Source organism: Citrobacter sedlakii, assembly GCF_018128425.1.
In the GTDB taxonomy this organism is placed as follows: domain Bacteria; phylum Pseudomonadota; class Gammaproteobacteria; order Enterobacterales; family Enterobacteriaceae; genus Citrobacter_A; species Citrobacter_A sedlakii.
Map to the genome: position 1 here is coordinate 2,583,000 of NZ_CP071070.1, position 57,467 is coordinate 2,640,466.

Genomic DNA, 57,467 nt, shown 5'->3' on the forward strand with positions numbered 1-57,467 from the left:
GGTAAACCGTTCGTCGGCGGGGGTAACGATGTGCGCCTTCACCTCGAAGAAATCTTTTGGAATGAAATGCTCGATCTCTTCGTCACGACGCACCACCAGCCCGAGTACCGGCGTCTGTACGCGCCCAACCGACAGGACGCCCTGATACCCGGCGTTACGTCCAAGAATCGTGTAGGCGCGGGTCATGTTGATACCGTACAGCCAGTCGGCGCGCGCACGCGCCAACGCCGAAACGCACAGCGGCACGAACTCACTGTTCGACCGCAACCGGTCAATGGCGCGCTCCACCGCCTGCGGGTTGAGATCGTTGATCAGGCAGCGCTGCACCTGCTGGCGTTTTTCCGGCGCCAGTTGCAGATAGTCAAGCACTTCATCCACCAGCAACTGACCTTCGCGATCGGGGTCTCCGGCATGAATGACCTCACTGGCCTCGTGTAAAAAGCGCTTAATGACATTGAGCTGTTTGGTCACCGACGGACGCGGCTGCAATTGCCACTTTTCCGGCACAATGGGCAGATCAGAGAGGGTCCAGCGCGCATAGCGGCTGTCATACGCGTCGGGCTGCGCCTGCTCAAGCAGATGACCAATACACCAGGTGACCACCTGACCGTTTCCACACTCGATAAAGCCATCGCCTTTGCGATGCGGCTTCGGCAGCACGTCCGCAATGGCGCGGGCCAGGCTCGGCTTTTCGGCAATAAACAACCGCATTGAATTAACGGATCTCAACCATGGCACGACCGCCACGCGCGTCAACCAGTTCGCCAATCGCCGTCAGGTCGATGCCGAACTCTGCGGCGGCGAGTTTCACCTCGTCGACCGCATCCGGCGTCACCGCCAGCAGCAGACCGCCGGAGGTTTGCGGATCGCAAAGCAGATCGCGCACTTCACGCGGCATCTCGCCCATCAGATGCCCGTAGCTGGCAAAGTTTCGCTCGGTTCCGCCCGGTACGGCGCCAAGCCGGATATACTCCTCGACGCCCGGCAATTTCGGGATCGCGTCGTAGTGAATTTGTGCCTGAACGCCTGCGCCCTGACACATTTCGCTGAGGTGGCCCAGCAGGCCGAAACCGGTCACGTCAGTCATCGCCTTCACGCCGTCAATGTCCGCAAAGGCGGCTCCGGCAATGTTCATTCGACACATCACTTCCGTCGCCAGCCCCTGGTGTTCGGGTTTAAGCAGTGATTTTTTCTCTGCGGTGGTCAATACGCCAATACCCAGCGGCTTCGTCAGGAAGAGTTTGCATCCCGCCCGCGCGGTACTGTTTTTCTTCACCCGTTCGGTCGGCACGATGCCGGTGACAGCCAGGCCAAAGATCGGCTCTGGCGCGTCGATGGAATGGCCGCCCGCCAGCGCAATCCCCGCCTCACGGCAGGCGAAACGTCCGCCTTCGGTAACTTCGCGGGCGATATCGGGCGACAGCGTGTTGATGGGCCAACCGAGGATGGCAATCGCCATAATCGGTTTCCCGCCCATCGCAAAAATATCGCTAATGGCGTTGGTTGCCGCAATACGGCCAAAATCAAACGGGTTATCGACGATCGGCATAAAGAAGTCAGTGGTGCTGATCACACTGGTGCCGTTGCCGAGATCGTAGACTGCCGCGTCGTCGCGGGTCTCATTGCCCACAAGCAGGTTCGGGTCGACAAACTTCGCCTGCTCGCTGTGCAGAATGGTTTCCAATACTTTGGGGGAAATTTTACAACCGCAACCCGCTCCGTGGCTGTACTGCGTTAAACGAATAGCGTGCTCGCTCATGGACATCTCCTGTCATTGCAATCGGGCTATGGTAGCGCTCATTCCCTGATGTGGTAAGAGAGAGTGTCTGAATTCCGGCGTCTTTGCTCAGAATCCAGACAGTTTTGCGGATTATTTTAAAAAACGGTCACGAATGGCGCGGTATCCGGCACGTTAATCGTCGTTGAGGCTTTCAGTTGCGGCGTGCCAAGATAAAGAAAACCGACGATCTTATCCTGCGGCCGGCAGTTAAACGCGTCACGAACCACCGGGCTTTCGGTGAGCGCGCCGCTGCGCCAGATACCGCCAAAACCCTGGGCCACCGCCGCCATCTGCATCGCCATCACCGCGCATCCGGCGGACATTTCCTGTTCCCAGACCGGTACTTTATGATTTTCCTGGCATTTGGCGATCACCGTAATAATCAGCGGCGCACGGAACGGCGCGCTGCGGGCTTTCTCGATCGCTTTTTCATCACCGTCAGCGGCGATGGCCCCTTTTTCCAGGACGGCGCTGAAGCGCTCGCGTCCTTCGCCCTCAATCACAAAGAAGTGCCAGGGTTGCAGGGTCTTATGATCCGGTGCGCGCATTCCTGCCCGCAGGATATTCTGAAGTTGCTCACCGGCAGGGGCAGGCTCTGCCAGACGAGAGGCGCTACGACGGTTAACAAGTAATTCAAGTGCATCCATTTGGTTAACTCCTGTCATGGTGAATATTCACAAAATTAACACGAGAGCAGAATTTGTTACAGCGCAGACGGTGATTCCTGCTGACAACTGCCTGTCGGGTCATTAGGATAGCCTCATCTCATACATCCTGACCGGATGTAGTATTGGTAATGATTGGGAGAAGACATGCGAACCCTGTGGCGATTTATTGCCGGTTTTTTTAAATGGACGTGGCGACTGCTCAATTTTGTCCGCGAAATGGTGCTTAACCTGTTCTTTATTTTCCTGATCCTTGTGGGTGTCGGGATCTGGATGCAGGTGAACAACGGGAATTCGGGGGAGAAAGTCAGTCGCGGCGCCCTGCTCCTGGATATTTCCGGGGTGATCGTCGATAAACCCTCCAGTACCCATCGTTTAGGCGTGCTTGGTCGTCAATTGTTTGGCGCAAGCTCCGATCGCCTGCAGGAAAACTCCCTGTTTGATATCGTCAATACGATCCGTCAGGCGAAAGAAGACAGCAATATCACCGGCATCGTCATGGATCTGAAAGATTTTGCCGGAGCCGATCAGCCGTCGATGCAGTATATCGGTAAAGCGCTGCGCGAATTCCGCGACAGCGGTAAGCCGGTTTATGCCGTTGGCGATAACTTCAGCCAGGGCCAGTATTATCTGGCAAGTTTTGCTAATAAAATCTGGCTTACGCCACAAGGGGCTGTCGATATTCACGGTTTTGCCACAAATGGCCTGTACTACAAATCGCTGCTGGATAAGCTGAAAGTGTCCACCCACGTTTTCCGCGTCGGCACCTATAAATCCGCTGTTGAGCCCTTTATTCGCGACGATATGTCTCCCGCCGCACGTGAAGCGGATAGCCGCTGGATTGGCGAGCTGTGGCAGAATTACCTGAATACCATCGCCGCCAACCGTCAAATTCCGGCTCAGCAGGTATTCCCTGGCGCGCAAGGTGTACTGGACGGGCTGACAAAGGCCGGCGGCGACACGGCGAAATATGCCCTCGACCATAAGCTGGTGGATGCGCTGCTCACCAGCACTGAGATGGAAAAAGCCCTGACCAAAGCATTTGGCTGGAGCAAGTCTGAAAATAACTATCGCGCAATCAGTTATTACGATTATTCCCTGAATCCCCCTGCGGACACCGGTAGCGCCATTGCCGTGGTGTTTGCCAACGGGGCGATTATGGACGGCGAAGAAACCCCGGGGAACGTTGGCGGCGACACGACGGCCTCGCAAATTCGCGACGCCCGACTGGATCCGAAAGTGAAAGCCATCGTCCTGCGCGTCAATAGCCCGGGAGGCAGCGTGACGGCTTCCGAAGTGATTCGCTCTGAACTGGCTGCGGCAAAAGCTGCCGGAAAACCTGTCGTGGTATCGATGGGCGGCATGGCGGCATCCGGCGGCTACTGGATCTCCACACCCGCCAGCTACATTGTGGCGAACCCAAGCACCCTGACCGGCTCTATCGGGATCTTCGGGGTCATTAATACCGTTGAAAATAGCCTCAACGCTATCGGCGTACATACGGACGGCGTGGCCACCTCGCCGCTGGCGGATATTTCGATGACCAAAGCTCTGCCGCCGGAAGTGCAGCAGATGATGCAGCTAAGCATCGAGAATGGCTATCAACGTTTTATCACCCTGGTTGCCAATGCGCGCAAGTCAACGCCTGAGCAGATTGATAAAATCGCCCAGGGCCACGTCTGGACCGGGCAGGATGCGAAGGCTAACGGTCTGGTCGACAGTCTGGGCGACTTCGACGACGCGGTGGCGAAAGCCGCGGAGCTGGCGAAACTCAAACAGTGGCATATCGACTACTATCAGGATGAGCCGACTTTCTTCGACAGGGTGATGGACAGCATGTCCGGTTCGGTACGCGCAATGCTGCCGCAGGCTATTCAGGCGATGCTTCCCGCGCCGCTGGCCTCTGCCGCCAGCATGGTGAAAGCGGAAGGCGACAAACTGGCGGCGTTTAACGACCCGCAAAACCGTTATGCGTTTTGTCTGACCTGCGCTAACGTGCGTTAAACGGTGATGCCGGATACGTCGCGCAAGCGTCGCTATCCGGCACAAAAACACTCTTCACTTCGTAAGATCATCGCCATGCAGAAGAAATCTATTTACGTTGCCTATACCGGCGGTACCATCGGTATGCAGCGTTCTGAACAGGGATACATTCCGGTTTCCGGTCACCTTCAACGGCAACTGGCATTGATGCCTGAATTCCACCGTCCGGAGATGCCGGATTTCACTATCCACGAATACGCCCCGCTGATGGACTCCTCCGATATGACGCCTGAAGACTGGCAGCATATCGCGAATGACATCCACGCTAATTACGATGAATATGATGGTTTCGTGATCCTCCACGGCACCGACACCATGGCGTTCACCGCGTCCGCTCTCTCGTTTATGCTGGAAAATCTCGGTAAGCCGGTTATTGTGACAGGGTCACAAATCCCCTTAGCCGAGCTGCGTTCCGACGGACAAATTAATTTGCTCAACGCGCTGTACGTCGCCGCTAATTATCCGATCAACGAAGTTACGCTGTTTTTTAATAATCGCCTTTACCGCGGAAACCGCACCACAAAAGCCCACGCTGACGGCTTTGACGCCTTTGCTTCCCCTAACCTCCAGCCGTTGCTGGAAGCCGGGATTCATATTCGTCGTACGGGCACTCCACCAGCGCCGCAGGGCGATGGGCCATTTATTGTGCACCCTATCACGCCGCAACCGATCGGCGTGGTCACGATTTACCCGGGGATCTCTGCCGGTGTGGTGCGAAACTTCCTGCGCCAGCCGGTAAAAGCGCTGATCCTGCGCTCCTATGGCGTCGGCAACGCGCCGCAGAATAAAGAATTTCTTAAAGAGCTGAGCGAAGCCAGTGACCGTGGCATCGTGGTGGTGAATCTCACCCAATGTATGTCAGGTAAAGTGAATATGGGCGGCTACGCGACCGGGAACGCGCTGGCGCATGCCGGGGTGATTGGCGGTGCGGATATGACTGTTGAAGCCACGCTGACCAAGCTGCACTATCTGTTGAGCCAGGGTCTGGACACCGCGGCCATTCGCGTGGCAATGACCCAGAACCTGCGCGGCGAACTGACGCCAGACGACTAAGGAGGATCCTGTGACCCAGCGCGCTCTGTTACTGGTTGATTTACAAAATGATTTTTGCGCGGGCGGCGCGCTTGCCGTACCCGAAGGCGACAGCACCGTGGATGTCGCCAACCGGCTGATAGCGTGGTGTCAGGCGCGCGGCGAGGCGGCGATCGCCAGCCAGGACTGGCATCCGGCGAATCACGGCAGTTTTGCCAGCCAGCACCAGGTGGAACCTTACTCGCAAGGCCAACTCGATGGTCTGGCGCAAACCTTCTGGCCGGATCACTGCGTACAAAACACCGAAGGCGCGGCGCTGCATCCGCTGTTAAACCAGAAAGCGATCGCAACCGTATTTTACAAAGGCGAGAATCCGCAGGTTGACAGTTACAGCGCTTTTTTCGATAACGGCCGCAGACAAAAAACGGCGCTGGACGACTGGCTGAAGGCGCACAGTATTACGGAGCTGATCGTCATGGGGCTGGCGACCGATTACTGCGTGAAATTTACGGTGCAGGATGCGCTCCAGTTGGGCTACCGCGTAAACGTCATTACCGACGGCTGCCGCGGGGTGAATCTGCACCCCCAGGACAGCAGCTATGCGTTTATGGAGATGGCGGCGCAAGGCGCTACGCTCTATACGCTGGATGACTGGGAAGAAACGCACCGCTGATGTGATGGCCGGATGGCGCTGCGTTTATCCGGCCAACGTCTCTCCCCCTCGCATAAAAAATCCCGTTTGTCTTCCGTCACATAAAGTGAACTGTATCGCAGCGGCAACGACACGCGGGTGCTACTCTTTGATGGCTGTTTTTTCGCCACGCCATTTCCGTGGCGTGTTTGCTTTTTTAAACGTCAAAGAGGATCGATTATGAAACGTTTGCCTTTGCTGGCAGTATTACCCCTGCTCTGCGCGTCCGTCGCGTCCGCCAGTTCGATGATGTCCGTTGGCTATTTTAACGGCGGCGGGGACGTCACCGCCGGACCGGGCGGTGATATTAATAAGCTGGACGTGCGCCAAATCACCCACCTGAACTACTCCTTTGGCCTGATCTATAACGGCGAAAAAGAAGAAACCAATGTCGCGCTGAAAGATCCGGCAATGCGGCATCAGATCTGGCTGTCGCCAAAAGTCCAGTCGGACCTCGCCCAGCTTCCCGTTCTGCGCAAACAAAACCCGAATTTGAAGGTGCTGTTATCGGTAGGCGGCTGGGGAGCGCGTGGATTCTCCGGCGCGGCGGCCACACCGGAAACCCGCGCGGTATTTATTCAGTCTGCGCAGGAGATTGTTAAAAAGTATGGTCTTGACGGAATCGATCTTGACTGGGAATACCCGGTCAACGGCGCATGGGGGCTGGTAGAAAGCCAGCCAGCGGACCGGGATAACTTCACGTTGCTGCTGAAAGAACTGCGCCAGGCGTTCGGCAAAGCCAAACTGGTGACCATTGCCGTCGGGGCGAATGCGGAAAGTCCGAAAAGCTGGGTAGATGTGAAGGCCATCGCACCGCTGCTCGATTATATCGATCTGATGACGTATGACATGGCCTATGGCACCCAGTATTTCAACGCCAACCTGTACGATTCAAAGGCGTGGCCAACGGTGGCCGCTGCCGACAAATACAGCGTGGACTTTGTGGTCAATAACTATCTTGCCGCCGGACTTAAACCGCAGCAGATGAATCTTGGCATCGGTTTTTATGGCCGCGTTCCCAAGCGTTCTGTGGAGCCAGGAATTGACTGGAGCAAACCGGATGCGCAGAAAAATCCTGTCACCCAGCCCTATTTCGGCGAGCAGGAAGTGGCGTTGTTTCGCTCGCTCGGTATTGACCTGAAGAAAGATACCTACGTGAAGTACAACGATATAGTGAAAACCTTTCTTAACGATCCGCAAAAGCGGTTTACCAGGCACTGGGATGACGACGCGAAGGTTCCCTGGCTGTCGGTAAAATCCGCTGAAGGCAAAACGCTGTTTGCCCTCTCCTACGAGGATCCGCGTTCGGTGGCGATCAAAGCCGACTACATCAAAAAACGCGGACTGGCGGGCGCGATGTTCTGGGAATATGGCGCGGATGATAATAACCAGTTAGCAAAACAGCTGGCGGAATCCTTAGCGATTACGCCGTGATCCGGTGAGACGCCCCAGGATTTATTGTGGGGCGTCTCCCGCACTGTGCGACGCCGTGTCATTCGGGTTAAGATTGGCGTATCCGCTGCGGTATTTTTACGCCGCTTTTCTTTCTCGACAGGAGGCATGGGGCTTATGGCTTTTATCCCTAAAAATTACGCCCGTCTGGAAGTGGGTTATCGCGAAAAGGCGCTTAAGCTCTTCCCCTGGGTTTGTGGACGTTGTTCACGTGAATTTGTCTATTCCAATCTTCGTGAGTTGACGGTACACCATATCGATCACGATCATTCCAATAACCCGGAAGATGGCAGCAACTGGGAGATGCTGTGCCTGTACTGCCACGACCACGAGCATTCAAAATACACGGAAGCCGATCAGTACGGCTCAACGGTCATAGCGGGAGAAGATGCGCAAAAGAGCGTCGGCGAGGCAACCTACAATCCTTTTGCCGATCTTAAGTCGATGATGAACAAGAAGTAACCCTTCACGCGTTCCGATCAACACCCGACGGCGCATGCTGTCGGGCGTTTTGCGGTATCAGGATTTAAATGTCGCGATCGGTTTCGGCGCAATACCGAAATCTTCTTTCAACTGCTGTTTGCTTTTCATCACCATCTGACCGTTGGTGTCGATGGTCATGTGTTGCGCGTCAGTGTTGTGCCGCGCCTGCCAGAGCATCACCAGTTGCAGACTGTTATCTTTTTGCTCGGACGTCAGCGCCACGCCGTCCGGCCATTTTCCCAACTCAACGGCGGTTGATAAGCGCTGATACACTTCCGGCGTCATGCTGTTAATGATCTCATCAAGATTCATACGCTCCCCTCCTGTGGAATAAATTGCTGAATCGATTCTTCAACCCTTCACCTGATCGCCATTGTCATCGTCGGTAAAGCTCAGGGAGGCCGAATTTACACAGTAACGCTCCCCGGTCGGCTGTGGGCCATCCGGGAAGACGTGGCCCAGATGGGCATCACAATTGCCGCAGCGAATTTCGATGCGTTGCATTCCGTGTGAATCGTCTTTCAGGTAGCGGATCGCGTCTTCGCTCAGCGGCTCATAAAAGCTCGGCCAGCCGCAGCCGGAGTCGTATTTCGTTTGGGAGGTAAACAGCGGCGTGTCGCAGACCAGACAGTGGTACACGCCGTCACGCTTGTTATGCAATAACTGCCCGGTAAACGGCGGTTCGGTGCCGTGATTCTGCGTCACGTAGAACTGCATTTCAGTCAGGTTTTTCTTCAGATCTTCTGCGGAAGGTTTGTTCGCCATTTTGCTCGCATCTCGCTTTTGGAACACTCACATTGCGTCACCGATTCTAACAAAACATTAACACCTCAGTCGCAACTTTTGTTCTAAACTTGATCCTTGCGAAATGGCAGCTCGTGAATCGTGATGAAAATCACATTTTTATCTCAGTTGCCCTTTAAAATTCGGGGCGTCGCCCCCATGTGGTTTCAAGCCCAAAGGAAGAGTGAGGCGAGTCAGCCGCGCAAAGCTTGTGCAGAGGATTGATTTGTCGCAATGATTGACACGATTCCGCTTGACGCTGCGTAAGGTTTTTGTAATTTTACAGGCAACCTTTTATTCACTAACAAATAGCTGGTGGAATATATGACTATCAAAGTAGGTATCAACGGTTTTGGCCGTATCGGTCGCATTGTTTTCCGTGCTGCTCAGAAACGTTCTGACATCGAGATCGTTGCAATCAACGACCTGTTAGACGCTGACTACATGGCTTACATGCTGAAATATGACTCCACTCACGGTCGTTTCGACGGCACCGTTGAAGTGAAAGACGGTCATCTGATCGTTAACGGTAAAAAAATCCGTGTTACCGCTGAGCGCGATCCGGCTAACCTGAAATGGGACGAAGTTGGTGTTGACGTAGTTGCTGAAGCGACCGGTATCTTCCTGACTGACGAAACCGCACGTAAGCACATCACTGCTGGCGCGAAAAAAGTGGTTCTGACGGGTCCTTCTAAAGACGACACCCCGATGTTTGTTAAAGGCGCTAACTTTGACAAATATGCTGGCCAGGACATCGTTTCCAACGCATCCTGCACCACTAACTGCCTGGCTCCACTGGCAAAAGTTATCAACGACAACTTCGGCATCATCGAAGGTCTGATGACTACCGTTCACGCGACCACCGCGACTCAGAAAACCGTTGACGGCCCGTCTCACAAAGACTGGCGTGGCGGCCGTGGCGCGGCTCAGAACATCATCCCGTCCTCTACCGGCGCAGCTAAAGCTGTCGGTAAAGTTCTGCCGGAACTGAATGGCAAACTGACCGGTATGGCGTTCCGCGTTCCGACTCCGAACGTATCCGTTGTTGACCTGACCGTTCGTCTGGAAAAAGCTGCTTCTTACGAAGAAATTAAGAAAGCAATCAAAGCTGCTTCCGAAGGCGAAATGAAAGGCGTTCTGGGCTACACCGAAGACGACGTTGTTTCTACCGATTTCAACGGCGAAGTATGCACTTCCGTGTTCGATGCTAAAGCAGGTATCGCACTGAACGACAACTTCGTGAAACTGGTATCCTGGTACGATAACGAAACCGGCTACTCCAACAAAGTTCTGGATCTGATTGCTCACATCTCCAAATAAGTTGAGATGAAGCCATAAATTGTAAGAGCGACTCCGGTCGCTCTTTTTTTTGTCTGAAATTAAAGGATTGCGTGATGATTACTAAAATTTTTGCTCTTCCGATAATCGAACAAATCACCCCTGTTCTGTCGCGCCGTCAGCTGGACGAACTCGAACTGATTGTTGTCGACCACCCGCAGGTCAAAGCCTCTTTTGCTCTTCAGGGCGCGCATCTTCTCTCCTGGAAACCCGCTGGCGAAGAGGACGTTCTGTGGCTGAGTGATATCACGCCGTTTAAAAACGGTGTCCCCCTGCGCGGCGGCGTACCGATCTGCTGGCCCTGGTTTGGTCCCTCCACACAGCCGGGTTTTCCTTCCCACGGTTTTGCCCGTAACCTGCCCTGGACGCTGAAAGCTCACAATGAAGATGACAACGGCGCGGTGCTAACCTTTGAGCTGCAAAGCAGTGAAGCGACCCGTCAGTACTGGCCGCACGACTTCACCCTGTTGGCGCGTTTTAAAGTGGGTCAAACCTGCGAAATCGAACTGGAAGCGCATGGCGATTTCGAAACAACATCCGCCCTGCACACCTATTTCAACGTTGGCGATATCGCGGCGGTGAAAGTAAGCGGTCTGGGCGATCGTTTTATTGATAAAGTGAACGATGCGAAAGAAGATGCGTTGACCGACGGCGTTCAGGCGTTCCCGGATCGTACTGACCGCGTTTATCTGAACCCGGAAGCATGCAGTGTGATTCACGACACCGCGCTAAACCGGAATATTAACGTTATCCATCATCACCATATCAACGTTGTTGGCTGGAACCCGGGCCCGGCGCTGTCCGTGAGCATGGGCGACATGCCGGATGATGGCTATAAAACGTTTGTCTGCGTCGAGACTGCGCATGCCAGCGCACCGCAAAAAGCGACGGAAGAAAAACCGTCCCGTCTGGCACAGACCATTCGCATTGCGAAACGCTAACGGTAGCTGCGGCTGAACCTGGTCAGCCGTCATCTGGTCTGCAGGTTTATAACCGTTTTCGTCACACCATATCCAGCGCGGTTTTCCCCGTTGGCGCTGGATATGCCTTCTCCAGAGCGGCAATTTCGCCGGCGGACAGCGTCATCGTCAGCGCCGCCGCATTTTGCTTCACGTGCTCTACGCTTGCCGCTTTCGGAATCGCCATCACCCCCTGATGACTGATCACCCAGGCCAGTAAAACTTGCGCTACGCTGGCGTGATGCGCCTGCGCGATCGCCTGCACCTGCGGGTGATTAAATAAACCGTTGCGCAGACGGCCGGCCTGCGCCAGCGGACTGTAGGCCATCACAGGAAGGTGTTGCTGCTGACACCATGGCAGAAGATCGTATTCGATACCGCGCGAAGCCAGATGATAAAGCACCTGATTGGTGGCGCAGGCTCTGCCGCCCTCCACTTTCCACAGCGCCTGCATATCGTCGTAATCGAGATTCGACACGCCCCAACGGCGGATTTTACCCTGCGCCATCAGCGTCTCCATCGCCTCGACGGTCTCCGCAAAAGAATAGCTACCCGTCCAGTGCAATAAATAGAGGTCCAGATAATCCGTATTGAGCCGCCGCAAACTCGCCTCGCAGGCGGCAATAGCTTTCTGCCCTCCCGCATTCCAGGGATAGACTTTCGACACCAGAAACACCTGTTGACGCAATCCGCTCAGCGCCTCGCCAACCACTTTCTCCGCACCGCCGTCGGCATACATCTCCGCAGTGTCGATCAGCGTCAGCCCAGCCTCCACGCCCGCTCGTAGTGCGGCCACCTCCGCTTTGCGCATGCCTGCGTTTTCACCCATATACCAGGTGCCCTGGCCGATTGCCGCCAGCGGCGGGTGTCCGGCAAATACAATCTGTTTCTCTGTCATCGCACTCTCCTCCGTCATGCACTACCGTAAAGCAAAACAGGGCGCAAGCGCCCTGTTTTGATGCACAAAATGCATTGTGATGATGCACAATCAGAATTTATAGGTGATCCCGGTGGAGATCAGACCGGTCCAGGATTTGTCGATCATCGGGCTGTCGGTAATTTCATCAGACAGGCGGGTATAGCGCGCCGTGCCGTAAACGTTCCAGTCGCCCAGGAAGTTGTAACTGGCGCTCAACTCCAGATACGGGTTCCAGCTGTCGTTCGGGTTATAGTCACGCAGACCGCTACGGGCAGACTCTTTACGTGAAACACCGTAGTAGTATTCGTTCTGGTTTTCGCTGTTCCACTCAACCCCGATGCCTGGCGTCAGCGTTAAACCGCCGTTGGTGTAGCGGTACAGCCAGGCGAGATCCCAGACGATGCCGTTACTGTTGTCCAGCGTATCGCCTGACAGCATGGTGCGCAGAAAACCGTATTCCGTATTATGCACATACGACAAGCCCGCCATCACGGTGCTCTTACGTTTGTCCAGACGACGCATTTGATAATCATCGCTGTCGCCAGGCTTGAAGTACATCGGCGACCAGTAGGCGGTAATCGACAGTTTATCGGTCGTGTCATTCCACAAATAGTAACCGCCGCCAAGACCACGGAACCAGAAGTTATCGCCTTCATAGTTAATAACCGGAACCGGATAAACGTCAGCGTCATAGTCCTTATAAGGGTGTTCAACCACACCAACGCCTGCGCCCAGCGTCAGGTTGCTTTCAGCGTGCGCTACCGTAGCAGACGTTGCGATAAGCACGCCAAGTGCCAGAAGTTTGAGTTTGGTCACAATCCATCATTCCTTATTCAAATGTTTCGCGGCAAAAGTGTAACCGCCAATACGCAACAACCCAACTATTTTACAAATAACTGACAGAATGTAACCGTTTAATTTCCCTGGCAGAGATGACAGTCTGCTTGCAGCCGCGTGAATAACGCATGATCTTCTGCTGTTTTATTTACATTAGCTATGCACTTTTTGTGGATGAGTTATTGATATGCCATTGAAATTCATTTGCTCCCACAGGCAAGTTTTGCAAATGCCATCTACGCTTAAATTTAGAAGGTGTATCACCGGGCACGTTGATCTCCTGCTTAGCAAGATGGCATGAGAGTTGCTGTTTTTTCTGATGAGACAGTAAGTGACGTCGTTCAGTTTACCTCTTCCGGGAGCCTCTACTATTCATATGAACGGCTCTTAACCTGTGCTAAAAAACGAAAGGACGGCATACCATGAATATATTCGATCACTATCGCCAGCGCTATGAAGCTGCCAAGGACGAAGAGTTCACACTGCAGGAATTTCTTACCACTTGTCGGCAAGATCGCAGTGCTTATGCCAATGCGGCAGAGCGGCTATTGATGGCTATCGGTGAGCCTGTCATGGTCGATACTGCCCAGGAACCTCGACTTTCCCGACTCTTCTCTAACCGGGTCATCGCCCGCTACCCGGCGTTTGAAGAGTTCTATGGCATGGAAGACGCGATTGAGCAGATTGTCTCTTATCTGAAACACGCGGCTCAAGGGCTGGAGGAGAAGAAACAGATCCTGTATCTGCTGGGGCCTGTAGGCGGCGGTAAATCGTCCCTTGCCGAACGACTGAAGTCATTAATGCAGCGCGTACCGATTTACGTTCTAAGCGCCAACGGTGAACGCAGCCCGGTCAACGACCATCCGCTGTGCCTGTTTAACCCGCAGGAAGACGCGCAGATTCTGGAAAAAGAGTACGGCGTTCCTCGCCGCTACCTGGGCACCATTATGTCGCCGTGGGCCGCGAAACGACTGCATGAATTTGGCGGCGATATTACCAAATTCCGCGTAGTGAAAGTGTGGCCGTCGATTCTGGAACAAATCGCCATCGCCAAAACCGAACCGGGCGATGAAAACAACCAGGATATCTCCGCGCTGGTCGGCAAGGTGGATATTCGTAAGCTCGAAAACCACGCCCAGAACGATCCGGACGCCTATGGCTATTCCGGCGCCCTGTGCCGCGCGAACCAGGGGATCATGGAATTCGTCGAGATGTTTAAGGCGCCAATTAAGGTGCTGCACCCGCTGCTGACCGCGACTCAAGAAGGGAACTATAACGGTACCGAAGGGATCTCCGCCCTGCCGTTTAACGGCATTATTCTTGCCCACTCGAACGAATCGGAATGGGTGACCTTCCGTAATAACAAAAACAACGAAGCCTTCCTCGACCGTGTTTACATCGTGAAGGTGCCGTACTGCTTGCGCATTTCCGAAGAGATCAAAATCTACGAGAAATTGCTTAATCACAGTGAGCTCACCCATGCGCCCTGCGCGCCGGGCACGCTGGAAACGCTGTCGCGTTTCTCGATCCTGTCGCGTCTGAAAGAACCGGAAAACTCGAGCATCTACTCGAAAATGCGCGTTTATGACGGTGAAAGCCTGAAAGACACCGACCCGAAAGCGAAGTCTTACCAGGAGTACCGGGACTACGCTGGCGTGGACGAAGGAATGAACGGTTTGTCGACCCGCTTCGCGTTTAAGATCCTCTCGCGCGTGTTTAACTTCGATCATGCGGAAGTGGCGGCCAACCCGGTGCATCTGTTCTACGTACTTGAGCAGCAGATCGAGCGTGAACAGTTCCCACAGGAGCAGGCCGAACGCTATCTTGAGTTCCTGAAAGGCTATCTGATCCCCAAATACGCCGAGTTTATCGGCAAAGAGATTCAGACAGCTTATCTGGAATCGTATTCTGAGTACGGACAGAACATTTTTGACCGCTATGTCACCTACGCCGATTTCTGGATCCAGGATCAGGAGTACCGTGACCCGGATACCGGTCAACTGTTTGATCGCGAGTCGCTGAATGCTGAACTGGAAAAAATTGAAAAACCGGCGGGGATCAGCAATCCAAAAGATTTCCGAAACGAGATAGTCAACTTTGTTCTGCGCGCCCGGGCGAACAACAGCGGGCGTAATCCGAACTGGACCAGCTATGAAAAACTGCGCACGGTCATCGAGAAGAAAATGTTCTCTAATACCGAAGAGCTGTTGCCGGTCATTTCGTTCAACGCCAAAACGTCGACCGATGAGCAGAAGAAACACGACGACTTTGTCGACCGGATGATGGAGAAAGGCTATACCCGTAAGCAGGTGCGTTTACTGTGCGAATGGTATTTGCGCGTACGTAAATCGTCATAAACCGTTGCCCGGCGGCGCACGCTTGCCGGGCCTATTACAACGTTCCGTAGGCCGGAGACGCGCGAGCGTCCTTCGGTATCTACAGACACTGCGTGTTGGCAAATGCAGTACGGGGGGCATATGACCTGGTTCATAGACCGACGACTCAACGGCAAAAACAAAAGCACGGTTAACCGCCAGCGCTTTTTGCGCCGTTATAAAGCGCAAATCAAACAGTCGATCTCCGAAGCCATCAACAAGCGTTCGGTGACCGACGTAGACAGCGGTGAGTCTGTCTCGATTCCTACGGAAGACATCAGCGAACCGATGTTTCATCAGGGACGCGGCGGCCTGCGCCATCGCGTACATCCGGGTAACGATCACTTTGTGCAGAATGACCGCATAGAGCGGCCGCAGGGCGGTGGCGGCGGTTCCGGCAGCGGACAGGGTCAGGCCAGCCAGGACGGTGAAGGGCAGGATGAATTCGTCTTCCAGATCTCGAAAGATGAGTATCTCGATTTGCTGTTTGAAGACCTGGCGCTGCCAAACCTGAAGCAAAACCAGCAGCGCCAATTGACGGAGTATAAAACACATCGCGCGGGATATACGTCAAATGGCGTTCCGGCCAATATCAGCGTCGTTCGCTCGCTGCAAAACTCGCTGGCGCGGCGCACGGCGATGACCGCCGGTAAGCGTCGCGAACTGCATTCGCTGGAAGAAGAATTAGAGACCCTCAGCAAACGCGAACCGGCACAACTGCTGGAAGAAGAACGCCTGCGTAAAGAGATTGCCGAACTGCGGGCGAAAATCGAGCGGGTGCCGTTTATCGACACGTTTGATCTGCGTTACAAAAATTACGAAAAGCGTCCCGATCCTTCCAGCCAGGCCGTCATGTTTTGCCTGATGGACGTCTCAGGCTCAATGGACCAGTCTACCAAGGATATGGCGAAGCGCTTTTATATTCTGCTTTATCTGTTCCTGAGTCGGACCTATAAAAACGTGGAGGTCGTTTATATCCGCCATCACACCCAGGCGAAAGAGGTCGATGAGCATGAGTTCTTCTACTCGCAGGAAACCGGCGGGACGATCGTTTCCAGCGCCCTGAAGCTAATGGATGAGGTGGTGAAAGAGCGTTACGATCCCGCGCAATGGAACATCTATGCCGCGCAGGCCTCGGACGGCGATAACTGGGCCGATGACTCCCCGCTGTGTCATGAGATCCTGGCGAAAAAACTGCTGCCGGTGGTGCGTTACTACAGCTATATCGAAATCACCCGCCGCGCGCACCAGACGCTCTGGCGCGAATACGAACATCTGCAGGCGAGTTTTGACAATTTCGCCATGCAGCATATTCGCGATCAAGACGATATTTACCCGGTGTTCCGTGAGCTTTTTCATAAGCAAGGCGCCACCAGCGCCAGTTAAACAATGACCCGCCAGGCAAATCTGCGCCTGGCGGGTTCATTTATTCTCTGTTACATCCTCTCCTTCCGGGGTCATTAGGTTGAAACTGGCGCGTGTGATAAAATAGAGTGTCTGACCAGGAGAGTTGCTGTTTATCATGAAATTGCCGCACAAAGCGCTCAGGCTCTTTATTTCTGCAAGCGTTGTTGTTTTAACCTCCTCGTTTCTGATTTATGAGCTTGTCAATAGCCACAAAATGATGAACGCCTATATGCGTTATCTGATAGAAAAGGCCGACTCCTCTTTTTTGTATGACAAATATCAGAATCAGAGTATCGCCGCTCACCTGATGCGAACCTTTGCCAGCCCACAAAAAACGCCGCCGCCAGAAAAACGTCACGCGATTTGTCAGGCTTACGAACATGTGAATCAGGTATATGGCCTGAATTTGACGCGCCATAACTACCCGGCGCTTCACGGTACGCTACAAACGGCCTCAGCAGACTGCGAACAGATTGCCCCCGAAGCATTACGCTTAACCGCGTTTGATCGGGCCGTCCTGGTGAACTATAAACAAGCCGATTACGGTAACGGGTTAGCCACCCGGGAAACAAAATTCCGCTATTATCTGGATCTTCAAGACCACTATATTTATTTCTATCGACGGGTTAATACACGTCAGTTCGCCATGCATCACTGGCATTTCTTACAAAAAGGCTCGCTAGGAATAAATATGGCGGATATTGACGGTGTGTTTACCGGACGCACCGTGCTGTCGAGTATTTATCAGGACGATCGCACCGAACTGAACGTGATGAGTTTTTTAACGCCGGTCTACCTCGACGGCACGTTAAAAGGGATGGTCATGGTGGATATTAATAAACAGAACTTGCAGAATATTCTTTATCCCCACGATCGCCCCCTTGTCTGGCGCTATCTGAATGCCGCGGTGACGGATACCGATTCCGGTAAAACCATTATTATCCATCAGAGCGAAAATAATCTTTTTCCGTATGTCCGCTACGTTGTTGATCTCCCCGGCGGGCTCCATGTCGCACTGTCGCTCGATATTCTCTACTTCCTGATGTCGGCGTGGAAAATTTTTCTTTTTTACCTGATAGCCACCGCCCTGCTGCTTAATATGGTCAGGCTCCATTTTCGTCTTTATCATAACGTGACGCGGGAAAATATTAGCGACGCGATGACCGGTTTATACAACCGTAAAATTTTAACGCCCACCCTTGAACAGCGGTTGCAGCGGTTTGTCAGCGCGGGTACGCCGGTCACCTTCATTGCGATCGATCTCGATAAGCTTAAGCAGATCAACGACACCCAGGGACATCAGGAGGGCGATCGGGCTATTACCCTGCTGGCGAAAGCGATCGAGGCGTCAGTGCGTAAAAGCGACTATGCCATACGGCTGGGGGGCGATGAATTCTGCGTGATCCTGATCGATGCGGAACCTGACATGGCCGCGCGTTTACCAGAGCGAATCAGCCAGCATCTGCACACCGTCGCGCCGGAAAAAGCGATCCGTTTTTCGTCAGGCGTATACAGCATGCAGCCGGACGATACGCTTCATGACGCCTATAAAGCCTCGGATGAACAGTTGTACCGCAATAAACAGCAAAACCATCAGCGTTCGTGATAGTCTTTTAGCCTGTTTTTTCGCGCTAACAGGAGTGAAAAATGAGCGAATTAGTGAAGGGCAGCGTAACCCATCAGCGTTTGATTGATTTGCTGTCGCTGGAAGGCGCGCGTTATCGCATTGTCAGTCACGAAGCGGTGGGTAAATGTGAAGCCGTGTCGGAAATTCGGGGAACCGCACTGGGTCAGGGCGCAAAAGCACTGGTCTGCAAGGTGAAGGGCAACGGCGTGAATCAGCATGTGCTGGCGATCTTACCCGCCGACCAGCAAGCCGATCTTTCGCTTCTCGCCACCCATCTTGGCGGACTTCGCGCATCACTCGCCAGCCCTGCCGAAGTGGATGCGCTCACCGGCTGCGTGTTCGGCGCTATTCCACCGTTTAGCTTTCATCCGCAGCTTAAGCTGGTCGCCGACCCGCTGTTGTTCGAACGGTTCGATGAGATCGCCTTTAACGCCGGCGTGCTCGATAAATCGATAATCCTTAATACCCGCGACTACCTGCGTATCGCTCAGCCTGAACAGGTCGCTTTCCGTCGCCTAACCTGAGCACGTCGCTGTTTCGCCGCATTATGCATTTGCCAGAAATGGCCAACCGGGATGAAAAAAGTCTGTTCACTCACGCGTTTGAGCGTAGAGTTAACAGGCTTACTTTTTTTGGCAAGGAAACCACGATGTTTGATGTCACTCTGCTGATCCTGCTCGGACTGGCAGCTCTGGGCTTTATCAGCCATAACACCACTGTCGCCGTTTCAATTCTGGTGCTGATCATCGTCCGCGTTACCCCTCTCAACGCTTATTTTCCGTGGATAGAAAAACAGGGGCTTACCATCGGGATTATTATCCTGACGATTGGCGTTATGGCCCCCATCGCCAGCGGTACGCTTCCGCCTTCCACGCTTATCCACTCCTTTTTGAACTGGAAATCGCTGGTCGCCATTGCGGTCGGCGTGGTGGTGTCGTGGCTCGGCGGGCGCGGCGTCACGCTGATGGGCAACCAGCCGCAACTGGTCGCCGGTCTGCTGGTGGGTACTGTGCTTGGCGTGGCGCTGTTTCGCGGCGTCCCGGTGGGACCGCTTATCGCCGCCGGTCTGGTCTCGCTTATTGTCGGGAAGCAGTAGTTAATCCCGTCAGATAACGGCCTGGGGTCTGGCCCAGGCCTTTTTTAAACATCGTAATAAACGCCGTCGTGGAGTCATACCCCAGTAACTGCGCGACCTGCTGCACGTTATTTCCGTCCACTAGCGACCTCAGCGCGAGAATAAGCTGCAACTGATGCCGCCACCGGCGAAAGCTGAGGCCGGTCTCTTTGACCACCAGCCTGGCAAGATTACGCTCGCTCATGGCAAAGGCATCCGCCCACTGTCCCAGCGTTTGCCAGCGGGCGGGTTCGCGCGCCATCGTGTCGACCATCCGGCGAATTTTAGGGTGGGCGGAAACCGGTAGCTGCAATTGCTCCTGCGGTTGCTGTGGCAGTTCGTCAAACAACACCTGGGTCAGACGCCGGGTGGGCGGCTCAGCCCGTTGGCTGTCGCTACGCGTCGCCAGCGCCAGAATAAGTTCCCGGCAAAGCGGCGTAATTTGTAACGTGCAGCAGCGATCCGGCAGCGTCACCGCGTCCGGTTCGATAAACAGAAAACAGAGCTCCGCGTTGGCCGTCGCATGGTTACTGTGCGGAATACCGCCGGGGATCCAGACGCCGTACTGCGGCGGCACCATCCACATCGCCCGCTCCACCTCACAGGTAATCGCGCCGTGCAGCGCCATAATCAACTGCCCCTTACGATGCTGGTGCAGCTTACTGAACAGTTCCTCAGGCTGCACCCGAATACGAAATGCCACGGCAGGGTCATGGTGAAGATCGGGTTCATATCCATCAAGTCGCAGGCTGTACATCATTTTGTCCGTTTTTAGCGATAAACTGTCATTTTAGCTTGATTTGTTATTCCGGCAAACGCGGTATGGTACGCCCTCACCCGTTGATATGAGATAACAATGACTTTTTCTTCACCACGCGGCAAACACAGCGCCCTGATGATTGCGGGCATCCTGATGATTGCCACCACGCTACGCGTGACCTTCACCGGCGCGGCGCCGTTACTGGACGCGATTCGCGCGGACTACCACCTCACCACCGCCCAGACCGGCCTGTTAACCACCCTGCCGCTGCTGGCTTTTGCGCTGGTTTCACCACTGGCCGCAAACGTTGCCCGGCGTTTTGGGATGGAGCGCAGCCTGTTTATTGCGATGCTATTGATTTGCGCCGGTATAGCCGTGCGCTCATGGCCTTCCGCCCCGCTGCTGTTTGCAGGAACGGCGGCGATTGGCTGCGGCATCGCGCTGGGCAATGTACTGCTGCCAGGACTGATCAAGCGCGATTTTTCACAGCATGTCGCCAGACTGACCGGCGCCTACTCTCTGACGATGGGCGCGGCGGCGGCATTAGGTTCCGCGCTGGTGGTGCCACTGGCGCTGAGCGGTTTTGGCTGGCGCGGCGCGCTGTGTACGCTGATGATTTTTCCCTTACTGGCCCTTCTGATTTGGCTGCCGCAGTGGCGCAACGCCGCCACCGCAACCCTGACCTCCTCCCGCACCTTGCGCGCACGCGGTATCTGGCGCTCCGCGCTGGCCTGGCAGGTGACGTTGTTTCTTGGTATTAACTCACTGATCTATTATGTGATTATCGGCTGGCTGCCCGCGATATTAATCAGTCATGGTTTCAGCGAAGCGCAGGCGGGTTCCCTGCATGGTTTGCTGCAACTGGCGACCGCGGCGCCCGGTTTGCTTATTCCACTTGTCCTGCACCGCTTTCGCGACCAACGTTGCATCGCCGTACTGGCATCGCTGATGTGCGCCTGTGGCGCCGCAGGATTGTGGTTCATGCCCGTCCAGGCGATTGCGTGGACGCTGCTGTTTGGATTCGGCTCGGGAGCCACAATGATCCTCGGGCTGACCTTTATCGGCCTGCGCGCCAGTTCCGCGCATCAGGCCGCGGCGCTCTCTGGTATGGCGCAGTCCGTTGGCTATTTGCTGGCGGCCTGCGGACCGCCGCTGATGGGAAATATTCATGATGCGCAGGGCGACTGGCAGATCCCGCTGTTGGCTGTCGCGGCGCTGGCGGTGCTGATGGCGGTGTTCGGCCTCTATGCCGGACGCAACAAGGAGATTGCCACAGCGTAACGTATGGCCCCCGAGATTGCCGGACGACGACGCCCTCCGGCAGTTGAGGTTTACCCCCGCGCGGCGCGCAACATCGCCTGAACGAGCGGAACCGGTTTACCCGCCAGCGCGCCACGTTCATGCTGGAACAGCGTCGCCACAAAAAACGGATGCGTCACCAGCTCGACCGCGCGGATATCACCATTGTCATCCCAGCCGGTCACCCGCAGATCGCCGCTTTCCAGCTCACGGGCAAACGCGTCCGCAATACCATAGTTACAGTGATAGCCTTCCGTAACGATCGGCTGACCATAGGCTTTGGCGATCAGCGTATTGGCGCGCAGTTCAATTGCATCCGTTTTTTCGACCAGCGAGCAGGTCAGCGGCATAATAACCATCCGCCCTTCGGTGTCGGTTTCAGCATGCGCCGCATCGTGCCAGCCCAGCACGTTACGGGCGTATTCCACTATCGCATGTTGAAACCCTCCACAGGTTCCCAGGAAAGGAATGCTGTTTTCCCGGGCATAGCGAATGGCGGTCAGCGCGCCGTCGGTATTTTGATAAGGACTGCCCGGCACGACCCAGATTGCGTCATACCCCACCAGGTCTTCTGCGCTGTTAATTTCCGTACTGGCAAGCCAGTCGTAATCCGCGATCAGCTCAAGGACCGCGGCGGCATCGTCGATGGCCAGGGGAATCGCCTGATGCGCCGTGACGCTGGCGTTATAATCACCGACCAGCGCGATCCGCAGCGTATCTTTTACAGGGGATATTTCCATGAAGAATTCCTTACGTCAGAGCAATTGGGGACAACATAAGGAACCTCAGCCTACCGATCTTTTCCCGCTATCACAATCCCTTAATTTAGGGATGGCGAGCCACGAAGTGTTATAGTGGTAACGTTTTTTTCGTTTTGACGCCTGAATCATGATGAAAAGTAAAATACTGATTAGCGCATGCCTGATGGGGTTTAAGGTTCGCTATAACGGTAGCGAAAAAACCCCTTTAAACGCGGTGCTTTCGCGTCTGCAGGAAGAACAGCGTCTGGTCGTTCATTGCCCCGAACTGGCCGCTGGCATGCCGATACCCCGTCCACCGGCAGAAATTGTCTTTGCCAATGGCGATGCAGTCATGCAAGGGCGCGCAAAAGTACACGAAAAGACCGGCAACGATGCCACCGCGCATTATCAACTTGCCGCCTGGCTTGCCCTTCGCGCCGCGCAGGAAGCCGGATGTGTGGTCGCGTTACTTACCGATGGCAGCCCCACCTGCGGCAGCCAGTTTATTTACGACGGCACGTTTAGCGGCAAACGTCATCCCGGCATGGGGGTCGCTACCGCGCTGCTGCGTCAGCACGGCATTACCGTTTTTTCCGACCAGCAGTTAGCTGACTTTTGCGCCTGGATTGAAGAGAGAGATAAACATGAAAATTCAGTGTAAGCGCGTTTATGAACCCGCAGAACAAAGCGACGGTTACCGCGTGCTGGTGGATCGCTTGTGGCCGCGGGGCATCAAAAAAGCGGATCTCGCTTTTGATGAATGGGTCAAAACGCTCACCCCGTCGACAGAACTGCGTAAGATGTTTCATGCCGCAACGATTGATTTTACGCACTTTGCCGGGCTGTATCGTGCCGAACTCGCCGCCGAGCGCCAGGAAGGGGAACGGCTGGCTAAGATTGCCCGTCAGCAAACGCTGACGTTACTGTACGCGGCCAAAAACGACGAACAGAATCACGCCCTTGTGCTGGCGGACTGGCTACGCGAGCTGTAATTCGCGGGCATTGAATGCATCAGGCTGCGCGTCGGGTAACAGTGGCATCAGGTGCTCCGCACGTACCCAGGCAAACCCCTGCTGCCCATTCGCGGCAACCACATCGCCTGTCACCAGCCAGAGCGCCCGCGGCGTCTCTTTTGGCAGCATGGTCGTAAAGCCATTCACCGGGTTGATAAACACCTCGCCCGGTTGACACAGGTGAAACAGTTCTACCGACTTGCCAATATTGCAACGTCCGGCGGACGTTTTCGCGCCAATAATCATCGCCAGCGTGCCTGGCTTTAACTGGAACATACTTCTCTCGTTACGCTTTTGTATTGTAGATTAAGACTAATCCGAGAGATGATAGCCTGCCAGGCCCCCTTTTGTCACTTCGTGGATTGCGGATGATCGCGACGCCACAGTTCCCATTCGTCAATGACTTCGCCGCCCGGCAGTTTGCAATCGGAGCGCACGCCCTGCGGGCTTTGCACCGGCACTAACGTCCCGCCTTTTTGCTCACAATAGACCGCCGCAGGGTTTGCCATCCCCACCTTCGGTGGCTTTGGCGCATCGGGTTGCGATGCCGTCGTACAGGCTGACAATAAACAGGCGCATGACAGCGCGATAAGCAGTGATTTCATATTCCCTCCGTTAACGGTGATAGCGCACTAGCGTACCGCGACTGCCTTCCGGTCACCATGTTTTCCTGCGTCGTCGTTAAAAGCGTGCGGACATTCTCTTTTGTCACTCATTAACCCCTGTTATCCTTGCGGCTCTTTGCATACTTCTGACAGGTGATCGCATGAGACTGGGCATTCTGTTTCCCGTCGTCATTTTTATTACGGCCGTGGTTTTTCTGGCGTGGTTTTTTATCGGCGGCTATGCCGCGCCGGGAGCATAAATCATGAAAAAAACAACCCTGATAATGATCGCCGTAGCGATAGTCGCTGTGCTGGGAACCGCGTTAGGCTGGTGGTGACGCTGGTCTAAATGACAAAGGCCACCCTGAGGTAGCCTTTTGTCTGCAAATTTTACCGTTTAGCTTTTGATTTTTCTGTAGATAACCAGCACGACAATCGCGCCGATTACCGCGACCGCGAAGCTGCCGAAGTTAAAGCCGTCCACTTTCCCGAAGCCCAAAAGCGTGCTGATCCAGCCGCCGACGACGGCGCCGACGATCCCCAGAATGATCGTCATGAAGAAACCACCACCATCCTTACCAGGCATAATCCACTTCGCCAGAATACCTGCAATAAGACCAAAAATAATCCATGAAAGAATGCCCATTTTTTCCTCACTTATGTTTTTACGTTAGCGGTTTAGTCGCCGTTAAAAAGCATAGCACATCATCAGGAAATTGAAATTTGTGATGAAAATCACTTTATTTACCCTGCGTTGTTCTCCTACAAAAGTTGGGGTTGCATATTCAAATGATAAAGATTATCTTTCTCATTACTGAATAGTTGAGCAAAAAGCTCAGGTATTCAGTACGACATTGCTCACATTGCTTCCAGTATTTCTTGCCCGCCTCTGTGCGGGCTTTTTTTTGACGTTGCCTCGTCATTTATGTCGAACGGGCTGTCATTTCCTCCCCCTTCCTGTTCCAGAACCGCGCCACTGCGGGTTTCTTCATTCTGGCACGCATTATGCTTATCGCCATGCGTCATAATGACAATCCGAAGCGTCGGCGACAGTGCTGACGCTTCCTCTACAATTCGCGCTATTTCAGCATTTAACAGGTCTGTTATTGATGAAAAAAATCACCAGTGTATGCCCCTACTGCGGGGCCGGGTGCAAGCTCAAGCTTGTTGTTGAAAATAACAAAATCATCCGCGCTGAAGCGGCTGAGGGTGTGACTAACCAGAACCAGCTCTGCCTGAAAGGTTACTATGGTTGGGACTTCCTGAACGATACCCGCCTGCTGACGCCCCGTCTGACTCGCCCCATGATCCGCTATGAAAAAGGCGCTAAATTTACCCCGGTCAGTTGGGATGAAGCCATCCGCTACACCGCGCATCGTTTGCTGGCTATCCGCGATACCTTTGGTCCACGCGCCATTATGACGACCGGTTCTTCCCGCGGAACGGGGAATGAAACCAATTATGTCATGCAGAAATTCGCCCGTGCGGTTCTTCATACCAACAATGTGGATTGTTGCGCCCGCGTATGCCACGGTCCTTCCGTCGCCGGACTCCAGGAAACCCTGGGCAATGGCGCAATGAGTAACGCCATTAGCGATATTGAACATTCCAAATGCCTGCTGATCTTTGGCTATAACTGTGCGGACTCTCACCCTATCGTGGCGCGCCGAGTCATTAAAGCGCGTCAGAATGGCGCAAAAATTATCGTCTGCGATCCTCGCCGTATTGAAACTGCCCGCATTGCCGATCAGCATCTGCAGCTTAAAAACGGGTGCAATATGGCGCTGGTTAACGCCTTTGGCTACGTGCTGATTGACGAGCAGTTATACGACAAAGCGTATGTGCAGCAGCATACAGAGGGCCTGGATGCCTACTGGCAGACGGTGAAAGACTATTCCCCTGAAGCCGTGGAACATCTGACTGGCGTTCCGGCTTTGCAGGTGCGCCAGGCAATGCGCACCTTTGCCGCCGCCCCTTCCGCAACAGTGATGTGGGGAATGGGCGTGACGCAGTTCGGCCAGGCGGTTGACGTGGTGCGGGGGTTATCCAGCCTCGCTTTGTTGACCGGTAATCTGGGGCGCCCTTACGTCGGCGTCGGACCGGTGCGCGGACAGAATAACGTTCAGGGTGCCTGTGATATGGGCGTGTTACCTAATCTGTTCCCGGGGTACCAGAGCGTGACCGATCCGGTTATTCGTCAAAAGTTCGCCCATGCCTGGGGTATCAATCCTGAGCGGATGGACGAACACGTCGGGACGCGCATCACCGAAGTACCGCATCTGGCGCTGGAAGGTAAAATCAAAGCCTACTACATCATGGGGGAGGATCCGCTGCAAACAGAAGCTGATTCGAGCCTGGTTCGCAAAGGCTTCGAGGCGCTGGATTTTGTCGTGGTACAGGATATTTTCATGACCAAGACCGCAGAGATGGCCGACGTCATTTTACCGGCAACCTCCTGGGGCGAACACGGCGGCGTATTCACCTGCGCCGACCGCGGCTTTCAACGTTTTGAAAAAGCCATTGAACCGACCGGTGACGTGAAGCGCGACTGGGAAATTATCAGCCTGCTGGCCAGCGAAATGGGGTATCCCATGCATTATGACAACAATCAGCAAATCTGGGATGAGATGCGCGAACTGTGTCCGCTGTTCTATGGCGTAACGTACGAAAAAATGGGTGAAATGGGCCACGTACAATGGCCCTGCCCGGACCTCGATCACCCCGGAACGCCCTATTTGTACGCCAACAGTCGCTTTGACACGCCAGACGGCAAAGGCAAGCTGTTTGCCGCACCGTGGCGCGCGCCTGCGGAAGTTCCGGATGAGACGTACCCGATGGTGCTCTGTACGGTACGCGAAGTGGGTCACTATTCCTGCCGCTCGATGACCGGGAACTGTGCGGCGCTTCAGGCGCTTGCCGATGAGCCGGGCTATGTGCAGATTGCCGCCCAGGACGCACAGGCACTGGGGATCCGCCATCGCGATCTGGTGTGGGTCAGTTCGCGACGCGGCAAAGTGATCAGCCGGGCCGATGTCTCAGAGCGCATTAACCGCGGCACGGTGTATATGACCTACCAGTGGTGGATTGGCGCATGCAACGAACTGACGCAGGACAACCTCGACCCTATCTCAAAAACGCCGGAAACCAAGTATTGCGCGGTGAAGGTAGAAAAAATTACCGATCAACAGTGGGCTGAACGATACGCCGCGCAGACCTACAGCGAGATGAAAATGCGACTGTGTGAGGCGATCGCCTGACAGCGTTTGCACCTGAACCCGCAGTGCGGGTTCAGGCCGCGTTCAATAGCCGACGTGCTGCGGCTCGCCCAGCGACAGCACGCGCGCTTCCCGCCGTTTATCCTTCCGCATAAATCCCAGCGTGATAAAAAACAGCCCTGCCATAAAGGGCAATTCATACAACTCTTCAATCAAATCGGTATAGTTGACGTCGTGCAAAAAGAGTGGAGCCAGCAGACGGTGATGTTCGACAGTATCCGAAATCAAAAACGAACAGGCCGTCAGCGCAAACAGCCACACGGGAAGCGGTTCCTCACGCAGACGACGCGCAATCTCCCGGCGCAGTGAAGCAGACAGGCAAACCGGTAACACCAGCGCGGCAATCAGTATGACCGAGATCCCCCGAAACAGTATTCTGGGTTCGTCAGGAAAATAATCGCGTCCCCAACTGGTGCTTCGCCCCAGCAGCACTACCCACCAGACCACCGCCCATAACCAGAACTGTTTCGCGCCTTCAGGTCGGGAAAGCGGTCGGATATACCAGGCGGTGAACAACGCGCCAAACAGTAGCCATAGCGCCTGTCCGTTCTCAACCCACGCGACAAGCGCGCCATGAAAAAGCGGCAAATGCCAGTTTGCGGTGAACGGGATCGCGACGGCAGCTAGCGTAAGAAAGCCGGTTGTGGAGGAAAAACGTGCGTCAAGTTTCATGGGTATCAGTTCTGTTAAGGTTCTGTTACCCGATCATAAATTTTACGAATATTCTTACCTTAGCAATCCATGCGGTGAACTTAAGGTTTTCTTAAGGTTTCGTTTCAATTCATTTCTGTGATGTGTCAAACATTGCGAAAAGACAAAAAAACCGTACTGCATCGCCTGTATGCAGTACGGTTGTTATTTCCGACGGTCTTACCAGCCGCAGACGTCGTGCTCGTTTTCCGTATCGTATGAACGAACCGTATTCACCAGATCTTTGACCACCTCAGCGGCCACTTCCGGCACCAGCAGGGTCATTGGCGCATCGGTTTCATAATCGACAGACACACCATTGCTGTTATTCGTCACGCTGACGGTATAGGTTGCTTTTCCCATGATTATTTCTTCCCGGTATGAATGACTTTTCGTTGGTTTGCGCTTTCCAGCAGAACCTCCGGCGCGACGAAAAAATCGATATTGAAATAGGTGTCATCGGTCATCACTTCGATGTTGTGCCACTTTTCAGGTGGAAAAACACCAAACTGACCGGCTTCGATGATCATCACTTTTTCCGGTTCCGGACTGTGTTCATCGGCATAGCCGAGATATTTGACCGCCCCCTGCATCACCGACAGGCGGGGATACACCCCCGGTCGGGTTCCTTTATCAAGGTGGCGTTCGAAAATTCCGGCAGGCGCGGTCTCTTTATTCCAGAACGGCGTGGAGCGCGTATGGATATGGTTTTGTGGAATCTGAAGCATGTTCTTCCCTCATCCAGTCGATAGATGCGGTTGTGTTTAACCCGCTGTTCCAGAAAGGTTACGCCTCATAACTGGCATTTTAAATACACCAAAAGGGGCACTTGCTTCTTTTCCACTGTCGGGGCGACACGCCTACTTGTGCGCCTCGCCCCATGACATCATCTACCCGGCGGGATGAGCGGATTGCCGTATTGTTTCAGCCAGCTCTCTGCTAACTTTTTAGTGGCGTAATCGTTCAGATGCCCAACGTCACGGTACAACGGGATCCCGTTAATTTCTGTTTTGCAGATTCCGTCAGGGCATTGCACCCTTTTTGGATCGATAACGATCAGAGATGGAAATTTTGCCTGCAGCGTTGCGTACATTTTTTCTGTCCACACCGCCGGATTGATTTGCGGCTGCGGATTACAGGATTGATGTTCATACTCGCCCCGTGTTTTAAAATGCTCATAGAAACAAGTCAGATAATTTTCCGGCATCGGGAACATGCTTTTCACAAGAATCGGCTGCGCGCCAGCATCGATAATGGCTTGTACAGCCTGCCCGGTCGCGCGGGTCACAATATTGATGGACTCAGTTTGTGATGGGGTATCATTAATATGATCTCTCACCCTGAACGCCGCATAGTTTTCCCATACCTGAGAAATGATGACGTATTTATACTTATGGCTTCGAATAGCGTCATAATATTTTTCGACGTTTTCGTGGCAAATCTGATAATGATCGCCTTTATAAGTATATAAATCATCATGGTATACGCCCGGAATCGCCAGACACAACGAAGTCGCTTTCATATCCACAGCAACTTTTGCATTTTTTCCCATGACATCAAAAAAATTCCAGTACTGATTGGAATGCGAATCGCCCATCAGTATCGCACGTTCTGAAGAGGTTTTATCCCCTACCACACACGCCATATCGGTTCCTGATACATTCGCATTCATACAGTCCTGCCGCTGTTTTAACTTTGTCTCTTTCAGAACGCTATTGATATGATGAAGCGTCTCACCAAACCGGAGATAACTAAAACCATCAAAATGCTTGCTGACAGGGATCAAAACGATAATGGCGAGCAGTGGCGCGACCAGCAAGATAATCAGCGTTTTTTTCAAAGACTGCCGGGGCTTTCTATAGGGTTTTTCAACAAAATAGTATGATCCCACCGCTAAAAGAATAGACAAACACAGGCCAGCCAGTCGGGCATAGACATGGGTAATCCCTATATAGTGCAATGTCGCGAAAATAGGCCAGTGGAAAAGATACAGTGAATACGAGATTTTACCGAGCCATACGAGAGGGGAGAATGATAAGCAATTATTGATTAGGATATTTTCCCGGGAGCCGCTAAAAATCACTATTGCTGTACTGAGACAAACCGCCAGCGTATAAACGTTGGGATAACCCAGAATGACATCCGTTCTGAAGCTGATAGTAAAAATAACAATAATCGCAAGCAGTGAAATAATATTAAGCGCAACTGTATTTACTCTTTTTGCCAATGGCAGGTAAATACATACGCAGACACCAAGCATAAACTCAAAGAACCGGGAAGCGAAAAAATAATAGGTTTTCGTCGGCTGTGCAGACGTATAATGCCAGGTAATTGTGATACCCACTACCGTTATCAGCAGCGAGCCGTACTTAATCGTTCGCTCATTTGTTTTCTTACGGAAAAAATAATAAATAATCGGAAAAAAAAGATACCATTGCCACTCAATAGACAGTGACCAGGTATGAAGCAATAACATCGCGTTCGAGTCAGGCGCTGCATATGCGGTCGTTTCATCACCAAAATAGCGGTTTGAGACGATCAGTAAGGTCTGTTTTATGCTTTTAAGAAAAGGTGCGTAATCTTCAGGTAACCAGAATACCGAAGCCAGAACGAAACAAAAAGCCATCATCGCCAGCATAGCAGGCTGCAAGCGCCATAGCCTGCGTAGGTAAAAGTCGCTAAAGCTAAATTTACCCGCATCCATTCTGTCTTTGATTATCGAGGCAATGAGGAAGCCAGAAATAACGAAGAAAATATCAACCCCAATAAAACCGGATGCGAATACTGTAAACCCGGCGTGAAATAGCACCACCAGCAATACGGCAATCGCCCTGATGCCGTCAATATCTGAACGATATTTCATCCATTACCCTGCCAATAAAATATAAAGCACGGATTTTACACGAGTTTATTTAAAAGTGAACCGCTATGGCTCACTGTTTCTCTGCGCTTCCGATACAAAAAAGCCCGCTGTATAGCGGGCTAACAGATTTACGATTGCAGCGTTGCCAGTCGTGCCGCGAATCCGACGAAAATCAGGCCGATCAGTGAATTTCCCACCTTCGCCAGTTTCTTTTTTGTACGGATGTACTGGGTGACAAACGCGCCGGAGAGGATCAGGAAAGTCAGATAGCAAAAGCTCACCACTTCCAGCGTGGCCGCCAGAATGAAAAATGACAGTCCCGCGTGCGGCGCATTAACATCAATAAACTGCACAAAAAAGGAGACGTAGAAAAGAATCGCTTTTGGATTGGTCAGGCTCAGTACGAGCGCGCGTTTAAAAATCGCACCGAAAGGCACGGCGTCTTCAGAGGCCCCACTGCCCTTTGATTTAAGCGTGGACCAGAGGATCTTCGCGCCAAGATAAAGCAGATAAAACGCACCGAGATAACGCACGATATTAAACAGCACCGGCGTGGTTTTAATCAGCGTCGCAACGCCCGCATAGGCTAAAAACATCAGCACCGCATCGCCAATAAACACACCGCTCGCGGCAAGATAGCCGCCCTTTATCCCTCGCCCGACGCTGTTTTTTAAAACAAATATCGTATTCGGCCCCGGCACTAATACAATAAAAATCGCCCCCACCAGATAGGTCCAGTAATTCAGTACGCCATACTCTGCAAACACGTTAACCTCTTCCTGAAACAACACATACGCTTAGCTGCGAAACAATATGCTAACCAATGCACCTGATGATGGAAAGGGAAATCCCTTAAACGGAGGTTCCGCGTTGGCGGGTGTTTTATCTGACGACCAGCAGATCCGATACGCGCGTAGTGTAGCGGGGAGAGAGCATCTCCCGTTTCATTTGCCACTGCTGGGTGGTGCCTTGCCCGGCAAAATAGAGCGTTCCCCTTCCCTCTTGCGCATTAAGCTTATCCAGCACGCTCATCAACTTTTCACTGCCCGGACGGGGTGCGTTATCGTCAAACAGATTAAGCTGCGCCACGCCCTGGCTGAAAAAGTCGCCAAGCATCACGCCCGCTTTTTGATAACGGTGACCGTCACGCCAGATCGCGTCCAGACAGCGGATCGCCGCGTTAATAATGTCCCGGCTGTCATGCGTTGGCGTCAACAATTCGACCGAGCCATAATTGCCGTAATATTTTTCATTTTCCGCAAACGGACTGGTTTTCACAAAGGCGGAAATATGCCGACAGTATTGATGCTCCGCGCGAAGCTTTTCCGCCGCGCGCGTGGCGTGGCTGCAAATGGCCTGACGCATCTGCTCGTAGTCACTCACCCGCTCGCCAAAAGAGCGGGAACAGATAATCTCCTGCCGGGCGGCTGAAAACTCCTCCAGTGCCAGACACGGTTCGCCGCGCAACTCGCGCACCGTTCTTTCAAGCACCACGCTGAAATTTTTCCTGATGAAGCGAATATCCGTCTCCGCCAACTGCAGTACGTTTTCGATGCCCATCGTTTCCAGCTTTTTCGCAATGCGCCGCCCAATGCCCCACACCTCGCTGACCGGCATTAACGCCATTAGCTTTCTCTGGCGATCCACGTTCGACAGATCCACCACCCCGCCTGTCTGCGGCCACTGCTTTGCCGCGTGGTTCGCCAGCTTTGCTGTGTAACACTGCTGTTCTACACTCAATCAAAAACCCAGTTACATCAGTACATCTGCCATATGCTGCCAGCATTAGAGGAGAGGTATATATGTTTCGGTTACGTCGCGGTAGAGGTGATTTTCTCTTTCATGTAACAGATTCTCAGGGGTTGCCACATTTAACGTTGACGGTTTATGCGTGCAGAGCCGAAAGGTACCATTCACCAGCCACAGTTAAGGCTTATCTCAGGCATCTTATGGCTTTTTTTTCCTGGGCTGGACAGGATGAAACAGTGAAACGCCAGCATTGGGATTTGCTGGGCAACAGTAGTCAGGTCCGTGCTGTGCTCGAACATTTCCTGACAACCCAACTGCACTGTACTTTATTTTTCGCACGCGATTTGTCAGGAGAAGATATTCGCAAGGTACAGGTTACTTGGGGAAAAGCCCACCGGATTAATCATCTGTTAGCTGCGCTGCGATCTTTTTATCAGTTGCTCATCTCGATGCAGCTGTATTCCCATCTTCACCCTCTTGATTTACCCCAAGCCAAAAATATGATTGCCGAAATCCGGCTACAGCATCTTGATGACTTTGTGAGAATACACCAGAGACCGCCGATGCCATCAGACAGTGGCATTGACCATTGGCGTCCTCTCAGACTGAGCTCTTCGTATTACAGAATTAAAGATAATCAATGGATCCCGGAGTATCTGGACGATCCGGAACTCATGGAGCATGTGCTGGCCTCAGGCGAACAGTGTGGCTGGAAGCTACAGGATATAGCGTTCGTGAGAATACTTTTCGATACGGGCTGCAGAATACACGAGGCCTGCGCGCTGACCATGCATGACTGGAAGGTCAGCGGTTTTCGCAACATGTTCATGTCGCTGAGTAAAGGCAGTCGTGGGAAGCGGGTCAAGAATATCATCATCACGGATAAAACGCTGAAGGTGCTGCTGCGCTATATCAGAAATGACAGGCCTGAACTGCTGCCATATCTCAACGGGCGCACCGCTTTACCTCCCGAAAATGTTCACCAGCTTCCGCTTTTCTGTACAAAAAGAGGTCATCCAATGACAGCGGACAACTTTAGACGTTACCGATGGACGCCTGTACTGGCCGCTGCCGGACTTAAGATACGCACCCACCAGGTTCGACACTGGTTTGTCACGATGGCACTGAACGAGATCCACCATAGCGCCGTTTCAGAGGCTGATCTTCTGCAGAAACGCAGCGCCCTGCAGGTATTAATGGGATGGAGATCCGATATGTTGCCAGCTTATGATCAAGCCCGACAGCGTCATGATTTGCCTTTGCTGGCAAGTGCAATACACACGTACATCGAAGACAAGCAGTTGGAGGCTCAGGCTGCTTGTGATGTGCCCGATGACAAGGAAAGTCTGGGCTCGCTGATGCTGAAAGAAATGCTGGAGGGTAAACTATGAGCGTTGATACTCAACCTGCTGCACGACGCAGCCATACATTATTTTCTGAACTTACCCAGCGTGAAGAACGGGGAAACTGGTTCAGGATTGAAGATTTACCGGGCTCCCGTACCGGGCGGCCTGCACTGAAAAGAGCGTTGATGCCTTACATTGATAATGTTATGGCTCAGCTGCTTGGTACTATGCCGATGAGCGATCAGTCGTTTCTTGGATGGGAGCAGAAATACCTGACATTTGATTTTTTCATCCGAAGCAGTAGCTATGCACTGGAGATTAAATACCGGTACATTATTTATTGTATTGAGGACGGACTCAGAAATAACAATAAAGAGTATATGTTAAAAATAAAAAAGCAGTGTTGCGCAGAAGATAAAGATATTTTCAACATTGTTGAAAGAATTAAGACCAAGGAGCCCATTACCGAATTCTCTGCATTCTCGAGCTCAATTCCATTCCTGTCTCAGGATGAGCGTAAAAAGGTTATTTACAAATTATATGACTTTTATAAAATGCAGGCCGAGCCCTTTAAAACCTCAGAAATATCAGAACAATTCGGCATAGATTTGCATATCATTTCTAGGTATGGACGCTGTTACGTTAGCGAACTGGCTGATCTTCTCCTTGACGAAGATGTTTCTGATGATTTAGCCTACTTTGAATGGAACAGAACGGTAACGACCTTCAAGTACTCACTGCAAAATACAGCAAGATCAAAAGAAATTGGCGAGAAAAAAGTGGTTCTTGCCATTGATTACTTAAGCCGGAATAACCGTGAAGTGACATATTCAGAAATAACCACCATAGTCTGCCTTGACCACAGGCTAGTTAAAAGAGTGGTAGATCAATGGGAAAAGTGCACTGATACCAAATTGGTGAAAAAAGATGCCTGGAAGACAATCTCTCTGGATGAGCTCATCGCCACACTCGACCCGGTTCTTCAGACAATACCGCTGACGTTTCTGGACTCGCCTGCAACAGGTAAACCAATGACCAATGCACAGATACGTATGATTTACGAGATTAAGCAACCGGGTCTGAGAAACACGGCATTTTTTATCATGGCGACCTGTTACAGTAACAGAAGAAATGACATTACTTTTTTTTATTACATGCCCCGGTTTCTTAACGCAACTGGCCTGGATGACATAGGCCAGTTTGACTGTGATACCTTTTTTGAGGCGTATCATCAAGGTGACCTTATCCCGGAAGACAATATAGGACAGAGGGCTAGAATAATTCAGACGTATTTTCGGTTACTCGTTAAGCAAAGCGATTATTTCAGCAAACTTAACACAGACCAGCGAGAAAAGTTTGCCCCCTTTGCACTGCCGCGCGTGTCCGACGATTTATTCTGGAAAAAATCCACCCTGCACAGAGCTGTCTCACAGGAACAAAAAAACAAAAGAAAGTCTAAAACAGCCGTCCTGCACCAGAAGTTTTATTTTCTTCGCGATTTTGTGGAAAGAAGGAAGTTGCAGATCAACAGGCTACATCAGGAGATACAAAAGGCGTTTAAGATATTTGAAAAGTCGGAGAAAAAGACGCCGCTGCTTTTTGAGTATACAGAATCTGTTGTCATGGAAAACAGAGGCGAACAGGCATATACGCACAGGTTTAAAGTCTGGGACGCAAAGCTATTGAGGCAGGCACATGAGCATGTCGCTGAAGCCAGAACATATCGATATCGTGATGCTAATCCGCATCATACTATTCACGACTCGGATGTAAAATTCACTACTTATGAGGGAAGCTACGATAAACATCACCAGCCCGTTGAAGGGCTGTGGTTCACTGAACTGATCACGCTTGCCGCGCTCACAGGCACTCCTTCGGCTGAAATCACTGACCGATACGGGGTTTCAAAGACGTCTTTTCAGGGCCCCATCACCACTCCCTACGGATATACAGCCAGCCGGTGGCAATACCTGTTGAGTAAAGAGTTAGGGCTGATATTTATTCCTGTTGAAATTTTGATGGTCGATGCTCTGTTGGCGCATTCTGTTGTTCAAATTATGTCAAAAACCGGGGCCAGAGCACATGAGTTTTTGCAGATAAGGTTAGTCCCAGAGCATCTTTATCGGATAAATCTGGCAGAAAATAAAGAGTGCATTTTATTTAACGCGGTTCCCAAAGGGAGATTAAAAGAGGAGCCTTTTTATATTGATAATAAGTGTATGGAAAGTCTTTATGAATGGTGGGGTTACCAAAGAAGCAGAGCGCAGACTTTTCCCGTTATTAAAGCAGCAGCATGCCTGGGACCAAAATTAAAACCCGCGAGTTACCTCTGGCAAAACGATGAAAGACATTTTACACAGAAAGACATTAACGGCGCACTTTCCGTTATGCTCCATGGGCTTTCCTTGAAAACGCCCACCGGACAATCTATAAAAGTCACTAGCCATCTGCTCAGACATAGCTTTGCAACAGAGATGCGTACACTGAATACGCCACTGGACGTACTGGCTTTGTTGATGAAGCAAAAAGATGTCAACGTTACAGAATATTATGCCAGGCATACACCCTCTCAGTTGGTCGAACTGCAGCAGCAAATTTTCACTCAGCGACATGACTTTTCCAGGCAACATATCCGCACGAAAGGCGATATTGCTCAGCAACTGACAGAGGCTGTCGGTAAGGTTGGAGCACTGATCCCTGTTACGGGAGGATGTTGTACGATTGCGAATGCGTGCCCGGCCAAGTTTGCCTGTATTGGCTGTGCAGGGAATGCCCCCGATCCCGCCAGACGCGATGACGTCCTTGTTTACAGAGATGCCTGGGTAAAGATGGCTGAGCTGGCCGGGCAACAGAATCTGCCGGCGGAAAAGAGAAAAGCTCACGAAATTATTGGCAGCTGTGACGACATGCTGGAAGAAATGGATTTGATTGAGCAGGTCGATACCATCAGGCGTAACCTGCAGTCCTCATCCTGACGCACAAAAGGTTGGCGGTATGACAAATAAAAATATGAGCGGTATTCATGCCTGGCAACGCAATCGCGTTGAAAACAGTGCGTCATTGGTTAAACGTGCGATTGATGTGCTCCTGTCAGGGGGGCTAAGAATCAGCCTGACGACAGTTGTTCTGGCTTCAAAAAGCGTAGATCCTACGGGAAAAGGCGTATCTGCTTCAACCATCTTGCGGAACAGGCAATGCCATGCGATGTACAAAAAACATGCAACACTGAGCGGCAGTAGCCAGAAAAAACGTACCATTTCGGACACTGAACTTAATGATCCAACAGCGTCAGAATTACGGAGAGCTTATCTTCTTGCGAGTAAGAGCAAAACAGCCCTGATTGCGAAGGTTATTTTGCTTGAACGTGAGCTTGAAAACTGTGAAATACAGAATATCACCCTGCGAGAGAAAATACTGTCACTACAGCTACCGCACCTGTAAGGCCAGTATTCATTTTCATTTAGCGACAGGCAGATCTGAATAGCGCGTAGTGTAAGCCGGTGACAGCATCTCACGTTTCATTGCCCAGGGCTTCTGGATGCCCTGACCCGCAAACCAGACCTTCCCATTCCCTGACGCGTTAATGCCGTCGATTACCGTCATGAGTGCCGCGCTATTAGCTTTCGGGGCGAAATTGTCAAACAAATTAAGCTGTGCTGTGCCGCGACTAAAAAAGTCAGCCAGCATGACACCCGCTTTCATGTAACGGTAACCTTCGACCCATATTCGATCCAGTGATTCTATCGCGGCACGAATGATGTCACGCGTATCATCAGAAGGTGCCAGTAATTTCACCGACGATTGATTTCCATAGTAAACTTCATTATCTGCGTGCGGGCTGGTGCGTAGAAAAACGCTAACAAAAGCACAAAACTGATGTTCACTACGTAATTTTGCTGCAGCGCGCTCTGCATAGGTGCAGACAGCCTGACGCATATCGGCATACTCGGTAATACGATACCCAAAAGAGCGGCTGCACATAATCTGTTGCTTATTTGGCGGGAATTCCTCAAGCTCCAGACACGGTTCACCACGCAGTTCACGCAACGTTCTTTCCAGAACAACGTTGAAATGCTTTTTGATTACCCACGGTGAGCTATTGGCTAAGTCCAGCGCTGTACTGATCCCCATAGCGTTCAGTTTTTTACTTATGTGCCTTCCTACCCCCCATACCTCCTCTACAGGTACGCGCTCTAACAGCTTGCGCTGACGTGATATGTCGGATAAATCAACCACACCTCCCGTTCCAGGCCATCTTTTTGCTGCGTAATTTGCTAATTTTGCTAACGTTTTGGTTTGCGAAGCGCCGACCCCGATCGTGAGCCCGGTATTTTTAAACACCTGGTTTCGCACGGTTTTGCCAAAATCTGTCAGCGACATGCAGTTGGCTACGCCCGATAAGTCGATAAAGGCTTCATCGATTGAATAGATCTCGATGGATGGCGACATCTCCGTCAGCGTCTGCATAACCCGTGCACTGAGGTCGGCATAAAGGGCATAGTTTGAGCTGAATATGTGCACTGCAGAGGGGAATGTCTTATTTTTCAATTTAAAAAATGGTTCTCCCATCGTGATGCCGAGCGCTTTTGCCTCTGCTGAACGCGAAATTACGCAGCCGTCGTTGTTAGAGACCACCACCACGGGTTTTCCCTTTAAATCCGGGCGGAACACTGTTTCACAGGACGTATAAAAGCTGTTGACGTCGGCCAGAGCAAACATCGTCATTGATGTGACTTCACTGAAAATGTCACTACGCCAAATATTTCCAGATCTTCTGGATGATGAAACGTAATGGGTGAGTAATTGCTATTGTGCGGTACTAGTTGTAAGACCGGATGAGTTCGTAGCTCCTTGACAGTAAACTCGCCGGCGACAGCAGCAATCACAATATCGCCATGGCTTGCAGACAGAGAACGGTCAATTACCAGAAGGTCACCATCCCCAATTCCAGCCCCTGTCATGGAGTCGCCGCTTACTTTAATAAAATACGTGGCGCTAGGATGGGCTATCAAAAGCGTATTGAGATTCAGCCTATCTTCAACATAGTCTTGCGCGGGGCTGGGAAAGCCACAAGGTACCCGTTCCGTAAAGAGAGGAAGAGGGATAGAGGGGGCAATCTCAAAGGGATAAAAAATCTTCATAATGAGAGACTCAATTTGACTGTGTTTATATACAGTATCACTGAGGTTTTAGCACGTTCAACCTTCTTCTAGCAGTTTTCTGGAACCGTTTGAAGTTGGGAGTAATTTAGATTTACCGTATGAGTCGTAAGGTGAGATTGTAGAAATCCACTACAAGTTTTTTGGTCCGCTGAGAGCGAGAAGCGGACCCTGAAATCAGGGCCCGCCTGTTTTTATCTGAGCATCAGCAGAGGCTGGTTGCTATCAGACAACATCTCTGTTGTGTTGCTGCCGATAAAGAACCTGCGTAGTCGTGAATGCCCATATGCCCCCATGACCATAAGATCAATTTCGTTTTCCTCGGCATAGCGGCACAGTGCCTGAGTCACGGTGTCGGCTTTAAGCAGACTTGCCTGACTGGTTATGCCAGCTCTTTGCAACAAAGAGTGAGCTGCCTCAAGCAATTCTGATTTTCCATTCACCATCACCAGGTGGCAGGCCAGGTTCAAAAATAACGGACTTACAGAAAGTCGACGCAAATTTTCCAGACTCGCTTCACTTCCGTCATAGGCGAACATAACACGTGAAGGAACCGAGAAGGTTTCGGGTACAATTAACACAGGATTTTTTTGCAGACGAATAACATTCTCAATATGGCTCCCGACCGGATTGGATGCCCCCCGGCGCCCCAGCACCATAAGACGCGTATCCCCCAGTTCAGCCAAAATCCCGTCCAGCGTGCCATGTTTTTGTAATTGCTGTGGTGCCGGTAATCCCGCCTTTGTCAGCAGTTCAGCACAGTTTTTCAGGATGGCTTTACCCTGCGTCATCAATAATCGGTTACGTTCACCCTCAAGGCGAACCAGCTCATCTGTAAAATGCTCCCGACTGTCTAAGCCAATGGTTCCTGTCAGGTCCGAAACCAAAGGCTGGTCACTTTTTTCCAGGACATGAAGCAGGGCCACCGATATCTTCAGCGCGGAGGCAGCCCAGGCCGCATATTCGCAGACTGCCTTTGTTGATGACGAGCCATCCACACAGGCAACAACGGTGTTGTTCATTTCATGACTTTCGGACATTAATGACCTCCCATTAATTTATCAACTTCTTCGGGTTTATCATGCACACCAAACCGGTCAACAATGGTACGGGTGGCATCATTCATCCCGCGTATCTCAACCTCAGCTCCCTCTCTGCGGAACTTAATAACCACCTTGTCCAAGGCACTCACCGAAGTGATGTCCCAGAAATGGGCGTGTGAAACATCTATCGTCACATTCTCAATCGCCTCACGGAAATCAAAGTGGCTGGTAAAGCGATCTGCTGATGCAAAGAATACCTGGCCGGTGACGGTATAAGTTCGACTCGTCCCTTCCGGAACTGAGGTTACACGCATGAAACGGGATACTTTCGTAGCAAAGTTGAGCGAAGCAATTAGTACACCGGTCAGCACGCCGAAGGCCAGATTATGTGTTGCCACCACAACTGCGACGGTGGCAAGCATAACCACGCTGGTTGAAAGGGGGTGTGTACGCAGGTTTGTAATGGAGCGCCAGGAGAATGTCCCGATGGAAACCATAATCATCACTGCGACTAGCGCCGCCATCGGGATTTGTGATACCCAGTCGCGCAGGAACACAATCAGGCAAAGCAGCACCACGCCAGCTGTGAGGGTTGAAAGCCGTCCACGACCACCGGATTTTACGTTGATAACGGATTGCCCAATCATCGCGCAGCCTGCCATTCCTCCGATAAAGGATGTGCAAATATTCGCGATACCCTGCGCTTTACACTCCCGGTTTTTGTCGCTTGGCGTGTCGGTCATGTCATCCACAATCGTGGCGGTCATCATCGACTCAAGCAGGCCAACCACCGCAAGCCCAGCAGAATAAGGCAGTATGATGAGCAGCGTATGGAGATTTAAAGGCACGTCAGGAACCAGAAAGACCGGCAGGCTGTCGGGGAGTTTCCCCATATCGCCGACGGTTCGCACATCCAGATGCAGCCACATGGCTATGACGGTCAGCACCACGATGCACACAAGCGGTGAAGGAATGGTTTTGTTGATATAGGGGAAGAGATAGATGATTCCCAGCCCTGCCGCAGTCATGGCATAAACATGCCATGTAACGTTGGTCAGCTCAGGTAACTGGGCCATAAAAATCAGTATTGCCAGTGCATTAACAAATCCCGTGACCACTGAGCGTGAAACAAAGCGCATCAATCCACCGAGCTTCAGGTAACCGGCTATCAGCTGGAATATACCGGTCAGTATGGAAGCTGCCAGTAAATACTGTAAGCCATGATCTTTCACCAGCGTCACCATCAGTAGCGCCATTGCACCGGTAGATGAAGAAATCATCGCCGGACGCCCGCCAAAGAAGGCCATAACGAGAGGAATACAGAACGCCGAGTAGAGACCCACCTGGGGATCGACACCGGCAATAATGGAAAAGGCGATCGCTTCTGGAATGAGTGCGAGCGCGACAACAACACCGGCCAGAACGTCACCACGGACGTTACCCAGCCAGTCCTTACGCGTCGAGGACAGCAACATAGTAATTTCTCAGTTTTTAGGTACAGTCAGCCCAGGAGGGCAACAATTTTACGTACGATAAAGCACACCCGCAGACGGGATGTTAATGAGTGCGTGCTGAGGCTCGCTCAGTACGACGGAGGAAGGAAAAACTCAGGGTGGCGTAATACGCATAACGGTTATCAGATTCTCCATAGCAGGTGGGTATTGCCTGTCAGTTGCCAGGGACAACTGAGAAACATAGGGCCTGAACTCAATCCAAAGCCGACAATACTATAAACTAACCACAGACAGGGTCAAACCTGGAACAACTTCTGTAAGGGCCATAAGCCATTTCTTGATTAATTGTACTTTTGATAATGTCCGCTTCTGGCACTGAGCGGTCAATCTAACAGGGCTGAAGTTCCGCTGTGAGCGAAAAGCGGACCTTGTCAGGTGAAAGATACCCATTATCTACTCTGGGAGATGGAACTGTAACAAACAAATGGAAGCCTGCGCGTGCCACAGGTAGATCTGAAATCCGTTCGCGCTCCCTATATACTGTGAGCATCCTTTTCCTGTTAACACATGAGGAACTCATGTTCTTTAAATCCCTGTTGGCGGTCATCGTTGGAGGGGCTGTTGGATGCGTGATTCGCTGGCTTCTGGCCGTGCGACTAAATACTCTTTTCCCAAACCTTCCGCCTGGTACCCTTATCGTCAATCTCACTGGCGGCTTTATTATCGGAGCTGCGATGGCCTGGTTTTTACGCCATCCACATATCGACCCCGTATGGAAACTGCTTATCACCACCGGACTTTGCGGAGGAATGACCACATTTTCGACTTTTTCAGCGGAAGTGTTTACATTACTTCAGTCAGGTAACTATTTCTGGGCGTTTGCATCCATGCTTATTCATGTAACAGGCGCAGTTATGATGACTGCTGCAGGCTTTTATCTCGTCACAATTGCAGGGTAATAATTATATTTCGGTAGAACGGAATGCGTTCCATTGAAAATGCCGCACAATTGTGCGGCTCATTCGCCCGAGCTCACACGTTTTTAGAGAGCATCTTACGGTTCGTGTGAACGGCCATAACGATACCAAAACTGGCCATCAGAACAATAAGCGCAGACCCACCGTAGCTTACCAGCGGCAGGGGAACACCTACGACGGGCAGGATACCGCTGACCATACCGATATTCACAAATACATAGACGAACAGTATTAACATTGCACTACCGGCCATAACGCGGCCAAAAACTGTTTGTGCCTGAGAGGCTATCCATAATCCACGTATAATCAGTGCCAGATACAGCGCAACCAGTATCAACACTCCCATCATCCCCAGTTCCTCCGCCAGCACAGCGAAAATAAAATCTGTATGCCTTTCCGGAAGAAAGTCGAGTTGGGACTGGGTTCCATGCAGCCACCCCTTTCCGTGAAGTCCACCTGAACCTATCGCTATCTTGGACTGGATTATGTGGTACCCCGCGCCCAGCGGGTCGGATTCTGGATCAAGAAGCATTAATACTCTTCTCCGCTGGTAATCGTGCATGAGGAAATACCATAACACTGGCAGAAACGCTCCGAGTGCCGCAAACGCCCCTGCAATCAACTTCCAGTTTAGTCCTGCCAGAAAGAGAACGAACAGGCCTGACAACGCGACCAGTATAGATGTTCCCATATCAGGTTGAATGGCTATCAGTAGAGTCGGAAATAGTATCAATAGTAAGGCCAGCACTGTGTTTTTCATGCCTGGCGGGCTGGTATCCCGGTTGATGAAGCGGGCAACCATTAGTGGTACTGCTATCTTGGCTATTTCTGAAGGCTGAAACCTGACAAAACCCAGGTCCAGCCAGCGTTGCGCTCCTTTAGATATCGCGCCAAAAGCATCTACTGCTATCAGCAACAAAATGCAGATCGTATAGAGGGCAGGTGCCCAGTTCTCATATAGCCTGGGTGGAATCCTTGCCATAACGATAAGAACGAAAAGACCCGCAATTATCTGTCCTGACTTACGGATCATCATTCCTTCATTCTGGCCACTGGCGCTCCAGATGACCATTTCGCTGTAGCAAAGCAGGGCAAGGATAAGGAGCATAAATACCGGGTCAATATGTAGTTTGTCCCACAGCGATTTACGCGGAGTATCAGAGGTCATAGTGATTACCTGAAAATAAAATGTCCGGCTGATGTGTAAGGGGCCGGACTATAAAATACAAAACGTAATGAGGCCACTCTGGTGGGATTGCTGCAAACTGTAAATTAGAGTGCAGAAAACTGAAGAATCAGGCGGCACAAAACAGTGAGCAGTAACCCGGTCATAACCAGAACTGACAGAAAAGCAGTCATGGCTCTTCTTCTAAAAAGCACCTTCTGGGAAAGGGGTAACTGAGTGGTGGATTTTACAGGGTTCATGGCGAAGTATCCTGAGTATCGGGAAGGTTAAACTTTGATCCACTCATAGAGGGCAAACAGGAGATACCTGTCTCAGCCCTCAGTGAGGCTGCAACATTAATCGTTAGCGGCTTTAATTAATCAGTCGTATGAAATTAATCCTTCAACATCCCACGAAAAACATAAACGTAACCTCAACAGCTGCCTGTTAGTCCTTGTTCTGTTAAGAAAACACAACGAAGAGCGCTCTTTACGGTTCTTTACCTGTGCGGATGAGAGACAGGATGATTTCGTGATAAAATATAAAGCGGTCTTATGTGTTACTAACTCCCTAATATATAAGATTAATTTGTATGAAATGAAACCATTGCAGCCTGTCACCTCCTTTTTTGCCAGGCTGCAATGGTTTAACTGGTTTCAATACTTTTTTACATATCTTTGGGAGGTATGAATGTCGAAGCATCCTTCAGGAAGGACCGGTAGGGTCATTAAGCCTGTTTCAGATTTCTTTAGTTCGCCCATAGCGGGGGGGGTCGTGCTGATCCTTGCCTCTCTCGCGGCCATCATAGTAGCCAATTCTCCATTGCGTGCAGGGTACGAGACTTTACTGGATACCAAAGCCGTTGGGTTGTCAGTAGAGCACTGGATAAATGACGCACTGATGGCGGCCTTTTTTATGATGGTCGGTCTGGAAATCAAACGGGAATTACTGATCGGGCAGCTGTCAACCTGGAGTCAGCGTGCGCTGCCGGGTTTTGCGGCAATAGGGGGAATGGTCGTTCCCGCCCTGATTTATGTCGGACTTAACCGCGCTCATCCCGATACGCTTGCTGGCTGGGCAATACCTGCTGCAACCGACATTGCATTTGCTCTTGGCGTGTTAGCGCTTCTGGGAAGTCGTGTCCCCCCATCCCTGAAAATATTTTTGTCTGCACTGGCGATTCTTGATGATATGGGCGCAGTGACCATTATTGCCCTCTTCTACACCAGCGACATCTCACTGGTAATGTTGGGTGCTGCCGCGGTTATGGTTGCGCTTCTGATTCTACTCAATCGCACCGGCGTAACCCGGTTACTTCCCTACATTCTGGCAGGGGCATTACTCTGGTTCTTCATGTTACAGTCCGGCGTGCATGCTACCATCGCAGGCATTCTGCTGGCTTTTAGTATTCCGTTAAGAACAAATGACAGAGATGGCAGAGTGCCACTCGACAGACTTGAACACATTATCAATCCCTGGGTCACCTTCCTGATCCTTCCTTTGTTTGGATTCGCTAATGCGGGCGTCGCGCTTTCGGGAATGACAATGGATGACCTGCTTTCCTCCGTCCCGGTTGGCGTTGCTATGGGGCTCTTTCTTGGTAAACAGGTGGGGGTTTTTGGTCTGTCCCTGCTTGCTGTTAAACTTGGCATCGCCTCCCGACCTGAAAACAGTAACTGGATACAGGTATATGGCGTATCCGTGCTTTGCGGGATTGGCTTTACGATGAGCCTGTTTATCGGAAATCTTGCTTTCGCCGGGAATGAGTTGCTGATCGACGAGGTGAAAGTAGGCGTTCTGGCGGGATCTCTTCTGGCCGTGATTACAGGTATGTTAATTCTGCGTTTCAGCAGCTCCCCTACATCAAGGTAGCTTTCAGGCGTTTGAACGACACAGGGTCTGTGTCGTTCAAATGTCATCATTCCGGTTGTTCATCACTACTTGCAACTGTAATAATTTCTGGCGGTGGTTAAGACTCTCGGATCCTGCGGCAGATTGCTATTTGTGTTGTCTTTCATTGTTAAGGCCTTGGGCTACTAATGGCGGGGAAAACCAATCCATTCTTTTCCTGATTCGTAATGCTCGAGTTTTTGTCCGCTTATGGCACTAAGCGGATGGGTGTGAAAAACTGCAAGGTCTGCTTTGAGCGAAGAGCGGACGCCTGCATCAAGTAAACAGGTGCCCGCTAATATGAAGTGAATAGATTACTTAACCCGCCTCCCCGTTTCGTCAGTGACCTTTTCACCATCCTCTTTCGTGAATGCTCCTTGCTGAGGCTCCGGCAGTATATCCAGTACGACTTCGGAAGGTCTGCACAGGCGGGTTCCAAGAGGAGTCACGACGATGGGACGGTTAATTAAAATGGGGTGTTCGAGCATAAAACCAATCAGTTGCTCATCGCTGAATGTCTCTTCTGAAAGTCCTAATTGCTCGTAAGGCTCCACATTTTTACGCAACAGACCACGGACTGTGATCCCCATATCTGCAATAAGTTTAACCAGTTCATCGTGAGCCGGGGGCGTTTCAAGGTAATAAATAATGCTGGGCTCATTGCCACTGTTGCGGATCATTTCCAGCGTATTACGTGACGTGCCACAGGCCGGGTTGTGATAGATGGTTATGTTGCTCATATCAGTATCTCATTACAAAGTGACAGAGAGCCGCAGCGCCAGCGCGGCCAGAGTGACAAACAGCACAGGCAGGGTCATGATGATACCCGTGCGGAAGTAATACCCCCAGCTGATGGTCATATTTTTTTGCGACAGGACGTGCAGCCACAACAGGGTCGCCAGACTGCCTATTGGCGTGATTTTGGGGCCTAAATCGCAGCCAATCACGTTGGCGTAAATCATCGCTTCCTTGATGACGCCGGACGCCATGCTTCCGTCAATCGACAGTGCTCCAACAAGAACGGTTGGCATATTGTTCATGACTGATGACAGGAATGCAGTCAGGAAACCCGTGCCAAACGTTGCCGCCAGCAGTCCCTTATCCGCCAGCACATTCAGAACCCCGGAAAGGTACTCCGTTAAGCCAGCATTGCGCAGACCGTAGACCACCAGGTACATACCCAGTGAGAACACAACGATCTGCCACGGCGCACCGCGCAGCACTTTTCCGGTATTAATGGCATGACCCTTTTTCGCAACGGCGAACAGCACTGCAGCGCCGACGGCTGCAATAGCGCTGACGGGGATCCCCATAGGCTCAAGCACAAAGAACCCGGCAAGCAACAGAACCAGAACAACCCAACCGGCTTTGAAAGTTGCGGGATCTTTAATCGCACTGGCAGGTGCTTTCAGTAGAGTGACGTTGTAGGTCGCAGGAATATCCCGGCGGAAAAACAGATGCAGCATACCCAGAGTGGCGGCGATGGCAGCAATATCAACGGGAAGCATGACGGATGCGTATTCCGTAAAGCCAAGCTGGAAGAAGTCAGCAGAGACGATGTTCACCAGGTTCGACACGATAAGCGGCAGGCTGGCGGTATCGGCAATAAACCCGGCGGCCATGACAAAGGCCAGCGTTGTCTGTTTGCTGAACCCCAGCGCGAGCAACATGGCGATGACGATGGGGGTCAGGATAAGCGCAGCACCATCGTTAGCAAACAGTGCCGCTACAGCTGCACCCAACAGGACAATCCAGGTAAACAACAGACGACCACGTCCGTTGCCCCAACGGGAGACATGCAGCGCAGCCCATTCGAAAAAACCCGACTCATCGAGCAGTAGACTGATGATAATTACCGCGATAAAGGTCGCGGTTGCGTTCCAGACTATATTCCAGACCACCGGAATATCACCCATATGGATAACACCAAATACCAAGGCCAGCGCAGCACCAATGCTTGCGCTCCAGCCAATACTGAGTCCCCCGGGTTGCCAGATAACCAGGATCAGTGTCAGCAAAAATATACTCCCTGCCAGTAACATTTCCGACTCCATTATATATGATTAAAAGAATGTGTTCGATTCATCTCAGCAGGATGATGCCGCTGATTTATCCAGCCACTGACGAACGTCTTCCCGCAGGCAGTGCCAGGATGTCGTGATGGTTTCTGCTGCCCATGCGGGCATATGTGGAGAAAGTCGGTAATGGACCCATTTCCCTTCCCGACGGTCCAGAACGAGCTCAGAATCCCGCAGAATTGCCATATGCCGGGAAACTTTGGGCTGCGACTCGGAGGTGGCCCCGCAAAGGTCACACACGCACATCTCGCCCGATTCCCTGAGAAGCATCACGATAGCCAGACGGGTTTCGTCTGACAGAATTTTGAAAAGCTGAACAGGCTGTAGCATTTTCGCTTCCGGTAAATTTAGAATACACATATGATAAAACATATATATTGATTTGAACATTATCGATTTTTGAGAGGAAGAAAAAATGGATCAGTTTCCAGCCCTGAATGCTGAGTGTTTCGACAGGCAGATCGCTGAGCGGCTTCAGCATCCGACACCACCACGTATCCTGATTCTGTATGGGTCAGTACGTCAACGTTCATACAGCCGTTTTGCTGCCGAGGAAGCAGGTCGATTGCTCATTGCTATGGGTGCTGAGGTCAAAACATTTAACCCGTCCGGCTTGCCTCTGCCTGATGATGCACCAGAAACTCACCCTAAAGTGACGGAGCTGCGCGAACTGGTGAGATGGTGTGATGGCATGGTCTGGAGTTCCCCGGAACGCCACGGGGCGATGAGCGCAATAATGAAGGCGCAAATTGACTGGATCCCTTTGTCAGAGGGCGCTGTTCGTCCTTCCCAGGGAAAAACGCTGGCGGTCATGCAGGTATGTGGCGGTTCTCAGTCCTTCAATGCCGTCAATCAGATGCGGATTCTGGGACGCTGGATGCGCATGTTCACCATCCCGAATCAGTCTTCCGTGGCGAAAGCCTGGCAGGAATTTGATGAAAACGGGCGAATGAAACCATCATCCTGGTATGACCGCATCGTGGATGTGGCAGAAGAGCTGTTCAAAAGCACGCTGCTGCTGAAAGGTCATACGGAGTACCTTGCCGATCGTTACAGCGAACGCAAAGAAAGCCATCAGGAACTGTCAGCCCGCGTCAATCAGGAGAAAATATAGAGTTCCTTGTATCGTGAACCCATCCTGAGTGAACTCAACAACGTCAGCTCCTGGAAAAAAGATGCCCGAGGTAGATGTTCCATCTGCTATGAGCCGTGAGCGAGGAACGGACATCTTTGTCTATAACAGGCAGCATGCTTTAACGATATATAGCATTTTGACTACATAATCTAACCAGTCGGGAAGATATACCGTGCGAAAAATTGCATTCGAAAAGTTTTGTATTCTTACAACTTTTAGCGTTAGGATGTGAGGAGTTGCCCGCCTTTGGGTTGCTACTTACCAAAAATACCAAAGCGGGGTGCTACCCCCGCTTTTTTTGTATCTGACTCTTTTCCTTCAACCGAAGCGGCAACCGCTAATCATTTGCTCTTCATTGATAAGACTCACAGCGATGCTGCAGCACAACATAAGCTGATAGCACATGAGGAAAGCTTACTTTCAGTAGGCCTCAAATGAAAATATATTGATCACTGTATAACGCCAGCGTCTTGGTTGGGGCGATACCGACACCAACCAGCAGATGCGTGCGCTGCAGCAGCGTGCGGCGAATCTCCATGCCGAAATCGGTCAGATCCCGGCAATGACGTACCCCCGTCAGATCGCAAAACGCTTCATCGATACTGTATATTTCCACGCGCGGCGTCAGCTCTTCCAGCGTGGTCATTACCCGGTTAGACATATCGGCGTACAGTTCGTAGTTGCTGCTGAAGCAGACGACGCCATAGCGACGAAACAGATCTTTTTGCTTAAAGTAGGGATCGCCCATTTTCACGCCCAGCCGCTTTGCTTCTGCGCTTCGGGCGATGACGCAACCATCGTTGTTTGATAACACGGCCACTGGCTTACCTTTCAGATCCGGCCGGAAGGCGGTTTCGCAGGATGCGTAAAAGGAATTCACATCCACCAGCGCAAACATGATTACTTTGTCGCTTTGATGATGTGCGTAACCACGCCGAAAATATCCAGCGTATCCTCACTGCTCACGCGGATAGGCGACCAGGCGCTGTTCATCGGGTTTAACTGCACCGTGGGCCGCAGCTGTAGCTGCTTTACCGTAAACTCCCCTTCAACTGCCGCAATCACAATGTCACCATGCGTCGCCTGAAGCGCGCTGTCCACCACCAGCAAATCCCCGTCGCCAATACCGCCCTCAATCATCGAGTCGCCAGCGGCGCGGACAAAATAAGTTGAACTGGGATGCTGAATAAGCAGTTCGTTAAGGTCGATCCGTTGTTCCACATAATCTTGCGCGGGAGAGGGAAATCCGCACTGAACGATATCGGCAAAAAGCGGAGTCGTTACAATCTGGCGCAAGTCAACGGGTCTGTAGAACATCATCATCACACATCCATATATTTACTGTATTTATATACAGTAGATTTAAACAAAGGCGAGATCAAGCGGCGAACAGCGCGTGTTGGCGGGCGTTAAACTGCAGCATGTTGATTTTATTTATTTACGGGGAGAAAAAAATTTTGTGCGGCTCATTCGAATGATTATAAAAGCGCCAACTGAAAACCCGTCGGCATGCGACGGGTTCACAGGATTTAATGATGCAGCATTTCATCCACCACGGCCTGGGCCTTAAGCTGGTAAGGATAATAGGTTGGCCAGTTATCCATCTCTTCCAGCAGCGCCTGCTGTGAGGTATTGCCCATAAAGATATGGAAATGGCTCGACTTGCGCGGAGCGATGATATGATCGCTAAACTGCACATATTTCGGCGCGTTGCTGTTCGCCTCTTTGCACTCAAACAGATAACGGACGCCTTTCTTACCCGAGGTATAGGTGAGGATCTTGTGTCCAGCATAGTCATATTTACAGGAGGCGACCTGATCGCCGGTATGGAACTCCATCACGCCGTTTTCAATACCGATCGTTTCGACATCCGTTGCATATCCTTTGCGGTAATACGCTTTTATTTCCTCTGCTGATTTACGCTTATCTTTCTCTGCTTTCTGCGTAAACACCGGATCCAGTTCGCCGCTGACCAGATACGGGTAAACGGATTGCCACATACCGTCCCAGTCGGTCAACGCCCTGTCCCGAACGTTTTTATCGTCGAATACGCCTTCGGCCGCTTTCTGTTCCACCTCTGTCAGCGGAGCGCCATGTGAATGGTGACCGTGTGCGAAGGCATAACCGCTCGCCAGCAGCATTCCCAGAAACAGCGATAGTTTTTTAAAACGAATAACCACAATTGCACCCTCAGTTCATCCATAAAGATGCAATGTTATATTATAACAAAAGAAGATATTCAACTGTCCCGATGAAAACAACGAGGAAAAGCAGACCGAAAATCAACGGCCACCGCGCGGGTGGCCAATGGCAGGAGGCTGTCAGGCAGCCATCTTCAGGCAGGCGTCGGCGCACGCATTGCAGGCCTGGGCGCACGCCTGACAGTGTTGGTGCTCATGTCGGGCACATTCCTCGGCGCAGGCTTTGCACAGGTCCACGCAAAGACGACACGCCTGACTGAGATAATCGCTGTCCAGGGCCATAAATTGCGCCGCCAGACGGCACATTGCGGCACACTGGGTATCCAGACGGATACACGCTCTCATCATATCGATATCTTGTTCATTCAGGCATGACGCAGCACAGTGATCGCATGCTGCCGCACACGCATAACACATATCAATACATTCACGGTGTTCTTGCTGCATAACTCACTCCTTATTTTTGTCAGAGGAGTAGATAAGTCTGCACAAAATTTCCCACCTCGCCAGGCGGTAAGGCGCATTCACTTTTTTCCGAATAGCAGAATCCTTTTCCATTTCGTGTCGGCAATCACATATTCCACGCCCCGTTGTCCAGAACTTTGATCGGGTCACTTTTTCTACAAAAACCGGATTCGGTATGATGGAGGCGGACATAAAAAACAGGAGGTAATACTATGTATCGTTCTGTTCTGGTTCCAATTGATATCTCTGAATCCGATCTGACCCGCCAGCTCATCCCCCAGGTTGAGGCGCACACCAAAGCGGCAAAAGTCCACTTCCTGGCGGTGATCCCGTCAGTCCCCTTCTATGCTTCCATGGGGCTTGCCTACTCCGGCGAATTACCAGACAGGAACGGTTTACAGGCCAAAGCCTTGCAGAAGCTGGAAGAGATCGTGAAGCAATTCACTATCCCTGAAGGCAGAGTGCAAACGCACGTGGTGTATGGTCCACCTAAAGATCAAATCCTGAAGGTGGCGGAGGCGGTGAGCGCCGATCTGGTGATTATTGCCTCGCACCAGCCAGGCATCTCAACCTATCTGCTGGGCTCAACCGCTGCGGCCGTGGTTCGCCACGCGCACTGCCCGGTGTTAGTGGTACGCTGATCCCCGAACGGGAGTCCGCTGGCTCCCGTTTATTCTGCCTTTACAATCCAGTCCCGAAAGATTTCCATTGCCGGGGTCACTGGCTTCGATTTCAGGTGCGTGAGCCAGTAGCTGCCCATATCGACTTCATTAGCAAAAGGACGCACAAGCTGCCCGCTCGCCAGCTCACGGCTGAACATTTTTGCCGGAACCAGTGCCGCGCCGCCGCTCTGGATGACCGTTTCAACCATCAGGCGCGATGAGTCGAACATTGCGCCATTGATTCGCTCAGCGCTAACCCCTGCCGCCGCAAACCAGGCATCCCACTCATCTGCCCGGTAAGAGCGTAAAAGATTCTCTTGCAGGAGATCGGCGGGATGCGACAGTCGTTGCGCGGTATTGGGCGAACAGAGCACCGTCAGCGGCGCCTCGCACAGCATTTCGTTATGGGTGGCGGGCCACTGACCGCTACCAAAGCGGATGGCGAAATCCAGCCCTTCTGCGGCCAGGTTTACCACGTTGTTATTGGTGCGCAAACGCAGATCGACAAACGGATGCGCTTGCCGGAATTGTTCAATGCGCGGTAGCAGCCAGCCAACAGCGAAAGTCCCAACCGCCGCGACGGTGAGCACCTCACGGTATTCTCCTCCTTCAAACTGGCGGAAAATGGTGTCGATTTGCCCAAACGCATCGGTCAGCACCGCAAACAGCGCCTGCGCCTCATCCGTCATCTCCAGCCCTCTGGGCAGACGCTTGAACAGCACCCGGTTCAGGCGATCTTCAAGTATTCGTACCTGTTGGCTGACCGCCGCCTGCGTTACGCAAAGTTCAAGCGCGGCGCGCGTAAAGCTCAAATGACGGGCGGAAGCTTCAAAGGCGCGTAGCGCATTGAGAGGAAGATGAGAACGCATCGAAAAGACTCATAAGATTTTCTTTTGTCCAGGGTAAATTCTTCTCGCTTGTTAAGCAAGCGCTGAATGGAGATAGTGCATCACGCCGGCAACCGGGAAACATTTTATTTTTATTGATGTCTCTGGCCTGGATATTTCTGCACCAAAAACAAAAGTGTCCTTATTTACCCATTCAATGACGATTAAGAAGGTTTTGTATGCTTAAAGAACGGTTTCGCCAGACGGTATTTATCGCTGCCGCTGTTATGCCCTTCATTTTTAGTAGCACTTCACTGCATGCGCAGGCGACGTCAGACGTGCAGCAGGTTCAGAAAAAGCTGGCGGCGCTGGAAAAGCAATCTGGCGGACGCCTGGGCGTGGCGCTGATTAATACTGCGGATAATTCGCAGGTGCTGTACCGCGCAGACGAGCGTTTTGCGATGTGCAGCACCAGTAAGGTCATGACCGCCGCCGCGGTATTAAAACAGAGTGAAACCCATGACGGTATTTTGCAGCAAAAAATGACCATTAAAAAAGCCGATCTGACCAACTGGAATCCCGTAACAGAGAAATATGTGGGTAATACGATGACATTAGCTGAGCTAAGCGCAGCGACGTTACAGTACAGCGATAATACCGCCATGAATAAACTGCTGGCGCATCTTGGCGGCCCCGGCAACGTCACGGCGTTTGCACGTTCCATTGGCGACACGACGTTTCGTCTCGATCGCAAAGAGCCGGAATTAAACACCGCCATTCCCGGCGATGAGCGCGACACAACATCGCCGCTGGCCATGGCCAAAAGTCTGCGTAAACTCACGCTGGGCGACGCGCTGGCAGGTCCCCAGCGCGCGCAGCTTGTCGACTGGCTGAAAGGCAACACCACCGGGGGCCAGAGCATTCGTGCCGGCCTTCCTGCACACTGGGTGGTGGGCGATAAAACCGGGGCGGGTGATTACGGCACCACGAATGACATCGCGGTGATCTGGCCGGAAGACCGCGCCCCGCTGGTGCTGGTAACCTATTTCACACAGCCACGGCAGGATGCGAAATGGCGTAAAGATGTCCTGGCCGCGGCGGCGAAAATTGTGACGGAAGGAAAGTAATTTCTCTGAACAGAACCCTGCGCAGACACCTGACGGTGTCTGTGCGGAAAACAGCGCTTCGCTGGAAAATTGGTCTACACTAAAAAATGTGTGAATTCACTCTCACCAATCAACCTAACAAGGATGCGCGATATGAAAAAAATTGCTTTCGCTACCACACTGCTTGTCTCAGCCTTCTCTTTCAGCGCCATTGCCGCTGACCAGGTTTCAAAAGAAGAAGTTGATCATTTTAAACTGGAAAAAGTGGGGACGGTAAACGTTTCGCAGAGCGGCGGAGCCATCTCCTCACCAAGCGATCTGCGTGAAGAACTGTCGAAACTGACGGATGAAAAAGGCGCCAAATATTATCACATCGTCGCTGCCCGTCAGCATGGCCCGAATTTTGAAGCGGTCGCCGACATTTATAAAGATGCGAAAAAATAAGTCCGTAGTGAACAGTATTCACCCGCTGGTCTGACAAAAGAAAAAGGCCCGGACAAATGTCCAGGCCTTTAAAATTTGGGCCGCCATCGAGGCCTCGAACCCCGTTCCCTACAACAAAAGTCGTTCGCTCTTCCAGATGAGCTAATGGCGGTTAGCCGTTTATCATTATCTGATTGAGAATTTACTCATCAGTGATAACGGGCTGAATAATACATAACTCAAATTAACCCTGCAAGAGCTAAAGTCCTTTTGAAACGCCTTTAATTCACTGTTTGCTTATTATTTGCGCGCCGATAGCAAATCAAAAGCGCATCCGTATCCCAACAACACCCTGAATGGGTTCCTCAATATGGCGACCCTGTCGGTAATTCATTTCACCATACAGCGTGGCGGTGCGAGTTACGTCGGCAGACAGACCCAGGCCATACTTACCGGAGGTACCGTTAAGATTATTATCAAAACGATTCACATTATTGATTACCGTGCGATTCGATTTTGCTAATTCCTGTTCAACCTCAACCTGAATGTATGGCGCAATAACAGTGTCATGGCTGGAAAAATGGCCTCCCGTGCGTATACCCATCCCGGCAATAAGAGAACGCGCCGCGCCTGTCTTCGCCCTCATCCCGTTTGACAAACGAATATCCGCATCATTAATTTGCGTCCCGGTAAGGCGAAAAAATGGCTCAACGGTGATGGTATCATCCGGCTGGAAAAGTATTCCGCTTTCAGTCGCGGCGCTCAGACCATATTGATGCCATTCTCCCGTTGCATTACCGCCATTGGTCATACGCACCCTGAGGTTATTATTTAATCTATTCGCTTTAACCACGCCATCAATATAAACGCCGTTGTGATGATACCAGGTGGCGTAGCCGCCAATACCGTAACTGTCCACATGGCTTTTTCCGCCCCGGGCGTGCAGGACATGATTTTTGGTCAGCGTGATAAACGCGCCGCTAACAAGCGTTCCATCCTGATATTCCGCCATTCGGTCTCCGCCCAGTTCCAAACCGTTTTGGTGCAGCGTATATTCAGCACCGCTACTGACCGAAACGTGGCTCTTTTTACCCAGATAATGGCCCCAGACATTCCCCTCGCCCGCCTTTCGCTCACGGCCTGAGTGATTACGGTAACTGCGCAGGCCGTCCATTTCTGAACGCATAACATTCAGGCCGACGGTCGCCAGGCTCAGGACTGCATCCGTAGAGGGGGTCGTAATCAGCGAACCGCCGCCATTGCCATTGTTATTCCCATTATCTCCTTCGCTGCCGCCGTCGCCCTCGTTGCCCTCGTTATCTTCATTATCTTCATCGCCTTCGTTACCTTCATTGCCATCGGTCATCGCGCCGAGATACCAGACATTGCCGCTGTAGCCATCCTTATTCTGTTGATGATACAGCGTATAAAGATACGTACCGCCATCAATCGCGGCTGAGCGATGATAATTAGCGCTCACCAGAGAAAATTCCGCTTCACCGCGTTGATCGTGAATAAGATTCACCGTAAGGTCCCTGTCGTCGGCGATTTCATGCCCCGAGTCAAAAACCATGATAGTAAAGCTGCCAGCGCCCTGACCTATCTCGACAAAATTCGCGTTCTTTTTAGCCAGCGATGAATTAAATAAAAAGTGACCTGAGCCGCTAAGATTATCAATGGTCAGAGCCGCATATTCGCCGTAACTGTCGAGCAGAAAACTTACGTTTCCTCCCTGGAGAGTGAGATTGCCGACATAAGCCGGGTCCAGATCCGCGGTGTCGTTATCAATGTCGGTAATGTACAGCGTACCGGCTAGCGTGATGTTATCGGCTACCGCACCGGCATCCATATAGACGCCTCCCGCCTGCCCGACATTCATAAAACCGGTCGCGCGTGCGCCATCATATAAATAAGAACGACCGCCATTGATTGTGGTGTCATTAATAATGGCATTATTCGCCACCGACTGGATCCCGGCGTCAATCCTCGTTCTGTCCGCATAACCTTCGCTATAAACGATCTGATGGCCGCCGTTAATATGCGTGTCTTCGGCCTGCGAGCCGAAATAAATATACTGGCGCGACGTATCATTAAGCTGCGTTTTTTTCGCCGTGGAGGCGGAAAAGTAAACATACTGAACGCTGTTATCATTCAGTATCGTATTTTCCACGAAGCCCGGCGCCCAGGTCTGGAATTGAAGCGTCTGAACACTGTTTCCGTTGAGAGTGGTATTCACCGCCAAACCACCGGTAAGCTGCTGACGAGCCGTTCCGTTAAGGGTTGTACCTTCTGCAACCGCATTTAAGCCAGAAATATACTGCGCGCCGTGATTAATCGTGGTGTCTGTCACCCGCGCGCTGTCACTCAGGTATTGTGAAGAGCCTTCCTCTATCGTTGTGTTTTTTGCATGCGCGTTATCCTTGAGCCATTGCTGCCCGCCGTTATTGAGCTGAGTGCCGGTGATTAGCGCATTTTCATAACCATACTGGCGTCCGCCGCTCCCCTGAACAACGGTATCCACCGCTTCAGAATAAACGTTTTGCGTACCATTGCTGTTGATAATCGTCCCCCTGGCAACGGCGTTATCTCTGACATTTTCAAAACCTTTATCGTTAAGAACCGTACCGTAAGACGTGGCGTTATCCTGTAATTCTAAAACACCACTACTTTTTTGCGGAACAGACATTTCGACAACAATATTTTTTACGACAGCATCTCCATTGTATATTACTGTCTCGCCAGAAATGAGGCAGTTAATATTACAACGCTCATTCGTCGTTTCTGTTTCTACAGGAATTAATGATACCGCCCCGACAGCGGGCGACAACACCGCAAAACCGCAGGCCAGCGTAGAGGCAACAACATGATGAATAAGAGTGCTTACGGAGGTATTTGCTGACCATCCTTGTGTGCTCATTTAATTTCTCACTTCAGGGACGCCACGGCAAAACCTGATATAACAACAGTAAACCAGACGTATCCTTTCATTAAAAGACAATTGACCTGCTGCGCATAATCACGCACGGGAGGGAATAAA

At 51.8% G+C, this 57,467-nt stretch carries 55 protein-coding genes, 1 tRNA gene and 3 pseudogenes (1 of these 59 only partly in view); 26 read left to right on the forward strand and 33 right to left on the reverse strand.

The window, feature by feature from the left end; all coding sequences use genetic code 11:
- From topB to JY391_RS12385, 3 genes are all read right to left on the reverse strand, one after another.
- Positions 1-711, reverse strand: the beginning of a protein-coding gene (gene topB, locus JY391_RS12375; protein ID WP_060569642.1) for a DNA topoisomerase III. It extends 1,242 nt beyond the left edge of the window; the window shows 711 of its 1,953 coding nt (coding positions 1-711); it begins with the start codon at positions 709-711; its stop codon lies off the left edge, out of view.
- Between the two features lie 4 nt (positions 712-715).
- A complete protein-coding gene (selD, locus tag JY391_RS12380) occupies positions 716-1,759 on the reverse strand; it encodes a selenide, water dikinase SelD (protein ID WP_042287550.1) in 1,044 nt (347 codons plus the stop codon).
- A 116-nt stretch (positions 1,760-1,875) separates the two neighbouring features.
- Positions 1,876-2,427: an NAD(P)H nitroreductase gene (locus tag JY391_RS12385; protein WP_211934396.1), complete on the reverse strand. Its 552-nt coding sequence runs from the start codon at positions 2,425-2,427 to the stop codon at positions 1,876-1,878.
- A gap of 165 nt (positions 2,428-2,592) precedes the next feature.
- Here JY391_RS12385 and sppA point away from each other — a divergent pair, with 165 nt between their 5' ends.
- The 5 genes from sppA to yajD all read left to right on the forward strand — a co-directional run bounded on the left by sppA (position 2,593) and on the right by yajD (position 8,125).
- Positions 2,593-4,449, forward strand: a complete 1,857-nt coding sequence (gene sppA / locus JY391_RS12390) for a signal peptide peptidase SppA (protein ID WP_211934397.1) — start codon at positions 2,593-2,595, stop codon at positions 4,447-4,449.
- A gap of 75 nt (positions 4,450-4,524) precedes the next feature.
- Complete coding sequence (gene ansA, locus JY391_RS12395) at positions 4,525-5,541, forward strand: asparaginase (RefSeq protein WP_042287737.1); 1,017 nt, start codon at positions 4,525-4,527, stop codon at positions 5,539-5,541.
- A 10-nt stretch (positions 5,542-5,551) separates the two neighbouring features.
- Complete coding sequence (gene pncA / locus JY391_RS12400) at positions 5,552-6,193, forward strand: bifunctional nicotinamidase/pyrazinamidase (protein WP_042287557.1); 642 nt, start codon at positions 5,552-5,554, stop codon at positions 6,191-6,193.
- A 198-nt stretch (positions 6,194-6,391) separates the two neighbouring features.
- Positions 6,392-7,645, forward strand: coding sequence for a chitinase ChiD (gene chiD, locus JY391_RS12405; RefSeq protein WP_211934398.1), 1,254 nt, complete (start codon positions 6,392-6,394; stop codon positions 7,643-7,645).
- Between the two features lie 135 nt (positions 7,646-7,780).
- Positions 7,781-8,125: an HNH nuclease YajD gene (gene yajD, locus JY391_RS12410; RefSeq protein WP_042287562.1), complete on the forward strand. Its 345-nt coding sequence runs from the start codon at positions 7,781-7,783 to the stop codon at positions 8,123-8,125.
- A 57-nt stretch (positions 8,126-8,182) separates the two neighbouring features.
- Here the strand turns inward: yajD and JY391_RS12415 are convergent, their stop codons facing one another.
- Positions 8,183-8,458, reverse strand: coding sequence for a YeaC family protein (locus tag JY391_RS12415; RefSeq protein WP_205611928.1), 276 nt, complete (start codon positions 8,456-8,458; stop codon positions 8,183-8,185).
- Between the two features lie 39 nt (positions 8,459-8,497).
- Positions 8,498-8,911, reverse strand: a complete 414-nt coding sequence (gene msrB / locus JY391_RS12420; protein WP_211934399.1) for a peptide-methionine (R)-S-oxide reductase MsrB — start codon at positions 8,909-8,911, stop codon at positions 8,498-8,500.
- Positions 8,912-9,253: 342 nt separating this feature from the next.
- Between msrB and gapA the strand changes: the two genes are divergently transcribed.
- Together gapA and JY391_RS12430 are read left to right on the forward strand one after the other, a co-directional pair.
- Positions 9,254-10,249, forward strand: coding sequence for a glyceraldehyde-3-phosphate dehydrogenase (gapA, locus tag JY391_RS12425; protein ID WP_012905550.1), 996 nt, complete (start codon positions 9,254-9,256; stop codon positions 10,247-10,249).
- Between the two features lie 74 nt (positions 10,250-10,323).
- Entirely contained in the window at positions 10,324-11,208 is an 885-nt protein-coding gene (locus tag JY391_RS12430) for a D-hexose-6-phosphate mutarotase (protein WP_211934400.1), read from the forward strand.
- Between the two features lie 61 nt (positions 11,209-11,269).
- Here the strand turns inward: JY391_RS12430 and JY391_RS12435 are convergent, their stop codons facing one another.
- Both JY391_RS12435 and JY391_RS12440 read right to left on the reverse strand, forming a co-directional pair.
- The gene (locus JY391_RS12435; RefSeq protein ID WP_060569640.1) at positions 11,270-12,124 is read right to left on the reverse strand and encodes an aldo/keto reductase; all 855 of its coding nucleotides are present in this window, start codon (positions 12,122-12,124) and stop codon (positions 11,270-11,272) included.
- Positions 12,125-12,214: 90 nt separating this feature from the next.
- Positions 12,215-12,961: a MipA/OmpV family protein gene (locus JY391_RS12440; RefSeq protein ID WP_042287574.1), complete on the reverse strand. Its 747-nt coding sequence runs from the start codon at positions 12,959-12,961 to the stop codon at positions 12,215-12,217.
- Positions 12,962-13,404: 443 nt separating this feature from the next.
- Between JY391_RS12440 and yeaG the strand changes: the two genes are divergently transcribed.
- The 5 genes from yeaG (at position 13,405) to JY391_RS12465 (ending at position 19,487) form a co-directional block, all read left to right on the forward strand.
- Positions 13,405-15,339 carry a protein kinase YeaG gene (gene yeaG / locus JY391_RS12445; RefSeq protein ID WP_181821442.1) on the forward strand — a complete coding sequence of 645 codons (1,935 nt, stop codon included), beginning with the start codon at positions 13,405-13,407 and terminating at the stop codon, positions 15,337-15,339.
- 120 nt (positions 15,340-15,459) lie between these two features.
- Positions 15,460-16,743, forward strand: coding sequence for a YeaH/YhbH family protein (locus JY391_RS12450; RefSeq protein ID WP_042287579.1), 1,284 nt, complete (start codon positions 15,460-15,462; stop codon positions 16,741-16,743).
- A gap of 136 nt (positions 16,744-16,879) precedes the next feature.
- Positions 16,880-18,370 (forward strand): diguanylate cyclase DgcJ, encoded by a 1,491-nt coding sequence (gene dgcJ / locus JY391_RS12455; protein ID WP_211934401.1) that lies wholly within the window; start codon positions 16,880-16,882, stop codon positions 18,368-18,370.
- A gap of 41 nt (positions 18,371-18,411) precedes the next feature.
- Positions 18,412-18,915: a YbaK/prolyl-tRNA synthetase associated domain-containing protein gene (locus JY391_RS12460; protein ID WP_042287581.1), complete on the forward strand. Its 504-nt coding sequence runs from the start codon at positions 18,412-18,414 to the stop codon at positions 18,913-18,915.
- A gap of 125 nt (positions 18,916-19,040) precedes the next feature.
- Positions 19,041-19,487, forward strand: coding sequence for a DUF441 domain-containing protein (locus JY391_RS12465; protein WP_042287584.1), 447 nt, complete (start codon positions 19,041-19,043; stop codon positions 19,485-19,487).
- Here the strand turns inward: JY391_RS12465 and JY391_RS12470 are convergent.
- A pseudogene (locus JY391_RS12470) lies at positions 19,470-20,262 on the reverse strand (AraC family transcriptional regulator); the annotation flags it as partial. The gene JY391_RS12465 and the pseudogene JY391_RS12470 overlap by 18 nt on opposite strands.
- A gap of 99 nt (positions 20,263-20,361) precedes the next feature.
- Here JY391_RS12470 and JY391_RS12475 point away from each other — a divergent pair.
- Positions 20,362-21,546, forward strand: a complete 1,185-nt coding sequence (locus tag JY391_RS12475) for a CynX/NimT family MFS transporter (RefSeq protein ID WP_205611927.1) — start codon at positions 20,362-20,364, stop codon at positions 21,544-21,546.
- Positions 21,547-21,596: 50 nt separating this feature from the next.
- Here JY391_RS12475 and JY391_RS12480 read toward each other — a convergent pair whose 3' ends face one another.
- Entirely contained in the window at positions 21,597-22,304 is a 708-nt protein-coding gene (locus JY391_RS12480; protein ID WP_060569636.1) for a CTP synthase C-terminal region-related (seleno)protein, read from the reverse strand.
- Positions 22,305-22,455: 151 nt separating this feature from the next.
- Here JY391_RS12480 and JY391_RS12485 point away from each other — a divergent pair, with 151 nt between their 5' ends.
- Positions 22,456-22,965 (forward strand): 2-thiouracil desulfurase family protein, encoded by a 510-nt coding sequence (locus JY391_RS12485; RefSeq protein ID WP_181823271.1) that lies wholly within the window; start codon positions 22,456-22,458, stop codon positions 22,963-22,965.
- Positions 22,949-23,296, forward strand: coding sequence for a DUF488 domain-containing protein (locus JY391_RS12490; RefSeq protein WP_060569634.1), 348 nt, complete (start codon positions 22,949-22,951; stop codon positions 23,294-23,296). The genes JY391_RS12485 and JY391_RS12490 overlap by 17 nt, the downstream gene beginning before the upstream one ends.
- Here the strand turns inward: JY391_RS12490 and JY391_RS12495 are convergent.
- Together JY391_RS12495 and JY391_RS12500 are read right to left on the reverse strand one after the other, a co-directional pair.
- Positions 23,282-23,593 (reverse strand): hypothetical protein, encoded by a 312-nt coding sequence (locus JY391_RS12495; RefSeq protein ID WP_211934402.1) that lies wholly within the window; start codon positions 23,591-23,593, stop codon positions 23,282-23,284. The genes JY391_RS12490 and JY391_RS12495 overlap by 15 nt on opposite strands.
- Before the next feature lie 74 nt (positions 23,594-23,667).
- Entirely contained in the window at positions 23,668-23,922 is a 255-nt protein-coding gene (locus JY391_RS12500; RefSeq protein WP_042287602.1) for a putative hemolysin, read from the reverse strand.
- A gap of 161 nt (positions 23,923-24,083) precedes the next feature.
- Between JY391_RS12500 and JY391_RS12505 the strand changes: the two genes are divergently transcribed.
- Positions 24,084-24,182 (forward strand): YoaK family small membrane protein, encoded by a 99-nt coding sequence (locus tag JY391_RS12505; protein ID WP_042287604.1) that lies wholly within the window; start codon positions 24,084-24,086, stop codon positions 24,180-24,182.
- A gap of 137 nt (positions 24,183-24,319) precedes the next feature.
- Here the strand turns inward: JY391_RS12505 and JY391_RS12510 are convergent, their stop codons facing one another.
- On the reverse strand, positions 24,320-24,568 hold the full coding sequence (locus tag JY391_RS12510; protein WP_042287607.1) for a GlsB/YeaQ/YmgE family stress response membrane protein: 249 nt from the start codon (positions 24,566-24,568) through the stop codon (positions 24,320-24,322).
- A gap of 463 nt (positions 24,569-25,031) precedes the next feature.
- Here JY391_RS12510 and fdhF point away from each other — a divergent pair, with 463 nt between their 5' ends.
- Positions 25,032-27,179: a formate dehydrogenase subunit alpha gene (fdhF, locus tag JY391_RS12515; protein WP_060569633.1), complete on the forward strand. Its 2,148-nt coding sequence runs from the start codon at positions 25,032-25,034 to the stop codon at positions 27,177-27,179.
- A 42-nt stretch (positions 27,180-27,221) separates the two neighbouring features.
- Here fdhF and JY391_RS12520 read toward each other — a convergent pair whose 3' ends face one another.
- The 6 genes and pseudogenes from JY391_RS12520 to umuC (JY391_RS12545) form a co-directional block, all read right to left on the reverse strand.
- On the reverse strand, positions 27,222-27,869 hold the full coding sequence (locus JY391_RS12520; protein WP_042287611.1) for a hypothetical protein: 648 nt from the start codon (positions 27,867-27,869) through the stop codon (positions 27,222-27,224).
- A gap of 198 nt (positions 27,870-28,067) precedes the next feature.
- Positions 28,068-28,250: a DUF1869 domain-containing protein gene (locus tag JY391_RS12525; protein WP_042287613.1), complete on the reverse strand. Its 183-nt coding sequence runs from the start codon at positions 28,248-28,250 to the stop codon at positions 28,068-28,070.
- A gap of 2 nt (positions 28,251-28,252) precedes the next feature.
- Positions 28,253-28,615, reverse strand: coding sequence for a DUF1971 domain-containing protein YeaR (yeaR, locus tag JY391_RS12530; protein WP_042287615.1), 363 nt, complete (start codon positions 28,613-28,615; stop codon positions 28,253-28,255).
- 158 nt (positions 28,616-28,773) lie between these two features.
- On the reverse strand, positions 28,774-30,750 hold the full coding sequence (locus JY391_RS12535; protein ID WP_211934403.1) for an acyltransferase family protein: 1,977 nt from the start codon (positions 30,748-30,750) through the stop codon (positions 28,774-28,776).
- 128 nt (positions 30,751-30,878) lie between these two features.
- The gene (gene leuE, locus JY391_RS12540; RefSeq protein ID WP_042287620.1) at positions 30,879-31,517 is read right to left on the reverse strand and encodes a leucine efflux protein LeuE; all 639 of its coding nucleotides are present in this window, start codon (positions 31,515-31,517) and stop codon (positions 30,879-30,881) included.
- 115 nt (positions 31,518-31,632) lie between these two features.
- Positions 31,633-32,469: pseudogene (gene umuC, locus JY391_RS12545) on the reverse strand (translesion error-prone DNA polymerase V subunit UmuC); the annotation flags it as partial.
- 230 nt (positions 32,470-32,699) lie between these two features.
- Here umuC (JY391_RS12545) and JY391_RS12550 point away from each other — a divergent pair.
- The 3 genes from JY391_RS12550 to JY391_RS12560 are packed head-to-tail and all read left to right on the forward strand — an operon-like array spanning position 32,700 to position 37,286.
- Positions 32,700-33,890 carry a tyrosine-type recombinase/integrase gene (locus JY391_RS12550; protein ID WP_229264047.1) on the forward strand — a complete coding sequence of 397 codons (1,191 nt, stop codon included), beginning with the start codon at positions 32,700-32,702 and terminating at the stop codon, positions 33,888-33,890.
- Positions 33,887-36,820: a site-specific integrase gene (locus JY391_RS12555; protein WP_130979154.1), complete on the forward strand. Its 2,934-nt coding sequence runs from the start codon at positions 33,887-33,889 to the stop codon at positions 36,818-36,820. Before JY391_RS12550 ends, JY391_RS12555 begins: the two co-directional genes overlap by 4 nt.
- Positions 36,821-36,839: 19 nt before the next feature.
- The gene (locus tag JY391_RS12560) at positions 36,840-37,286 is read left to right on the forward strand and encodes a hypothetical protein (protein ID WP_130979152.1); all 447 of its coding nucleotides are present in this window, start codon (positions 36,840-36,842) and stop codon (positions 37,284-37,286) included.
- Positions 37,287-37,301: 15 nt separating this feature from the next.
- On the opposite strand, the gene umuC (JY391_RS12565) is transcribed toward JY391_RS12560, so the two are convergent.
- The 4 genes from umuC (JY391_RS12565) to JY391_RS12580 form a co-directional block, all read right to left on the reverse strand.
- Complete coding sequence (umuC, locus tag JY391_RS12565; RefSeq protein ID WP_130979161.1) at positions 37,302-38,564, reverse strand: translesion error-prone DNA polymerase V subunit UmuC; 1,263 nt, start codon at positions 38,562-38,564, stop codon at positions 37,302-37,304.
- A gap of 2 nt (positions 38,565-38,566) precedes the next feature.
- Positions 38,567-38,986, reverse strand: coding sequence for a translesion error-prone DNA polymerase V autoproteolytic subunit (gene umuD, locus JY391_RS12570; protein WP_130979150.1), 420 nt, complete (start codon positions 38,984-38,986; stop codon positions 38,567-38,569).
- A 212-nt stretch (positions 38,987-39,198) separates the two neighbouring features.
- Positions 39,199-40,026: a universal stress protein gene (locus JY391_RS12575; RefSeq protein WP_130979159.1), complete on the reverse strand. Its 828-nt coding sequence runs from the start codon at positions 40,024-40,026 to the stop codon at positions 39,199-39,201.
- Positions 40,027-40,043: 17 nt separating this feature from the next.
- Positions 40,044-41,522 carry a SulP family inorganic anion transporter gene (locus tag JY391_RS12580; RefSeq protein ID WP_211934405.1) on the reverse strand — a complete coding sequence of 493 codons (1,479 nt, stop codon included), beginning with the start codon at positions 41,520-41,522 and terminating at the stop codon, positions 40,044-40,046.
- Between the two features lie 557 nt (positions 41,523-42,079).
- Between JY391_RS12580 and crcB the strand changes: the two genes are divergently transcribed.
- Positions 42,080-42,460 (forward strand): fluoride efflux transporter CrcB, encoded by a 381-nt coding sequence (gene crcB, locus JY391_RS12585; protein ID WP_130979146.1) that lies wholly within the window; start codon positions 42,080-42,082, stop codon positions 42,458-42,460.
- Positions 42,461-42,533: 73 nt separating this feature from the next.
- Here crcB and mrdB read toward each other — a convergent pair whose 3' ends face one another.
- Positions 42,534-43,646: a peptidoglycan glycosyltransferase MrdB gene (mrdB, locus tag JY391_RS12590; protein WP_130979144.1), complete on the reverse strand. Its 1,113-nt coding sequence runs from the start codon at positions 43,644-43,646 to the stop codon at positions 42,534-42,536.
- Positions 43,647-44,333: 687 nt separating this feature from the next.
- Here mrdB and nhaA point away from each other — a divergent pair.
- A complete protein-coding gene (gene nhaA / locus JY391_RS12595; RefSeq protein WP_130979142.1) occupies positions 44,334-45,515 on the forward strand; it encodes a Na+/H+ antiporter NhaA in 1,182 nt (393 codons plus the stop codon).
- A gap of 332 nt (positions 45,516-45,847) precedes the next feature.
- On the opposite strand, the gene arsC is transcribed toward nhaA, so the two are convergent.
- The 3 genes from arsC to arsR are packed head-to-tail and all read right to left on the reverse strand — an operon-like array spanning position 45,848 to position 47,941.
- On the reverse strand, positions 45,848-46,273 hold the full coding sequence (gene arsC, locus JY391_RS12600) for a glutaredoxin-dependent arsenate reductase (RefSeq protein WP_130979140.1): 426 nt from the start codon (positions 46,271-46,273) through the stop codon (positions 45,848-45,850).
- Positions 46,274-46,285: 12 nt separating this feature from the next.
- On the reverse strand, positions 46,286-47,575 hold the full coding sequence (gene arsB, locus JY391_RS12605) for an arsenite efflux transporter membrane subunit ArsB (protein ID WP_130979137.1): 1,290 nt from the start codon (positions 47,573-47,575) through the stop codon (positions 46,286-46,288).
- A gap of 45 nt (positions 47,576-47,620) precedes the next feature.
- Positions 47,621-47,941, reverse strand: a complete 321-nt coding sequence (arsR, locus tag JY391_RS12610) for an As(III)-sensing metalloregulatory transcriptional repressor ArsR (RefSeq protein WP_130979135.1) — start codon at positions 47,939-47,941, stop codon at positions 47,621-47,623.
- Positions 47,942-48,026: 85 nt separating this feature from the next.
- Between arsR and arsH the strand changes: the two genes are divergently transcribed.
- Positions 48,027-48,725, forward strand: a complete 699-nt coding sequence (gene arsH / locus JY391_RS12615; RefSeq protein ID WP_130979134.1) for an arsenic resistance NADPH-dependent reductase ArsH — start codon at positions 48,027-48,029, stop codon at positions 48,723-48,725.
- A 481-nt stretch (positions 48,726-49,206) separates the two neighbouring features.
- Here arsH and JY391_RS12620 read toward each other — a convergent pair.
- The 4 genes and pseudogenes from JY391_RS12620 to JY391_RS12635 form a co-directional block, all read right to left on the reverse strand.
- Positions 49,207-49,644 (reverse strand): annotated as a pseudogene (locus JY391_RS12620) (Y-family DNA polymerase); the annotation flags it as partial.
- 2 nt (positions 49,645-49,646) lie between these two features.
- Entirely contained in the window at positions 49,647-50,066 is a 420-nt protein-coding gene (locus tag JY391_RS12625) for a translesion error-prone DNA polymerase V autoproteolytic subunit (RefSeq protein ID WP_042287741.1), read from the reverse strand.
- Positions 50,067-50,275: 209 nt separating this feature from the next.
- Positions 50,276-50,887, reverse strand: a complete 612-nt coding sequence (gene zinT / locus JY391_RS12630; protein ID WP_229264112.1) for a metal-binding protein ZinT — start codon at positions 50,885-50,887, stop codon at positions 50,276-50,278.
- Between the two features lie 180 nt (positions 50,888-51,067).
- The gene (locus JY391_RS12635; RefSeq protein ID WP_042287626.1) at positions 51,068-51,394 is read right to left on the reverse strand and encodes a four-helix bundle copper-binding protein; all 327 of its coding nucleotides are present in this window, start codon (positions 51,392-51,394) and stop codon (positions 51,068-51,070) included.
- Positions 51,395-51,624: 230 nt separating this feature from the next.
- Between JY391_RS12635 and uspF the strand changes: the two genes are divergently transcribed.
- Complete coding sequence (gene uspF / locus JY391_RS12640) at positions 51,625-52,053, forward strand: universal stress protein UspF (RefSeq protein ID WP_042287629.1); 429 nt, start codon at positions 51,625-51,627, stop codon at positions 52,051-52,053.
- Between the two features lie 29 nt (positions 52,054-52,082).
- Here the strand turns inward: uspF and sedR are convergent, their stop codons facing one another.
- On the reverse strand, positions 52,083-52,943 hold the full coding sequence (gene sedR, locus JY391_RS12645) for a beta-lactamase transcriptional regulator SedR (protein ID WP_200033057.1): 861 nt from the start codon (positions 52,941-52,943) through the stop codon (positions 52,083-52,085).
- Between the two features lie 197 nt (positions 52,944-53,140).
- Between sedR and blaSED the strand changes: the two genes are divergently transcribed.
- Positions 53,141-54,028, forward strand: coding sequence for an SED family class A beta-lactamase (blaSED, locus tag JY391_RS12650; protein ID WP_199957371.1), 888 nt, complete (start codon positions 53,141-53,143; stop codon positions 54,026-54,028).
- 132 nt (positions 54,029-54,160) lie between these two features.
- Positions 54,161-54,451 carry a YdgH/BhsA/McbA family protein gene (locus JY391_RS12655; RefSeq protein ID WP_042287633.1) on the forward strand — a complete coding sequence of 97 codons (291 nt, stop codon included), beginning with the start codon at positions 54,161-54,163 and terminating at the stop codon, positions 54,449-54,451.
- A 76-nt stretch (positions 54,452-54,527) separates the two neighbouring features.
- Here the strand turns inward: JY391_RS12655 and JY391_RS12660 are convergent.
- Both JY391_RS12660 and JY391_RS12665 read right to left on the reverse strand, forming a co-directional pair.
- Positions 54,528-54,602 (reverse strand) — tRNA-OTHER (locus tag JY391_RS12660).
- Positions 54,603-54,752: 150 nt separating this feature from the next.
- Positions 54,753-57,116, reverse strand: a complete 2,364-nt coding sequence (locus JY391_RS12665) for an autotransporter outer membrane beta-barrel domain-containing protein (RefSeq protein ID WP_211934406.1) — start codon at positions 57,114-57,116, stop codon at positions 54,753-54,755.
- Between the last annotated feature and the right edge of the window lie 351 nt (positions 57,117-57,467).

Coding starts and splice junctions, on each gene's coding strand:
- zinT (WP_229264112.1), bottom strand. CDS start 50,887: ATGCTGCTGGCGAGCGGTTATGCCTTCGCACACGGTCACCATTCACAT.
- JY391_RS12520 (WP_042287611.1), bottom strand. CDS start 27,869: ATGAAACTTGACGCACGTTTTTCCTCCACAACCGGCTTTCTTACGCTA.
- arsB (WP_130979137.1), bottom strand. CDS start 47,575: ATGTTACTGGCAGGGAGTATATTTTTGCTGACACTGATCCTGGTTATC.
- JY391_RS12635 (WP_042287626.1), bottom strand. CDS start 51,394: ATGCAGCAAGAACACCGTGAATGTATTGATATGTGTTATGCGTGTGCG.
- JY391_RS12385 (WP_211934396.1), bottom strand. CDS start 2,427: ATGGATGCACTTGAATTACTTGTTAACCGTCGTAGCGCCTCTCGTCTG.
- yeaG (WP_181821442.1), top strand. CDS start 13,405: ATGAATATATTCGATCACTATCGCCAGCGCTATGAAGCTGCCAAGGAC.
- uspF (WP_042287629.1), top strand. CDS start 51,625: ATGTATCGTTCTGTTCTGGTTCCAATTGATATCTCTGAATCCGATCTG.
- JY391_RS12415 (WP_205611928.1), bottom strand. CDS start 8,458: ATGAATCTTGATGAGATCATTAACAGCATGACGCCGGAAGTGTATCAG.
- JY391_RS12435 (WP_060569640.1), bottom strand. CDS start 12,124: ATGACAGAGAAACAGATTGTATTTGCCGGACACCCGCCGCTGGCGGCA.
- ansA (WP_042287737.1), top strand. CDS start 4,525: ATGCAGAAGAAATCTATTTACGTTGCCTATACCGGCGGTACCATCGGT.
- JY391_RS12480 (WP_060569636.1), bottom strand. CDS start 22,304: ATGGAAATATCCCCTGTAAAAGATACGCTGCGGATCGCGCTGGTCGGT.
- blaSED (WP_199957371.1), top strand. CDS start 53,141: ATGCTTAAAGAACGGTTTCGCCAGACGGTATTTATCGCTGCCGCTGTT.
- JY391_RS12525 (WP_042287613.1), bottom strand. CDS start 28,250: ATGGGAAAAGCAACCTATACCGTCAGCGTGACGAATAACAGCAATGGT.
- mrdB (WP_130979144.1), bottom strand. CDS start 43,646: ATGACCTCTGATACTCCGCGTAAATCGCTGTGGGACAAACTACATATT.
- umuD (WP_130979150.1), bottom strand. CDS start 38,986: ATGAAGATTTTTTATCCCTTTGAGATTGCCCCCTCTATCCCTCTTCCT.
- JY391_RS12655 (WP_042287633.1), top strand. CDS start 54,161: ATGAAAAAAATTGCTTTCGCTACCACACTGCTTGTCTCAGCCTTCTCT.
- chiD (WP_211934398.1), top strand. CDS start 6,392: ATGAAACGTTTGCCTTTGCTGGCAGTATTACCCCTGCTCTGCGCGTCC.
- JY391_RS12665 (WP_211934406.1), bottom strand. CDS start 57,116: ATGTCTGTTCCGCAAAAAAGTAGTGGTGTTTTAGAATTACAGGATAAC.
- sedR (WP_200033057.1), bottom strand. CDS start 52,943: ATGCGTTCTCATCTTCCTCTCAATGCGCTACGCGCCTTTGAAGCTTCC.
- JY391_RS12575 (WP_130979159.1), bottom strand. CDS start 40,026: ATGAACAACACCGTTGTTGCCTGTGTGGATGGCTCGTCATCAACAAAG.
- JY391_RS12510 (WP_042287607.1), bottom strand. CDS start 24,568: ATGGGCATTCTTTCATGGATTATTTTTGGTCTTATTGCAGGTATTCTG.
- yeaR (WP_042287615.1), bottom strand. CDS start 28,615: ATGCTTCAGATTCCACAAAACCATATCCATACGCGCTCCACGCCGTTC.
- nhaA (WP_130979142.1), top strand. CDS start 44,334: ATGTCGAAGCATCCTTCAGGAAGGACCGGTAGGGTCATTAAGCCTGTT.
- JY391_RS12460 (WP_042287581.1), top strand. CDS start 18,412: ATGAGCGAATTAGTGAAGGGCAGCGTAACCCATCAGCGTTTGATTGAT.
- JY391_RS12490 (WP_060569634.1), top strand. CDS start 22,949: ATGAAAATTCAGTGTAAGCGCGTTTATGAACCCGCAGAACAAAGCGAC.
- dgcJ (WP_211934401.1), top strand. CDS start 16,880: ATGAAATTGCCGCACAAAGCGCTCAGGCTCTTTATTTCTGCAAGCGTT.
- arsC (WP_130979140.1), bottom strand. CDS start 46,273: ATGAGCAACATAACCATCTATCACAACCCGGCCTGTGGCACGTCACGT.
- umuC (WP_130979161.1), bottom strand. CDS start 38,564: ATGTTTGCTCTGGCCGACGTCAACAGCTTTTATACGTCCTGTGAAACA.
- JY391_RS12500 (WP_042287602.1), bottom strand. CDS start 23,922: ATGAAATCACTGCTTATCGCGCTGTCATGCGCCTGTTTATTGTCAGCC.
- JY391_RS12580 (WP_211934405.1), bottom strand. CDS start 41,522: ATGTTGCTGTCCTCGACGCGTAAGGACTGGCTGGGTAACGTCCGTGGT.
- gapA (WP_012905550.1), top strand. CDS start 9,254: ATGACTATCAAAGTAGGTATCAACGGTTTTGGCCGTATCGGTCGCATT.
- JY391_RS12560 (WP_130979152.1), top strand. CDS start 36,840: ATGACAAATAAAAATATGAGCGGTATTCATGCCTGGCAACGCAATCGC.
- JY391_RS12555 (WP_130979154.1), top strand. CDS start 33,887: ATGAGCGTTGATACTCAACCTGCTGCACGACGCAGCCATACATTATTT.
- arsR (WP_130979135.1), bottom strand. CDS start 47,941: ATGCTACAGCCTGTTCAGCTTTTCAAAATTCTGTCAGACGAAACCCGT.
- msrB (WP_211934399.1), bottom strand. CDS start 8,911: ATGGCGAACAAACCTTCCGCAGAAGATCTGAAGAAAAACCTGACTGAA.
- JY391_RS12505 (WP_042287604.1), top strand. CDS start 24,084: ATGAGACTGGGCATTCTGTTTCCCGTCGTCATTTTTATTACGGCCGTG.
- JY391_RS12450 (WP_042287579.1), top strand. CDS start 15,460: ATGACCTGGTTCATAGACCGACGACTCAACGGCAAAAACAAAAGCACG.
- JY391_RS12625 (WP_042287741.1), bottom strand. CDS start 50,066: ATGATGTTCTACAGACCCGTTGACTTGCGCCAGATTGTAACGACTCCG.
- JY391_RS12535 (WP_211934403.1), bottom strand. CDS start 30,750: ATGAAATATCGTTCAGATATTGACGGCATCAGGGCGATTGCCGTATTG.
- yajD (WP_042287562.1), top strand. CDS start 7,781: ATGGCTTTTATCCCTAAAAATTACGCCCGTCTGGAAGTGGGTTATCGC.
- JY391_RS12430 (WP_211934400.1), top strand. CDS start 10,324: ATGATTACTAAAATTTTTGCTCTTCCGATAATCGAACAAATCACCCCT.
- selD (WP_042287550.1), bottom strand. CDS start 1,759: ATGAGCGAGCACGCTATTCGTTTAACGCAGTACAGCCACGGAGCGGGT.
- JY391_RS12475 (WP_205611927.1), top strand. CDS start 20,362: ATGACTTTTTCTTCACCACGCGGCAAACACAGCGCCCTGATGATTGCG.
- JY391_RS12465 (WP_042287584.1), top strand. CDS start 19,041: ATGTTTGATGTCACTCTGCTGATCCTGCTCGGACTGGCAGCTCTGGGC.
- JY391_RS12485 (WP_181823271.1), top strand. CDS start 22,456: ATGAAAAGTAAAATACTGATTAGCGCATGCCTGATGGGGTTTAAGGTT.
- JY391_RS12495 (WP_211934402.1), bottom strand. CDS start 23,593: ATGTTCCAGTTAAAGCCAGGCACGCTGGCGATGATTATTGGCGCGAAA.
- crcB (WP_130979146.1), top strand. CDS start 42,080: ATGTTCTTTAAATCCCTGTTGGCGGTCATCGTTGGAGGGGCTGTTGGA.
- arsH (WP_130979134.1), top strand. CDS start 48,027: ATGGATCAGTTTCCAGCCCTGAATGCTGAGTGTTTCGACAGGCAGATC.
- JY391_RS12550 (WP_229264047.1), top strand. CDS start 32,700: ATGGCTTTTTTTTCCTGGGCTGGACAGGATGAAACAGTGAAACGCCAG.
- fdhF (WP_060569633.1), top strand. CDS start 25,032: ATGAAAAAAATCACCAGTGTATGCCCCTACTGCGGGGCCGGGTGCAAG.
- sppA (WP_211934397.1), top strand. CDS start 2,593: ATGCGAACCCTGTGGCGATTTATTGCCGGTTTTTTTAAATGGACGTGG.